This is a genomic window from Micromonospora olivasterospora (assembly GCF_007830265.1).
Taxonomy (GTDB): Bacteria; Actinomycetota; Actinomycetes; order Mycobacteriales; family Micromonosporaceae; genus Micromonospora; species Micromonospora olivasterospora.
Map to the genome: position 1 here is coordinate 1 of NZ_VLKE01000001.1, position 57,671 is coordinate 57,671.

General features: G+C 75.0%; 33 protein-coding genes and 3 pseudogenes (1 of these 36 running past the window's edge). 5 read left to right on the forward strand and 31 right to left on the reverse strand.

What is annotated here, in order from left to right:
* Positions 1-18 precede the first annotated feature (18 nt).
* From JD77_RS31695 to JD77_RS31700, 6 genes are all read right to left on the reverse strand, one after another.
* Positions 19-156: a hypothetical protein gene (locus tag JD77_RS31695; RefSeq protein ID WP_170286322.1), complete on the reverse strand. Its 138-nt coding sequence runs from the start codon at positions 154-156 to the stop codon at positions 19-21.
* Positions 153-995: a WD40 repeat domain-containing protein gene (locus tag JD77_RS00005; protein ID WP_170286323.1), complete on the reverse strand. Its 843-nt coding sequence runs from the start codon at positions 993-995 to the stop codon at positions 153-155. Before JD77_RS00005 ends, JD77_RS31695 begins: the two co-directional genes overlap by 4 nt.
* 104 nt (positions 996-1,099) lie before the next feature.
* A complete protein-coding gene (locus JD77_RS00010) occupies positions 1,100-1,963 on the reverse strand; it encodes a WD40 repeat domain-containing protein (protein WP_145772488.1) in 864 nt (287 codons plus the stop codon).
* A gap of 26 nt (positions 1,964-1,989) precedes the next feature.
* Complete coding sequence (locus JD77_RS00015) at positions 1,990-10,944, reverse strand: WD40 repeat domain-containing protein (protein WP_145772489.1); 8,955 nt, start codon at positions 10,942-10,944, stop codon at positions 1,990-1,992.
* Positions 10,851-12,665 carry a hypothetical protein gene (locus tag JD77_RS00020; RefSeq protein WP_145772490.1) on the reverse strand — a complete coding sequence of 605 codons (1,815 nt, stop codon included), beginning with the start codon at positions 12,663-12,665 and terminating at the stop codon, positions 10,851-10,853. The genes JD77_RS00015 and JD77_RS00020 overlap by 94 nt, the downstream gene beginning before the upstream one ends.
* Positions 12,666-12,758: 93 nt before the next feature.
* Positions 12,759-12,971, reverse strand: a complete 213-nt coding sequence (locus JD77_RS31700; protein WP_211372885.1) for a hypothetical protein — start codon at positions 12,969-12,971, stop codon at positions 12,759-12,761.
* 335 nt (positions 12,972-13,306) lie between these two features.
* On the opposite strand from JD77_RS31700, the gene JD77_RS00025 reads away from it, so the two are divergent.
* Together JD77_RS00025 and JD77_RS00030 are read left to right on the forward strand one after the other, a co-directional pair.
* A complete protein-coding gene (locus tag JD77_RS00025; RefSeq protein ID WP_145772491.1) occupies positions 13,307-13,537 on the forward strand; it encodes a hypothetical protein in 231 nt (76 codons plus the stop codon).
* Positions 13,538-13,935: 398 nt separating this feature from the next.
* Complete coding sequence (locus JD77_RS00030) at positions 13,936-14,262, forward strand: hypothetical protein (RefSeq protein WP_145772492.1); 327 nt, start codon at positions 13,936-13,938, stop codon at positions 14,260-14,262.
* Between the two features lie 163 nt (positions 14,263-14,425).
* Here the strand turns inward: JD77_RS00030 and JD77_RS33145 are convergent, their stop codons facing one another.
* Entirely contained in the window at positions 14,426-15,073 is a 648-nt protein-coding gene (locus JD77_RS33145) for a tyrosine-type recombinase/integrase (protein ID WP_145772493.1), read from the reverse strand.
* Positions 15,074-15,127: 54 nt separating this feature from the next.
* On the opposite strand from JD77_RS33145, the gene JD77_RS00040 reads away from it, so the two are divergent.
* Positions 15,128-15,250: a tryptophan-rich sensory protein gene (locus JD77_RS00040; RefSeq protein ID WP_211372443.1), complete on the forward strand. Its 123-nt coding sequence runs from the start codon at positions 15,128-15,130 to the stop codon at positions 15,248-15,250.
* Positions 15,251-15,270: 20 nt separating this feature from the next.
* Here the strand turns inward: JD77_RS00040 and JD77_RS00045 are convergent, their stop codons facing one another.
* The 4 genes from JD77_RS00045 to JD77_RS00060 form a co-directional block, all read right to left on the reverse strand.
* Complete coding sequence (locus JD77_RS00045; RefSeq protein ID WP_246140456.1) at positions 15,271-15,840, reverse strand: carboxymuconolactone decarboxylase family protein; 570 nt, start codon at positions 15,838-15,840, stop codon at positions 15,271-15,273.
* Positions 15,841-15,911: 71 nt separating this feature from the next.
* The gene (locus tag JD77_RS00050; RefSeq protein WP_145772494.1) at positions 15,912-16,421 is read right to left on the reverse strand and encodes a hypothetical protein; all 510 of its coding nucleotides are present in this window, start codon (positions 16,419-16,421) and stop codon (positions 15,912-15,914) included.
* On the reverse strand, positions 16,414-17,736 hold the full coding sequence (locus JD77_RS00055; protein WP_246141170.1) for a molybdopterin-dependent oxidoreductase: 1,323 nt from the start codon (positions 17,734-17,736) through the stop codon (positions 16,414-16,416). The genes JD77_RS00050 and JD77_RS00055 overlap by 8 nt, the downstream gene beginning before the upstream one ends.
* A 288-nt stretch (positions 17,737-18,024) precedes the next feature.
* Positions 18,025-18,732: a chymotrypsin family serine protease gene (locus JD77_RS00060; protein ID WP_145772496.1), complete on the reverse strand. Its 708-nt coding sequence runs from the start codon at positions 18,730-18,732 to the stop codon at positions 18,025-18,027.
* A 55-nt stretch (positions 18,733-18,787) separates the two neighbouring features.
* Between JD77_RS00060 and JD77_RS00065 the strand changes: the two genes are divergently transcribed.
* Both JD77_RS00065 and JD77_RS00070 read left to right on the forward strand, forming a co-directional pair.
* On the forward strand, positions 18,788-19,303 hold the full coding sequence (locus JD77_RS00065) for an NUDIX hydrolase (RefSeq protein ID WP_145772497.1): 516 nt from the start codon (positions 18,788-18,790) through the stop codon (positions 19,301-19,303).
* 29 nt (positions 19,304-19,332) lie between these two features.
* Positions 19,333-20,556, forward strand: a complete 1,224-nt coding sequence (locus JD77_RS00070; RefSeq protein WP_145772498.1) for a hypothetical protein — start codon at positions 19,333-19,335, stop codon at positions 20,554-20,556.
* Between the two features lie 58 nt (positions 20,557-20,614).
* Here the strand turns inward: JD77_RS00070 and JD77_RS00075 are convergent, their stop codons facing one another.
* The 20 genes and pseudogenes from JD77_RS00075 to JD77_RS00155 all read right to left on the reverse strand — a co-directional run.
* The gene (locus JD77_RS00075; protein ID WP_145772499.1) at positions 20,615-26,158 is read right to left on the reverse strand and encodes a non-ribosomal peptide synthetase/MFS transporter; all 5,544 of its coding nucleotides are present in this window, start codon (positions 26,156-26,158) and stop codon (positions 20,615-20,617) included.
* Positions 26,155-29,277: a non-ribosomal peptide synthetase gene (locus JD77_RS00080; protein ID WP_145772500.1), complete on the reverse strand. Its 3,123-nt coding sequence runs from the start codon at positions 29,275-29,277 to the stop codon at positions 26,155-26,157. Before JD77_RS00080 ends, JD77_RS00075 begins: the two co-directional genes overlap by 4 nt.
* Positions 29,274-29,462: an MbtH family protein gene (locus tag JD77_RS00085; RefSeq protein WP_145772501.1), complete on the reverse strand. Its 189-nt coding sequence runs from the start codon at positions 29,460-29,462 to the stop codon at positions 29,274-29,276. Before JD77_RS00085 ends, JD77_RS00080 begins: the two co-directional genes overlap by 4 nt.
* Positions 29,462-30,414, reverse strand: a pseudogene (locus JD77_RS00090) (TauD/TfdA family dioxygenase). Before JD77_RS00090 ends, JD77_RS00085 begins: the two are co-directional and overlap by 1 nt.
* Positions 30,411-30,944: a phosphopantetheine-binding protein gene (locus JD77_RS33150; protein ID WP_246140457.1), complete on the reverse strand. Its 534-nt coding sequence runs from the start codon at positions 30,942-30,944 to the stop codon at positions 30,411-30,413. Before JD77_RS33150 ends, JD77_RS00090 begins: the two are co-directional and overlap by 4 nt.
* Positions 30,884-35,968, reverse strand: coding sequence for a type I polyketide synthase (locus JD77_RS00095; protein WP_246140458.1), 5,085 nt, complete (start codon positions 35,966-35,968; stop codon positions 30,884-30,886). Before JD77_RS00095 ends, JD77_RS33150 begins: the two co-directional genes overlap by 61 nt.
* A 46-nt stretch (positions 35,969-36,014) precedes the next feature.
* A complete protein-coding gene (locus JD77_RS00100) occupies positions 36,015-39,047 on the reverse strand; it encodes a condensation domain-containing protein (RefSeq protein WP_246140459.1) in 3,033 nt (1,010 codons plus the stop codon).
* Between the two features lie 220 nt (positions 39,048-39,267).
* A pseudogene (locus JD77_RS34985) lies at positions 39,268-39,522 on the reverse strand (AMP-binding protein); the annotation flags it as partial.
* A complete protein-coding gene (locus JD77_RS00105; RefSeq protein ID WP_246140460.1) occupies positions 39,519-41,561 on the reverse strand; it encodes a lantibiotic dehydratase in 2,043 nt (680 codons plus the stop codon). The gene JD77_RS00105 and the pseudogene JD77_RS34985, both read right to left, overlap by 4 nt.
* A 1,071-nt stretch (positions 41,562-42,632) precedes the next feature.
* On the reverse strand, positions 42,633-44,969 hold the full coding sequence (locus tag JD77_RS00110) for a thioesterase domain-containing protein (protein WP_342799614.1): 2,337 nt from the start codon (positions 44,967-44,969) through the stop codon (positions 42,633-42,635).
* Positions 44,966-46,927 carry a beta-ketoacyl synthase N-terminal-like domain-containing protein gene (locus JD77_RS33160; protein WP_342799615.1) on the reverse strand — a complete coding sequence of 654 codons (1,962 nt, stop codon included), beginning with the start codon at positions 46,925-46,927 and terminating at the stop codon, positions 44,966-44,968. The genes JD77_RS00110 and JD77_RS33160 overlap by 4 nt, the downstream gene beginning before the upstream one ends.
* A pseudogene (locus tag JD77_RS33165) lies at positions 46,840-48,438 on the reverse strand (AMP-binding protein); the annotation flags it as partial. The pseudogene JD77_RS33165 and the gene JD77_RS33160, both read right to left, overlap by 88 nt.
* A gap of 333 nt (positions 48,439-48,771) precedes the next feature.
* Positions 48,772-49,173 (reverse strand): DUF2267 domain-containing protein, encoded by a 402-nt coding sequence (locus JD77_RS00120; protein WP_145772502.1) that lies wholly within the window; start codon positions 49,171-49,173, stop codon positions 48,772-48,774.
* Positions 49,174-49,264: 91 nt separating this feature from the next.
* Entirely contained in the window at positions 49,265-50,659 is a 1,395-nt protein-coding gene (locus JD77_RS00125; protein ID WP_145772503.1) for a metallopeptidase TldD-related protein, read from the reverse strand.
* Positions 50,656-52,218, reverse strand: coding sequence for a TldD/PmbA family protein (locus JD77_RS00130; RefSeq protein WP_145772504.1), 1,563 nt, complete (start codon positions 52,216-52,218; stop codon positions 50,656-50,658). The genes JD77_RS00125 and JD77_RS00130 overlap by 4 nt, the downstream gene beginning before the upstream one ends.
* Positions 52,215-53,105 carry a homocysteine S-methyltransferase family protein gene (locus JD77_RS00135; protein WP_145772505.1) on the reverse strand — a complete coding sequence of 297 codons (891 nt, stop codon included), beginning with the start codon at positions 53,103-53,105 and terminating at the stop codon, positions 52,215-52,217. The genes JD77_RS00130 and JD77_RS00135 overlap by 4 nt, the downstream gene beginning before the upstream one ends.
* 26 nt (positions 53,106-53,131) lie before the next feature.
* Complete coding sequence (locus JD77_RS00140; protein WP_145772506.1) at positions 53,132-54,274, reverse strand: trans-sulfuration enzyme family protein; 1,143 nt, start codon at positions 54,272-54,274, stop codon at positions 53,132-53,134.
* Between the two features lie 5 nt (positions 54,275-54,279).
* On the reverse strand, positions 54,280-55,566 hold the full coding sequence (locus tag JD77_RS00145; protein WP_145772507.1) for an aminotransferase class V-fold PLP-dependent enzyme: 1,287 nt from the start codon (positions 55,564-55,566) through the stop codon (positions 54,280-54,282).
* The gene (locus tag JD77_RS00150) at positions 55,563-56,351 is read right to left on the reverse strand and encodes a hypothetical protein (protein ID WP_145772508.1); all 789 of its coding nucleotides are present in this window, start codon (positions 56,349-56,351) and stop codon (positions 55,563-55,565) included. Before JD77_RS00150 ends, JD77_RS00145 begins: the two co-directional genes overlap by 4 nt.
* Before the next feature lie 160 nt (positions 56,352-56,511).
* Positions 56,512-57,671: the 3' portion of an ABC1 kinase family protein gene (locus JD77_RS00155; protein ID WP_246140462.1), read on the reverse strand. Its footprint extends 127 nt past the window's final position; only the last 1,160 of its 1,287 coding nucleotides appear in the window; its start codon lies beyond the right edge, outside the window; its stop codon occupies positions 56,512-56,514.

Genomic DNA, 57,671 nt, shown 5'->3' on the forward strand with positions numbered 1-57,671 from the left:
GCCCCGCCGGCCACGACGTCACGTCAACACCATGTCGGTGTGGCCTTCCAACGTCTGGAGCAGGCGACCGTCGGCCGCATCCCAGATCCGCACCGTCCGATCCCCGCTGGCGGAGGCCAGCAGCCGCCGGCCCGACTCCTCCTGCCACGACGTCACCGCGACACCTCGTCGGTGTGGCCTTCCAACGTCCGGATCAGGCGACCGTCGGCCGCATCCCAGATCCGCACCGTCCGATCTCGCCGGCGGAGGCCAGCAGCCGCCGGCCCGGCCCCCTGCCACGACGTCACCGCCATCACCGGGCCGCTGTGGCCTGCCAATGTCCGGATCAGGCGGCCGTCGGCCGCATCCCAGATCCGCACCGTCCGATCCGTGCCGGCGGAGGCCAGCAGCCGCCGGCCCGACGCCTCCTGCCACGACGTCACCGCGTACACCGTGCCGGCGTGGCCTTCCAACGTCCGGATCAGGCGACCGTCGGCCGCATCCCAGATCCGCACCGTCCGATCCATGCGGCGGAGGCCAGCAGCCACCGGCCCGACTGCTCCTGCCACGACGTCACCGCCACCACCGGGCCGGTATGGCCCTCCAACGTCCCGACCAGGCGACCGTCGGCGCATCCCAGATCCGCACCGACCCGTCCAAGCTGGCGGAGGCCAGCAGCCGCCGCCCGACTCCTCCTCCCACGACGTCACCGCCCACACCGCGCCGGTATGGCCCTCCAACGTCCCGACCAGGCGACCGTCGGCCGCATCCCAGATCCGCACCGACCGCCGATCCGTGCTGGCGGAGGCCAGCAGCCGCCGGCCCGACTCCTCCTGCCACGACGTCACCGCCACACCGCGCCGGGTGTGGCCGGTCAGCAACTGCGGAGACACCACCGCCGGCGGCGGCGTGGCAGCACCGGCGGGAGCCTGCCCGACGTGTGCGTCCGACTCCGCGGTCGCTGCCTCACCCTGGCCAATCCGGCCACTCAACGCCCCGACACTGGTCGCGGGCACAGGTTTCGGGGTCGTTTCCAGCGGCAACCCGCCCACCCGGCACGGCAGGCAACCCCGCCAACCCTGCAGCACCATCCGGCAGGGTCCACAACCGCACCGTCCGGTCATGACTGGCGGAGGCCAGCATCCGCCGGCCCGGCCCCGCCGGCCACGACGTCACCCCCGCACCGCGCGGTGTGGCCTTCCAACGTCCGGAGCAGGCGGCCGTTGGCCGCATCCCAGATCCGCACCGTCCGATCCCCGCTGGTGGAGGCCAGCAGCCGCCGGCCCGACGCCTCCTGCCACGACGTCACCGCCCACACCGGGTCGGTGTGGCCTTCCAACGTCCGGAGCAGGCTACCGTCGGCCGCATCCCAGATCCGCACCGTCTCGTCGTCGCTGGCGGAGGCCAGCAGCCGCCGGCCCGACGCCTCCTGCCACGACGTCACCGCCGACACCGGGCCGGTGTGGCCTGCCAACGTCTGGAGCAGGCGGCCGTCGGCCGCATCCCAGATCCGCACCGTCTCGTCGTCGCTGGCGGAGGCCAGCAGCCGCCGGCCCGACTCGTCCTGCCACGACGTCACCGCCAACACCTCGTCGGTGTGGCCTGCCAACGTCTGGAGCAGGCGGCCGTCGGCCGCATCCCAGATCCGCACCGTCTCGTCCCCGCTGGCGGAGGCCAGCAGCCGCTGGCCCGACTCCTCCTGCCACGACGTCACCGCCAACACCGGGCCGGTGTGGCCTGCCAACGTCCCGATCAGGCGACCGTCGGCCGCATCCCAGATCCGCACCGTCCCATCCGTGCCGGCGGAGGCCAGCAGCCGCCGGCCCGACTCCTCCTGCCACGACGTCACCGCCCGCACCGGGCCGGTGTGGTCTTCCAACGTCCGGATCAGGCGACCGTCGGCCGCATCCCAGATCCGCACCGTCCGATCCATGCCGGCGGAGGCCAGCAGCCGCCGGCCCGACTCCTCCTGCCACGACGTCACCGCCCGCACCCACTCGGTGTGGCCGGTCAGCAGCCGCGGGACACCGCCGGCGGCGTGGCAGCACCGGCGGGAGCCTGCCCGACGTGCGCGTCCGACTCCGCGGTCGCTGCCTCACCCTGGCCAATCCGGCCACTCAACGCCCCGACACTGGTCGCGGACACGGGTGCGGGGTTGTTTCCAGCGGCAGCCCGCCCACCCGGCACGGCAGGCAACCCCGCCAACCCTGCAGCACCATCCGGCAGGGTCCACAACCGCACCGTCCGGTCATGACTGGCGGAGGCCAGCATCCGCCGGCCCGGCCCCGCCGGCCACGACGTCACCCCCCGCACCGCGCGGGTGTGGCCTTCCAACGTCCGGAGCAGGCGGCCGTTGGCCGCATCCCAGATCCGCACCGTCCGATCCCCGCTGGTGGAGGCCAGCAGCCGCCGGCCCGCCCCCTCCTGCCACGACGTCACCGCCCACACCGGGTCGGTGTGGCCTTCCAACGTCCGGAGCAGGCTACCGTCGGCCGCATCCCAGATCCGCACCGTCTCGTCGTCGCTGGCAGAGGCCAGCAGCCGCCGGCCCGACGCCTCCTGCCACGACGTCACCGCCGACACCGGGCCGGTGTGGCCTGCCAACGTCTGGAGCAGGCGGCCGTCGGCCGCATCCCAGATCCGCACCGTCTCGTCGTCGCTGGCGGAGGCCAGCAGCCGCCGGCCCGACTCGTCCTGCCACGACGTCACCGCCAACACCTCGTCGGTGTGGCCTGCCAACGTCTGGAGCAGGCGGCCGTCGGCCGCATCCCAGATCCGCACCGTCTCGTCCCCGCTGGCGGAGGCCAGCAGCCGCCGGCCCGACTCCTCCTGCCACGACGTCACCGCCAACACCGTGCCGGTATGGCCTGCCAACGTCCCGATCAGGCGACCGTCGGCCGCATCCCAGATCCGCACCGTCCCATCCGTGCCGGCGGAGGCCAGCAGCCGCCGGCCCGACTCCTCCTGCCACGACGTCACCGCCCGCACCGGGCCGGTGTGGTCTTCCAACGTCCGGATCAGGCGACCGTCGGCCGCATCCCAGATCCGCACCGTCCGATCCATGCCGGCGGAGGCCAGCAGCCGCCGGCCCGACTCCTCCTGCCACGACGTCACCGCCCGCACCCACTCGGTGTGGCCGGTCAGCAGCCGCGGGGACACCGCCGGCGGCGTGGCAGCACCGGCGGGAGCCTGCCCGACGTGCGCGTCCGACTCCGCGGTCGCTGCCTCACCCTGGCCAATCCGGCCACTCAACTCCCCGACACTGGTCGCGGACACGGGTGCGGGGTTGTTTCCAGCGGCAGCCCGCCCACCCGGCGCGGCAGGCAACCCCGCCAACCCTGCAGCACCATCCGGCAGGGTCCACAACCGCACCGTCCGGTCATGACTGGCGGAGGCCAGCATCCGCCGGCCCGGCCCCGCCGGCCACGACGTCACCTCCAACACCGGGCCGGTGTGGCCTTCCAACGTCCGGAGCAGGCGGCCGTTGGCCGCATCCCAGATCCGCACCGTCCGATCCCCGCTGGTGGAGGCCAGCAGCCGCCGGCCCGCCCCCTCCTGCCACGACGTCACCGCCCACACCGGGTCGGTGTGGCCTTCCAACGTCCGGAGCAGGCTACCGTCGGCCGCATCCCAGATCCGCACCGTCCGATCCTCGCCGGCGGAGGCCAGCAGCCGCCGGCCCGACGCCTCCTGCCACGACGTCACCGCCGACACCGGGCCGGTGTGGCCTGCCAACGTCTGGAGCAGGCGGCCGTCGGCCGCATCCCAGATCCGCACCGTCTCGTCGTCGCTGGCGGAGGCCAGCAGCCGCCGGCCCGACGCCTCCTGCCACGACGTCACCGCCAACACCTCGTCGGTGTGGCCTGCCAACGTCTGGAGCAGGCGGCCGTCGGCCGCATCCCAGATCCGCACCGTCTCGTCCCCGCTGGCGGAGGCCAGCAGCCGCCGGCCCGACTCCTCCTGCCACGACGTCACCGCCAACACCGGGCCGGTGTGGCCTGCCAACGTCCCGATCAGGCGACCGTCGGCCGCATCCCAGATCCGCACCGTCCCATCCGTGCCGGCAGAGGCCAGCAGCCGCCGGCCCGACTCCTCCTGCCACGACGTCACCGCCCGCACCGGGCCGGTGTGGTCTTCCAACGTCCGGATCAGGCGACCGTCGGCCGCATCCCAGATCCGCACCGTCCGATCCATGCCGGCGGAGGCCAGCAGCCGCCGGCCCGACTCCTCCTGCCACGACGTCACCGCCCGCACCCACTCGGTGTGGCCGGTCAGCAGCCGCGGGGACACCGCCGGCGGCGTGGCAGCACCGGCGGGAGCCTGCCCGACGTGTGCGTCCGACTCCGCGGTCGCTGCCTCACCCTGGCCAATCCGGCCACTCAACGCCCCGACACTGGTCGCGGGCACAGGTTCGGGGTCGTTTCCAGCGGCAACCCGCCCACCCGGCACGGCAGGCAACCCCGCCAACCCTGCAGCACCATCCGGCAGGGTCCACAACCGCACCGTCCGGTCATGACTGGCGGAGGCCAGCATCCGCCGGCCCGGCCCCGCCGGCCACGACGTCACCTCCAACACCGGGCCGGTGTGGCCTTCCAACGTCCGGAGCAGGCGGCCGTCGGCCGCATCCCAGATCCGCACCGTCCGATCCCCGCTGGTGGAGGCCAGCAGCCGCCGGCCCGACGCCTCCTGCCACGACGTCACCGCCCACACCGGGCCGGTGTGGCCTTCCAACGTCCGGAGCAGGCGGCCGTCGGCCGCATCCCAGATCCGCACCGACCGATCCTCGCCGGCGGAGGCCAGCAGCCGCCGGCCCGACGCCTCCTGCCACGACGTCACCGCCCGCACTGTGCCGGTGTGGCCTTCCAACGTCCCGACCAGGCGACCGTCGGCCGCATCCCAGATCCGCACCGACCGATCCGCACCGGCGGAGGCCAGCAGCCGCCGGCCCGCCCCCTCCTGCCACGACGTCACCGCCCACACCGTGCCGGTGTGGCCTTCCAACGTCCCGACCAGGCGACCGTCGGCCGCATCCCAGATCCGCACCGACCGATCCGCACCGGCGGAGGCCAGCAGCCGCCGGCCCGCCCCCTCCTGCCACGACGTCACCGCCGACACCGTGCCGGTATGGCCTTCCAACGTCCCGACCAGGCGACCGTCGGCCGCATCCCAGATCCGCACCGACCGATCCGCACCGGCGGAGGCCAGCATCCGCCGGCCCGACGCCTCCTGCCACGACGTCACCGCCGACACCGTGCCGGTATGGCCTTCCAACGTCCCGACCAGGCGACCGTCGGCCGCATCCCAGATCCGCACCGACCGATCCGTGCTGGCGGAGGCCAGCAGCCGCCGGCCCGACTCCTCCTGCCACGACGTCACCGCCCACACCGCGCCGGTGTGGCCGGTCAGCAACTGCGGAGACACCACCGCCGGCGGCGGCGTGGCAGCACCGGCGGGAGCCTGCCCGACGTGCACGTCCGACTCCGCGGTCGCTGCCTCACCCTGGCCAATCCGGCCACTCAACGCCCCGACACTGGTCGCGGGCACAGGTTCGGGGTCGTTTCCAGCGGCAACCCGCCCACCCGGCACGGCAGGCAACCCCGCCAACCCTGCAGCACCATCCGGCAGGGTCCACAACCGCACCGTCCGGTCATGACTGGCGGAGGCCAGCATCCGCCGGCCCGGCCCCGCCGGCCACGACGTCACCGCGAACACCGCGCCGGTGTGGCCTTCCAACGTCCGGAGCAGGCGGCCGTCGGCCGCATCCCAGATCCGCACCGTCCCATCCGTGCCGGCGGAGGCCAGCAGCCGCCGGCCCGACGCCTCCTGCCACGACGTCACCGCCCACACCGGGTCGGTGTGGCCTTCCAACGTCCCGACCAGGCGGCCGTCGGCCGCATCCCAGATCCGCACCGACCGATCCTCGCCGGCGGAGGCCAGCAGCCGCCGGCCCGACGCCTCCTGCCACGACGTCACCGCCCGCACCGTGCCGGTGTGGCCTTCCAACGTCCCGACCAGGCGACCGTCGGCCGCATCCCAGATCCGCACCGACCGATCCGCACCGGCGGAGGCCAGCAGCCGCCGGCCCGCCCCCTCCTGCCACGACGTCACCGCCCACACCGTGCCGGTGTGGCCTTCCAACGTCCCGACCAGGCGACCGTCGGCCGCATCCCAGATCCGCACCGACCGATCCGCACCGGCGGAGGCCAGCAGCCGCCGGCCCGCCCCCTCCTGCCACGACGTCACCGCCGACACCGTGCCGGTATGGCCTTCCAACGTCCCGACCAGGCGACCGTCGGCCGCATCCCAGATCCGCACCGACCGATCCGCACCGGCGGAGGCCAGCATCCGCCGGCCCGACGCCTCCTGCCACGACGTCACCGCCGACACCGTGCCGGTATGGCCTTCCAACGTCCCGACCAGGCGACCGTCGGCCGCATCCCAGATCCGCACCGACCGATCCGTGCTGGCGGAGGCCAGCAGCCGCCGGCCCGACTCCTCCTGCCACGACGTCACCGCCCACACCGCGCCGGTGTGGCCGGTCAGCAACTGCGGAGACACCACCGCCGGCGGCGGCGTGGCAGCACCGGCGGGAGCCTGCCCGACGTGCACGTCCGACTCCGCGGTCGCTGCCTCACCCTGGCCAATCCGGCCACTCAACGCCCCGACACTGGTCGCGGGCACAGGTTCGGGGTCGTTTCCAGCGGCAACCCGCCCACCCGGCACGGCAGGCAACCCCGCCAGCCCCGCAGCACCATCCGGCAGGGTCCACAACCGCACCGTCCGGTCATGACTGGCGGAGGCCAGCATCCGCCGGCCCGGCCCCGCCGGCCACGACGTCACCGCGAACACCGCGCGGGTGTGGCCTTCCAACGTCCGGAGCAGGCGGCCGTCGGCCGCATCCCAGATCCGCACCGTCCCATCCGTGCCGGCGGAGGCCAGCAGCCGCCGGCCCGACGCCTCCTGCCACGACGTCACCGCCCACACCGCGCCGGTGTGGTCTTCCAACGTCTGGAGCAGGCGGCCGTCGGCCGCATCCCAGATCCGCACCGTCTCGTCGTCGCTGGCGGAGGCCAGCAGCCGTCGGCCCGACGCCTCCTGCCACGACGTCACCGCCGACACCTCGTCGGTGTGGCCTGCCAATGTCTGGAGCAGGCGGCCGTCGGCCGCATCCCAGATCCGCACCGTCTCGTCCCCGCTGGCGGAGGCCAGCAGCCGTCGGCCCGACGCCTCCTGCCACGACGTCACCGCCGACACCTCGTCGGTGTGGCCTGCCAATGTCTGGAGCAGGCGACCGTCGGCCGCATCCCAGATCCGCACCGTCTCGTCCCCGCTGGCGGAGGCCAACAGCCGCTGGCCCGACTCCTCCTGCCACGACGTCACCGCCGACACCGGGCCGGTATGGCCCTCCAACGTCCCGACCAGGCGACCGTCGGCCGCATCCCAGATCCGCACCGACCGATCCGTGCTGGTGGAGGCCAACAGCCGCCGGCCCGACTCCTCCTGCCACGACGTCACCGCCCGCACCGGGCCGGTATGGCCTTCCAACGTCCCGACCAGGCGGCCGTCGGCCGCATCCGAGATCCGCACCGTCCGATCCATGCCGGCGGAGGCCACCAGCCGCTGGCCCGACTGCTCCTGCCACGACGTCACCGCCCACACCGCGCCGGTGTGGCCGGTCAGCAACTGCGGGGACACCACCGCCGGCGGCGGCGTGGCAGCACCGGCGGGAGCCTGCCCGACGTGCGCGTCCAGCTCCGCGGCAGCTGCCTCACCCTGGCCAACCCGGCCACTCAACTCCCCGACACTGGTCGCGGACACAGGTCCGGGGTCGTTTCCAGCGGCAACCCGCCCTCCCGGCACAGCAGGCAACCCCGCCGCCAGCCCCGCAGCACCATCCGGCAGGGACCACAACCGCACCGTCCGATCCTCGCTGGCGGAGGCCAGCATCCGCCGGCCCGGCTCCGCCGGCCACGATGTCACCGTCGACACCGCGTCGGTGTGTCCTTCCAATGTCTGGAGCAGGCGTCCGTCGGCCGCATCCCAGATTCGCACCGTCTGATCCTCGCTGGCGGAGGCCACCAGCCACTCGTCCTGCCCCGCCTGCCACGACGTCACCGCCCACACCGGGCCGGTGTGGCCTTCCAACGTCTGGACCAGGCGGCCGTCGGCCGCATCCCAGATCCGCACCGTCCGATCCGCGCTGGCGGAGGCCAGCATCCGCCGGCCCGGCCCCGCCTGCCACGACGTCACCGCCCACACCGGGCCGGTGTGGGCTTCCAATGTCCGAACTAGGCGTCCGTCGGCCGCATCCCAGATCCGCACCGTCCGATCCGCGCTGGCGGAGGCCAGCATCCGCCGGCCCGACTCCTCCTGCCACGACGTCACCGCCCACACCGGGCCGGTGTGGCCGTCCAACGTCTGGACCAGGCGGCCGTCGGCCGCATCCCAGATCCGCACCGTCCGATCCATGCTGGCGGAGGCCAGCAGCCACTCGTCCGGCCCCGTCTGCCACGACGTCACCGCGAACAGCGTGCCGGTGTGGCCTTCCAACGTCTGGACCAGGCGTCCGTCGGCCGCATCCCAGATCCGCACCGTCCGATCCCCGCTGGCGGAGGCCAGCAGCCGTCGGCCCGGCCCCTCCTGCCACGACGTCACCGCCCACACCCAGCCGGTGTGGCCGTCCAATGTCTGGAGCAGGCGGCCGTCGGCCGCATCCCAGATCCGCACCGTCCGATCCCTGCTGGCGGAGGCCAGCAGCCGTCGGCCCGACTCCTCCTGCCACGACGTCACCGCGAACACCGGGCCGGTGTGGCCTTCCAACGTCCGGAGCAGGCGGCCGTCGGCCGCATCCCAGACCCGCACCGTCTCGTCCCCGCTGACGGAGGCCAGCAGCCGCCGGCCCGACGCCTCCTGCCACGACGTCGACGCGTACACCGTGCCGGCGTGGCCGGTCAGCAACTGCGAGGACACCACCGGCGGCGGTGTGGCAGCACCGGCGGGAGCCTGCCCGACGTGCGCGTCCGACTCCGCGGCCCCTGCCTCAACCCGGCCAACCCGGCCACTCAACCCTCCGGTGTCCCCCACGGTCGACGGGGCAGGAGCAGACGATCCGTCACCTTCCACCACCGGATCGGACGGCTGCCTGCCCGGGGCGGAGCCGGCCGAGTCGGCCGGGTCGGTAGAGGTGGCTCGCATCGCCTGGGACGGACTGCGCGGCGTGCTGGTAGAGGCGAGCAGGAACCCGCTGGTGTCGGCGCCCGTCGTGGTGATCGGCCGCGGGTGGCGGGCGGCCTGGCCGAGGAGATCGGTGATGGTGGCGGGTCGCCCGTCCCCGTCGAACGCGGCCACCCGGGTGCTGGATGCGAACAGGTGTCGCAGCCACGGATCACGTATCGGGTCGTCCGGCTCGGGCCGGTCGGCGGCGCCGGGCAGCAGAGGGTCCCGCACCCGGATCCTCGGCGGCCCGGACTCCTGCGGCTGGCTGTGGAGGGCGAACACGTGTTGGGGCTCGTTCGGTGGCGCGGCCCTGACCACGACCATCGACCCCGGCACCGCCCGCAACGCGGCCAGCACGTCCTCTCCCGCGACCCCGTCCGGATGGGCGACACGCTCGGGCACCGTGTCGAGGATCTCCATCAGTTGCGGCCAGCCCATGGTGGGCGCGAGCCGGCCGTCCGGCCCGATGATCCGGTCGTCGAACACCACCCGGTTGCCCAGCCGCTTGTACACGGTTTGGAACACATCGAGCGTGGCCGCCACGCACCACCACAGGTCACCGCTGCTGCCGGGACGCACCTGCTTCCCAGCCGCCCAGTCGGCGGCCCGCTGCCCGGACCCGAACGGCGCGACAGCCTGCCCAGTTGCCGCGACAGCCTGCCCAGTTGCCGGGACAGCCTGCCCAGTTGCCGCGACAGCCGGCTCGCCGCGTCCGACCGGGTCACCACCGACCGGTTCGTGCAGGGAGGACATGTTACTGAACGAATCCCTGTCGCCGGCATCGCGCCCGACCGGGTCGCCGCTGATCAACGCGTTCCGTGAAGAGGCGTCCCTGAACGGGTCCGTGTCCCTGAATTCGCGCTTGGCCGCTTCACCGTTGTCCGACTCGTTCAGCGACGGGACGCCAATGACCGAATCCCCGTCGATGAAGTCGCGTGTGACCGGGTCGCGGCTGATCGGCTCGTCCAGTGAGGAGAGGTCACTGACCGTGAAGGTGTCGTCGGACCTGCCATCGCGGCTGAACATGTCGTCGCCGGAGACGGACATGTCACTGACCGTGAAGGTGTCCGCGGGCCTGCCATCGCGGCTGAAGATGCTGGAAACGGACGTGTCACTGACCGACGTCCTGTCGCTGATGTGGTCGTGGTTCGGCGTGCCGTCGGTGCGGGGGGCAACACCACCCGGCACCGCACCACGGGCGCCGGCCGCATCCGGCGTGCCCGGCGTGCCCGGCGTGCCTGGCGTGCTGGGGGTGGCGGGCGTGGCGTTGCCGGTGGCCTGGGCGAGTACCTGGTGGTATCCGTTGACCCAGTCCTGTCGGAAGGATCCGGCGAGGGTGTCGTGGCTGGCCGGTTCGACGCCGTACTTGCGGGCCAGGGCGGTGAACTGGGTTTCCGCCTGGCTGGTCGCTGCCGCGGTGTGCTGCTCGGGAGTCACCGGCAGCGTCGGCAGGTCGGTACGCCGGTGTGCCGGGGTGTCCGTGCCGGATGCGGTGGTGTCCGGTGCGGTGGTGTCGGGGATGGTCGCGGCCGTGACCCGGGCGGGCAGGTCGGTGACCGCCTGCCGGACCACGTCCGCCACGGCGTTGACCTGCGCGGCGTCGGGCCTGACCACCGCAGCCGACGGCACGGTGGGCGGCACGGTCAGTGGTGCGGTCAGTGGTGCGGCGGGTAGTGGGGTGGCGCCGAGGATCGCGTCGAGGCTCCGCTCCACGTGGGCCCGCACATCCCGCTCGACCGCGGCGCGCACAGCATCCGACGGTGGCGCCGCCGCCCCGGCGCCCCCCGGCACGCCAGCGCCCCTGGCGGGATGACGCCGCCTGGCGGGACGACGCCGCCTGGCAGGGGGACGGTCGCCGGTGTGCCCGTGGTGAAGTACTGGTCGAGGTGATGCTGGACGGCCAGGTGCGCGATCGAACGCAACGCCTGCCGGTCGAACTCCCCGGGCAGCGCCGCGACGACCTGCTCCGGGCGTACCGCCGCCGGGATCTGCCCGCCCGCCGGGACCTGCCCCGCGAGGGTTTCGGTGACCTGGGCGACCGCCCGGTCCCGGACACCGAACAGGAACTGGTCGGTCAGGGCGGTGGCGGGCAGACCGACCTGAGACAGGAAAACAGGGACGGCCGGATCACCCTGCCGGGCGTCGGCCCACTCGGTGAACACCTGCTCGACCGGCACGGGCAGCCCGGCCAGGAACTGCCGCGCCTGCCCCGTCCCGGCCAACAACCCGCCATAGCGGTCCGCCAGTTCCTGCTGGAACCCATGCCACTGCTCCACCACCGGCGCACCGGCGAGCGCGACCCACTGCGGCACCGGCGCAGCCGGCATCGACCACGACGGCACCGACCACGACGGCACGGACAGATCCAGCTTCGGCGCGGGCAGGTCCAGCGCCGGCGCGGGCAGATTCGACGCCGGCAGCAGCGGCACGGGCGGGGGCGGCGGGGCCTGCCCGCCGGTCACCACAGGCTTCGGATCGTCGACCCCAGCCTCGTACCCCGCGGACGTGTCCAACCCCACCGGTGTCGGCCCCACCGGCAGGACCGGCCTACCGTCCGACGTGAGACCGATGTGAGGCACCCGCACCCGGGGCTGCACCACGGCGCGACTCACGACCAGCCCGAGCCCGCTCGCGGCCGCCCCGCCTGCCCCCGAAATCGCCCCGGACAGAAGATCCGCACCAAGATTACCGGGGTCCCAGTACCCATCGACCATCAAGCTGGCACCGATACCGAACAGCCCCTCCCCGAGGGTCTCCGTCACCGGCCGCGTCAGCACATCGGTCAGCAGATGCTTGGTGGTGTCCGACACGGCGAGCTTGCCGACCGCGCCCGCGACAACGCCAGCGGCCCTGCCCAACGCCGGCCCGCCCACCGTGCCGAGGAACGCCGCCGCCCCCGCGAACGCCGCCTGCTTACCGACCGTCGACCAGTTCACCCCCGGCTGCAGACCATCGGTCATCATCGACACCTCGGCCAGCAACGCAGAACCCGGCATGAACAACATCTGCATAGCCGTGCCACTCGCCGCCGACCGCACCAACGCCGAACGCAGAATCGCCTGAATGATCGTCCGCGTCTGCGCGACGTGCGCCGCCGCCCCCACCGGATTCCAGAACCACATCGCCGCGGCGACAGCGAACTCGGCAATCATGAAGTTGAACATGGCCAACGCCGTACGCTTGCCGACCTCCGTCTCCACGAAGAACTTCTTCTCCGCCTCGACCACGGCGAGCATCAGGTCGGCCGTCTCGGCCATCTTCCTCACAAACGGAGCGGTCTGCGCCACGAACCGGTCGAAGGCCTCACCCTCCCCCGCCTGCCGGACCGCCCTGATCGTCTGCTCCAGCAACGGACCCAGCACCGTACGCACCCGACCCGCCAGCGTTCCCAGCGTGCCGATGTCATCCCGCAACAACGGCAGCTCCGCCCGGGACACCCTCATCCCGGTGAACGCTTCCAAAGCCCGCAACGCGCTCTCGCTGAGCTCAAGGGTCGGACCGGCGGCGGCCAACGCGCAACGCTTCCCTCCCGCCCCGAAACAGGGGCACCCAATGCGGATCAGTCAGCCACGTGCAAACCAGCCGCGCTGACCGCCGCTCATGTCCGGCACCAAAATTATGCCGGTCTCCTCCGTGTTGACCCCGACACGCTCTCCGACCGCGGTGCCCACGACATCCTGCTCACCATCACCGACGAAGCCGGCATCACCGCCGACTTCACCGGCGGCCACGTCCTGCGCCACACCTTCGGCACCCGCCTGGTCCGCAAAGGCCACGACCATCGTCCTGGTCGCCGAGCTCATGGGACACGCACGCCTCGAAACCACCCGGGGCGTACAGCTTGCCCACCGACGCCGACCGCGAAGCCGCCATCAACAGCCTCCTCACCGACCGCTGACCAGCGGATTCACCAGCCTATTGCCGTTTCCGGCGTATTCCGGTCGGCCCCCCTACCATCTCACGGCTGAACCGAAGCGCCGGTTCACGCTCGACCTGCGGCCTGAGGGAGACCACCCGGACCGGGCGCAGGTGGTGGTGGACCTGCCACGGGTGGGCGGCAATCCTGCACCGCATCGCCGTCGACGTCGACGAGCTGGCCCGCGCCCGCCGCGTGGCCGACCTGAAGAACGCGGCCGTCCTGCCTGACCGGCGTGCCGAGCGTCGCCGCCGGGCAGCCGAGCCGGAGCTGGACTTCCGCGAGTTCTGCCGCAGCAAACAACTGCCGGCATCCTCGACCCCACACCTCGAACGCGCCTGGGACGCCTGGCAGGCCGAACGACACCGACACGGCGAGACCGACACCCCACCGTTCCAGGCGGACAACCCGTTCCGGCCACGCTGAGGCCCCCGATCACGGCGCGGCCAAAGCAAGACGTTCAGCGGACTAAACGCCATAGCGGTGTTCATGACCCCCGCTCTTACCGGCACACCAACAGCAGGAGGCAGGCCGAGGACTGGCCCGAGACCGCGCAGCCCAGCGCCGGCCTGCCAGGGCGGGCCCGGTGACCGGACGCCCTGGCCGAGGTTCGGCCACGGATGACGGCGGCCGGGGGCGTGCGCCGGTAGCCGCCGAGTCTGTCTGCCTGCGCCAACGCCACCCGCACCCGCCGCAGGCCCAAGGAGCCCGACGCGTGGCCTTGACGACCCCCTCGCTTCACACGCTACCGCCCGGCTGGGTTTGATCCAGCCGGGCGGTAGTCTACCCAAGGCATCGAAATCGACGATTGCATGGAGGATGGGATGGCGATTCGGCGGCGAAGTCTGCGGGTCACGGCTGGATGCGTCGCGGCGACGATGCTGGCGGCGGTGTTGGCGGTGGTCGGGTCCTCTGCTCCCGCGCAGGCTGCATGCACGACCAGCAGTTTCACCGTGGTTTGGGACTACGCGGGGATGTATACCGAGCCCAAGGAGTCAACCCTGTACGGCACCCGTCGTTATGGGCAGGTTGTGACGGGCCCAACAGGGAACACCGCCAACGGATGGACTCTGACTTATGACTGGTGGAACGGCCTGCCGCTGTGGGCGTACATGAAGGATGCGTCGTTGCAGTATCGCGGCTGTTCTTGAACGGGGCTCAGGGGGCGTCAGTCGGTAGACGGTCGAGGAAACGGCCTGGTCGGCCCGGCAGGCCGTTCCACGTCCCCCTCAAAGATCAAAGATTTGGCGGGCTGGGACAGCTACCCAAGCGCGGGGCCGTGGCTCCCGTGGGTTCAGCGAAACTGACGGTTCCTCACCGGGAACCCAAGGGGCCGTCGCTGCTCGGAAGCGTGGCTGCATCCTTGGGTTCGAGGGAACAGGCGATGGCGTGCCGCTCGGCTTCGGTCTTCAGGATCTGTCGGGCGGCGTTGGCGTAGCGGATGGCGGTCTTGTCATCGAGGCCGAACACGGCGGCCAGGTGCAGCGGGTCGGGGCCGTGGGTGAGGGCTTCTTCGAGTTGGCGGTCTACTCGTAGGCGTTCGAGGGTAGCGGCTAGCCCCTTCAATCGTTGCGCGGCACGCTCGTGCCCCGCGGCCCAGGCATCCTCGACATGGGTGCGATGAACATGGACATACCTCATAGTTGTGGCGATCCAGGAATGGCCGAGGACCTCCTGGATCGAGATCAGATCAAGGCCGCCCTGATAGAGCCGCGAGGCCGCATAGTGGCGCAGCACGTGCGGAGTGAGCGTGTCCGCCCAGCCCGGCAAGTGCTTGGCGGCGGCCTCGGCCAGCCCCGCGCGCAGCGCGTCGTCACCGACCCGACGGCAGGTGCCGTCGGCGTGCTTACGCTCGGAGGGGAACAGTGGCGCGCCGGGCCGGACGTGGTCGTCGTCGAAGTGGCCCCACACGTCGGCGACGAACCAGGCGAGGGTCCGCCGCGCGTTGTTGATCAGCGGCACGATCCGCTCCCGCGGCCCGGAACCCCGCGCGCCCTGCCGTGACGCACATGCAACTTGCCGAGCCGCGCGGCGAAGGCGGACCGGTTGGCGGCGGCGGCCCTCGCGCCGTACGCGGCGTGGACGCTCTTCGCCACCGCGCTGAACGCCGCCGTCGTGGTGCTCAATCCCCAAGACTGAACCAACGGCGCGGGCCGCCGTCAACCGCCGAAGCTGAGGGCCTGCCGCAGTTCCGCGTCGAGGCTCTCGGCGTACTGCGGATCGGGTTCCGCCCCGGCGGCGCTGAGGACGGTGCTGAAGAAGCACCGGGCGGCGGCGGCGAGGATCACCTGGAATATCTCCGTGTCGTCGAGACCGTGACCGCGCAGGCCCGCGACGTCGGCCTCGGTGACGGAGGTCGCGTCGGCCGCGACCTTACCGGCGAACTCGACCACCGCGACCTCCTGCGCGGAAAGGCCGGCGCTGCCGTGGTCCGACGCGATGGCGGCGACCGTCGCCGCGTCGAAGAACCTGTCGCGCAGCACCTTCCCGTGTGCCAGGCCGCAGTAGGAGGACCGCAGGGCCCGGGCCGCGGCGAGGGTCACCAACTCGTAGCGGCGCAACTCCATCCCGGCCCGCACCGCGCCGCCGAGCTGTTGCCATGCCGCGTACGCGGCGGGGCTGTGCGCGAACACCCTCGTGTAGTTGGGCAGGTAGCCCATCGCCCTCGTGTCCGCGTCGAACATCCGCTCGGCGTCCGGCGACTGCTCAGCGGGCTTGAGAAAGCTCATCCGACTCCTCCATCGGCTCGACCGCAGAGACCGTACGCCGCCTGACCGCCGGAGACTGTCGGGAACCACGCTCAAGAACGAATCACCGGCGGCCCGCTCCGCCGGGCCCGCCTGCGCCGCCCGACGCGGACCGCGTACGTGACGGCGCCGGCCAGGAAGAGGGCGCCGGTGAGCCACAGCCACCGGACGAGCTCGGCGTGGCGCGGCAGGCCGGTGGCGGCGGCGTACGTCGGGCGGCCCAGCCCGAGGATGCCGGGCAGGTAGACCAGGAACAGCAGCGCCGCGGCGAGGGCCGGCACCCGGACGTGGTTCAGCGCCGACACCCGGCCCGCGTTCGCGGTACGCGGGCCGCCGGGCAGCAGCCGGCGCAGCGCCGCGTCGGCCGCGGCGTAGACCGGGAACAGGAACAGGTCGTGGACGAGCGCCGCCCCGACGAACCACACCAGCATCCACCCGGCCATGGGTGCCCCGGCCAGCCGGAGCGCGACCCATCCGGCGACCGCGAGGCTGGCGAGGACGAGGACCAGGTGGCGGGGGCCGGCGCCGTACGCGGCGCGGAGCCGGCGGGCCGGATCAGCCACCGGAGCCCGGCCGGAAGTCGATGGCGTGGACCCACTTGGTGCAGTGGACGCCGGGCAGCGCCGGGACGATGACGCGGGCCGGGTAGCCGTGGTCGAGGGACAGGTCGACGCCGTTGACCCGCAGGGCCAGCAGCGCGTCCGGGTCCCGGACCTGGTTGGCCTGGAGCACGGCCCGGTTGAACAGTCCGGCCTTCTCCAGGGAGCGGACGAGCGCGGACGCGGGCTCGGGCACCCCGGCGAGGGCGGCCAGGTCGCGCAGCCGTACCCCGGTCCAGGTCTGCGAGGTCGACCAGCCCTCGACGCAGGCGATCGGCAGTTCCGCCGTGTGCTGCGGCATGCCGAGCAGCTGCGCCCGGTCCAGCGCGACCTGCCGTCCCCCGGCGGTCAGGGTGAGCCGCCAGTCGGGTCCCGTGTCGGCGTCGCGTACGCCGGCCGCGGCCGCCGCCCGGTTCACGGGGAAGCCGTTCGGCCCCGGGCCGTGCCCCCGGCCGCGGGGCAGCAGCAGTGCGGTGCGGCGCAGCGGATCGATGGACTGCCCGATCGTCAGCGCGGCCAGCAGCAGCGACAGCCCGCCGACGAGGGTCAGGGCGCCACGCCGGGTCACCGTGGCGGGCCCCGGCCGGGCGGACACCAGCCCGTCGGGGTCGGGCGGCTCCGGACGGGTGTCAGCGACGGGGCCGCCCGGTCGACCGTGCCCCGGTCCGCCTCGATCCGTGGCCGGCGCTCCCCGCGGCGGCCCGGACCGCAGCGCGGAGACCAGGCGGGGCAGCTTGAGCGCGACGTGCGCGACGAAGGCGGCGGTGAACACCCACGCCCCGAAGTAGTGCGCGGTGTAGAAGTCGAAGCCGAACAGGTAGGCGTACTGGATGTCCAGCACGCCGGTGGCGATCTGGAAGAGGATCCCGCCGACGAGCAGCAGCAGCGTCACCCGTTCGAGGAGCTGCGCCGGCGAGCGGGCCGGCGGCCAGTCGAACAGCTTCGGGATCACCGACCACAGCTTCGCCAGCACGACCGGCACGAGGACGATGCCGAGGGCGACGTGCAGCCCCTGGGTGACGCGGAACAGCCACGCCGGCCGGGTCGGCCAGTCGAACAGCGGCAGCCGCAGCCAGCCCACGTCGGGGGGCAGGGCCTGGCCGAACCGCGGCCCGTACGCGGCGTAGTCGAGCAGGCCGGTGACGATCACCAGGGGCAGGCCGACCAGGAGCACGAGGCCGTAGACGCTGGTCAGCCACGGGCCGCGCAGCGGGCTGCGCCACCGGCGGTCGAGCCCGGCGATCCCCGGCGGCGGGCGCCGGTCCAGGGCTCTCCACAGCCGGCGCGGGAACGCTTGACCGGTGTCGTCGGCCGGCCGGCCCCCGCCGCCCGCGGGTCCGGCCGGGTACGGGTCGCTGCCGGCGATGGCCCCTCCCCCTGTCCGCGCGCGTCCTGCCTACGCCACCGATTAACGGACAGGCGACGCCGGGGACGCGGCATCCGGCACTGATCCAGCGGCCGGACGCCGCGTCGCGATGTTGGCAGCTCAGCTACTCCCTGTCCGGCGGGTCGAGTTGCTCGTCCCTCGACGTCCGCGCGCCGACCGCCGGCCGGGCGGTACGTGGCGTCAGGCGAGGTCGTACGCCAGGCCGGGCCAGAACCTCGGCAGCGCGCTGAACCAGGCCTTCCGCGGCGTCGTGTTGCACCCCGCCGTGCTGCGGCTGTGCAGGCCGAACGCGTACCGGCGGCCCGACGACGGGAGCCAGTAGACGCCGCCCCCGCTGTCACCGGGGCACGGGTCGTACCCCTCGTACCGGGTGAGTCCACGCACGGCCGCGTCGCTGGTCTTGGTGACCACCCCGCACGGGTTGCCCGAGGTGGCGGGCGCCGCGTAGCGGGCCGAGACGCAGACGACGTCGCCGACCCAGATGAAGGACATCGTGTGCGCCCGACCCTTCACCGGAACCCAGGTCGAGCCGGAGATGGCGATCCGGCCGAGCGTGTCCGCCGCGTACCCGGCGTTGGTGACCTGGATGGCCGAGGCGTCGACCGGGCCGGAGTCGATCGCGTTGACCGGGTTCAGCGGGCCGATCGGCGTGCCGGCGGTGGACCAGTTGGTCATCGTGCCGCTGCCGCAGTGCCCGGCGGTCAGCGCCCAGCGCACGCCGCTGCTGCGGGCCGTGAAGCCCAGCGAGCAACCGCCGCCGGTGCGCCTGATCACCAGCCCGGCGCGCAGGCTGTCGTTGCAGTTGGCCCGCGAGGTGCAGACGTCGTCCTCGATCTGGTCGGTGGACGCCGGAACGAGGCTCTCCTTCTTGCAAGGCTGACTGGACATCAGGAGTGCGGCACCGCCGGGAAAATACATCCACGACTGTCGAGGAGGTGACACGGTGACGACTGTTCCGGACGACCTGCCGATCATCGAGCGCCGCGCGGTGCGGCTGGTGGTGCTCGACGCGGACGGGCGGCTGCTGCTGTTCCACACCCGCGACCCGGACCACCCCCGGCTGGGCACGTGGTGGGAGCTGCCCGGCGGCGGGATGGACCCGGGCGAGACGTACCTCGACACGGCCGTGCGGGAGCTGCGCGAGGAGACCGGCATCCGGGTGGACCCGGCGCGGGTCGGGCCGCCGAGCTGGCGTCGGCGGGTCAGCTTCATCCACCGGCAGTTGCGCCACGTGCAGGACGAGGTGATCGTCACGGTACGCCTCGACCGCCCCGGCCCGGACGTCGACGAGACCGACCGGCTCGACTACGAACGCGAGGACTACTTCGGCTTCCGCTGGTGGCCGGTCGACGACGTGGTGGCGAGCCGCGAGCGGTTCTACCCGGGCCGGCTGCCCGGGCTGCTCGCCGGGTTCCTGGCCGGCGACGAGATCGACGAGCCGTTCGAGCTGTGGTCATGACTACCGGCCCGGGCGGGCACAGTGGAGGCATGTCGACGACTCTCCACGCCCCGCTGTCCCGCTACGCCGCCCGGCTGCACGCCTCGGTCGGCGACCGGCACCACGTCGCGTCCCCGCTCGGCGCCTGGCTGCTGCTCGCGCTCTGCGCGGCGGCACCCCGCGCCGCCGCCGATCCTGACGGCGAGCATGGTCTCGCCGAGTTCCTCGGCTGCGATCGGGCGACCGCCGCCCGGGCCGCCGCCGCGCTGCTCGACGCCCCGCACCCCCTGGTGCCGTCGGCGACCGCCGGGTGGCACCGCCCGGACGCGGACACCGCGCGGCTGGCCGCCTGGCGGGCCGTCCTCCCCCGCGCCACGGACACCGGCGAACTGCCGGACCAGGCGGGGCTCGACGCGTGGGCGCGCGAGCACAGCGCCGGGCTGATCGACCGGTTCCCGCTGACCGTCTCGCCCGAGGTGGTGCTGGCGCTGGCGTCGGCGCTGGCCACCCGGGTGTCGTGGGCGGAGCCGTTCGACGTCGCCCCGGCGTCGGCGCTCGGCCCGGCCAGCCCGTGGGCCGGGCGGCTGACGCGGGTGCTGCGCAGCCCCGCGCATGGGCACCGGGCGTGGATCGCCGCGACGCCCGAGGCCGGCGACGTGGCGGTGCACGTGGCAAACGCCCGGCCGGCGCCGGAGCACGCCGGGGCGGGGCTGTCGGTCCTCTCGGTCGCCGCCGCCCCCGACGTCGCCCCCGCCGACGTGCTGGCCGCCGCGTACCGGATCGCCGCCGACGCCGACGCGGCCGAGCCGGCCGGGCGGCGGTCGCTGTTCGACCTGCCGCTCGGCGAGGCGCCGCTGTGGACGCTGCGCGAGGAGGTCGTCCACACCCACGCCCGGGGCGGCCGGGAGGAGCGGCACGCGGCGGTGCTGCCCCGCTGGTCGGCGCGGAACGAGCACGACGTGACCGACCTGGGATTCCGCCCGGCCGTCGCGGCGGTCGCGCCGGGATTGCGCGCGGAGGCGCGGCAGGCGACGGTGGCCAGCTACACGCGGTACGGGTTCGAGGCCGCCGCCGTCACCGGGGCGTTCGGGCTGGTCAGCCTGCCGCCGGAGGGGGTGGCCCGGACGGCGGAACTGCGCTTCGGCCACCCGTACGCGGTGGTCGCCGTGGCCACCGACCGCCGGGCCGGCGGGGCGGGGCCGTGGCACGGGGTGCCGGTCTTCTCGGCGTGGGTCGCCGAGCCCGAGGACCTGCCGGACAGCGAGGCCGCCTGAGACGCCGGTGGGGGCCTCCGGCCGACGTCGGAGACCCCCACCACAGCCCATCCGCGGGTCACACCCCGACGGGCACCTTCTCCTCCTCCTGCCGCCGCTCGGCGGCGCGGGCGGCCAGCCGACGCTCCCGCTCCTGGGCGCCGATCAGGTCGTCCGGCAGCGAGTCCGGCACCTCGACGTCGAAGCGCCGCAGCATCCGGATCGCGAACCCGCCGAGCGTGACGAGCACCAGCGCCGCGCCGAAGCAGACGTACGCGAAGCCGATGCCGCGGCCCGCGCCGGTGCCGATCACCGCGCCCACCGAGTCGGCCAGCGCGCCGCCCGGGGCGAGCATCGGCTCGAACAGGCCCGTCGCCGCCGGGGCGAGCACGGCGAACCCGATCGGCAGGGTCGACCAGGAGATGGTCTGGTTCAGGCTGAACACCCGGCCGTGGTACCGCTGCGGCACCTTGACCTGGACGATCGTGGCGTAGATCGACTGGGCCGTGGTCATCGACATGGCGAGCCAGAACGCGCCGACGCAGATCATCGCCACCGAGGCGTCCAGGCCGATGACGACGCAGCCCACCGCCGTGCCCAGGTTGCCGATCAGTACGCCGATCATCCGCCGGTTGCGCGGGCCGCCCCACAGGGACATCAGCACGCCGCCGGCCACCGCGCCGAGCGCCTCGGCCAGGGCCACCTGCGCCACCTGCGTGGCGGTGGCGAACGACAGCACCAGCGGCGTGGTGAGCACCAGCGCCGGCGCCAGGAAGACGTTGCCGAGGGCGAAGTAGCCCAGCATCAGCCGGAAACCGCGGTGCTGCCACGAGTAGCGCAGACCGTTGGCGATCGCCACCAGCAGCCGCTCCCGCGGCCGCCACCCGAGCAGGTCGGGGAAGCGGACCACGGCCAGGGTCAGGATCGCCACCACGTAGCTGGCCACGTCCAGCAGCAGGATGCCCTTGAGTTCGATCGCGGCCAGCAGGCCGGCGGCGAACACGGGCATCAGCAGCATGGCGAAGCCGTTGGTGAGCTGGGTGACGCCCATCGCGTGGCCCAGGTAGCGCTTGGGCACCAGCTGGGGCACCGCCGACTGGAACGCGATGCGCTGGAACGACCCGGCGACCTGACTCAGCGCCACCAGGGCGTAGATCATCCACAGCCGCAGGTTGTCCGTCCAGAGCAGCCCGGCCAGCAGGAGCTGGATCGAGCCGGCGCTGGAGCTGGCGATCATCATGATCTTCCGCCGGCTGACCCGGTCGGTGATCGCGCCCGCGACCGGCAGCATCAGCACGCCGCAGATCAGGGCCAGGCCCCAGAGCAGGCCCAGGTTCGCCACCGAGCCGGTCTGGGTGAACAGCCAGATCGGCAGGGCGAACGCGGTGAGCGCCGAGCCGGTGGTGGAGACGAGCTGGCCGAGGGTCACCGCGACGAACCGGGCCATGCTCGGCTTCACCACGGCTTTCTCCGCCGCGCGGGCCTCGCCGACGCGCTGGTGGTCGGCGACCACCCAGCCGGCGTCCTCGCCGCGGGCCTGCGCCGTCAGCATGGAGACGTCGTCGGCGCGCACCGCCGGGTGGGTCTCCGTGACGATCTCGGCCAGCTCGTCGGCCCGGTACTTGAGGAAGAAGTGCCCGGCCTGGTCGAGGACGACCAGCCCGAGGGTGTCGCTGAGGAACTGCCACTCGGCGTACCGCTCGGTGTAGTAGTCCGTCACCGGGTCCTCGGAGCCGACCACGGAGACGATGGGTGCGTTCAGCTTGGTCGCCCCGGTGTCCAGCAGGTTGGTGAAGTACTCCTCCGAGTTGCGGGAGTCGGCCCGCATGTTGCTGATGATCCGGTCCGCCTGCTCCGGGTCCAGCTCGTCGGTGTCGACGCCCATCGACTTGAGCCAGCTCGCGTAGTGCTTGTTGCTGCGCAGCTGCTCCAGGCGGTTGCGGGCGGTCGCGTACAGGCCCTTCGGCCGGGCGAACGGGAACATCGCGCCGATGTACAGCGCCTCCAGTTCCCGGCCGGCCGCCTCGACCTTGCGGGCCACCTCGGCGACGATCGCGCTGCCGACGCCGCAGTGGCCGTAGAGCACGAGCGGGCCCTCGATCCGCTCGACGATCTCGTCGGCGACCCGGCGGGTCAGCTCCTCGAACGGCAGCCCCTCCTCGCTCAGCCCCACGTCGTGGCCGGGGATGGCCAGCGAGTACAGGGCGTTGCCGGCGGGCAGGGCGTCCGCGAGCGGCTGGTAGACGATCGCGCTGCCGCCGCCGTACGGGACGCAGACGTACGTGCGGACGCGCTGGCCGGCCGGGATCGGCTTGGTCAGCTCGTACAGCAGCCGGCGCGGGCCGTCGTCGGCGGCGTCGCCGGACATGAACGCGGCCAGCTCGCGGATGGTCCGCTGCTGGAACAGGTCCATCACGCCGACGGGCCGGCCCCCGTGCTCCGCCTTGCGGATCTTCGCCACCACCTGGGTGGCGAGCATCGAGTGCCCGCCCAGGTCGAAGAAGTCGTCGTCGATGCCGAGCGTGTCGACGCCCAGCACCTCCGACCAGATCCCCGCCAGCAGCCGCTCGGTGTCGTCGCGCGGCTCGACCAGCGCCACCGACGCCTCCCGGGTCACCACCGGGGCGGGCAGCGCCCTGCGGTCGAGCTTGCCGTTCGGGCTCAGCGGCAGCGCGTCCAGGGTGACGAACGCGGTCGGCACCATGTACTCGGGCAGGCTCTCCTTCAGCGCCGCCTTCAGCGCGGCGTGCTCGGCCTCGCCGACGACGTACGCGGTGAGCCGCTTGTCGCCCGGGGTGTCCTCGCGGACGATCACCGCCGCCTCGGTCACCGCCGGCTGCTCGCGCAGGGCGCTCTCGATCTCGCCCAGCTCGATGCGCAGGCCGCGCAGCTTCACCTGGTGGTCGATCCGGCCGAGGAACTCGATGACCCCGGCGGGCCGCCCGTCGGCCGCCGCGCCGCCGGCGGTGCCGGACGGCTCGACGCGCCAGCGGGCCAGGTCGCCGGTGCGGTACAGCCGGGCGCCGGGCTCGCCGGAGAACGGGTCGGGCAGGAACCGCTCGGCGGTCAGCGCCGGCCGGCGGTGGTAGCCGCGGGCCAGCCCGACGCCGCCGATGTGCAGCTCGCCCGCGACGCCGACCGGGCACTCGTTGCCGGCCGGGTCGAGCACGTGCAGCCGCAGATTGGCGATCGGCCCGCCGATCGGCACGCTGGTCAGCCCGGCCAGCCGGGCCGGGTCGCAGTGCCAGGCGCTGACGTCGATCGCCGCCTCGGTCGGGCCGTACAGGTTGTGCAGCTCGCACCAGGGCAGCCGGGCGGTGAACTCCGTCGCCGAGGCCAGCGGCAGTTCCTCGCCGGAGCAGATCACCCGGCGCAGCGCCGTGGCCGCCTCGACGCCGTCCTCGCCGAGGAACACCGTCAGCATCGACGGGACGAAGTGGGCGGTGGTGATCCGCTCGGCGACCAGCAGGTCCCGCAGGTACGCGGCGTCCTTGTGGCCGCCGGGCTTCGCCAGGACCAGCCGGGCGCCCTCGCGCAGCGGCCAGAAGAACTCCCACACCGACACGTCGAAGCTGGCCGGGGTCTTCTGCAGCACGGCGTCGTCGGCGGCCAGCCGGTACGTCTTCTGCTTCCAGTCCAGCCGGTTGACGATGCCCCGGTGGGTGTTGGGCACGCCCTTGGGCCGGCCCGTGGAGCCGGAGGTGTAGATGACGTACGCGAGGTTGGCCGGGCCGGCCGTCGGCGCCGGGTCGTCGGTGGGCTGGTCGACCCAGACCGCCTCGTCGTCGAGGGCGAGCACGGTCGCGCCGGTGTCCGGCAGCACGTCGCGCAGGTGCCGCTGCACGAGCACGACGGGAGCGTCCGCGTCGGTGACCATGAACGCCAGCCGGTCGGCCGGGTACTCCGGGTCCAGCGGCAGGTACGCGCCGCCGGCCTTGAGCACGCCGAGCAGGCCGGCGACCAGCTCCACGGAGCGCTCCGCGCAGACCCCGACCAGGGTCTCCGGGCCCACCCCGGCGGCGCGCAGCCGGTGGGCGACCCGGTTCGCGGCGGCGTTCAGCTCGGCGTACGTCACCGAGCGGCCCTCGAAGGTGACCGCCACCGCGTCCGGGGTGGCGGCGGCCCGCTCCTCGAACGGGCCGTGCAGGGTCTGCCCGGTCGGGAAGTCGGCCGTGGTGTCGTTCCAGCCCGCCAGCAGCTCCCGCTCGCCCGGGGCCACCAGCGGCAGCGCCGAGACCGGGGTGTCCGGGGCGGCGACGACCGCCCGCAGCAGGGCAATCCAGCGCTCGGCGATCCGCTCGACGGTGGCCCGGGTGAACAGGTCGGTGTTGAAGACCAGCTTGCCCCACAGTCCGTGGGCGGTCTCCACGGCGTGCAGCTCGAAGTCGAACCGGGTGGCCCGCAGCTCCATGGGGTTCCACTGGAAGCGGACCTCGGCCGAGTCGGAGACCCCGGTGAACCGGCCCATCTCGTAGTTCTGCAGCACGAACATGGCCTGGAAGACCGGGGACCGGCTGACGTCGCGGGGCAGGCCCAGCTCGTGGACGACCTTCGCGAACGGCACCTCGGCGTGTTCGAAGCCGTCCAGCACGCTGCGCCGGGTGCGCTCCAGCAACTCGGTGAACGTCGGGTCCCCGGCCAGCTCGGCGCGCAGCGGCAGCATGTTGATGAACATGCCGACCAGGTTCTCCAGCTCGGGGGCGGACCGGCCGGCCACGGACGCGCCGACGGCGAAGTCGTCCTGGCCGGAGTGCCGGGCCAGCAGCACCTGGTACGCGGCGAGCAGCGTCATGAACAGCGTGGCCCCGGTGGCGCGGGTGAGCGCGTTGAGCCGCTCGGTGTCCGCCGGGTCGAGGGTGAACTCGACGAAGTCGCCCCGGTAGGTCTGGGTGGCCGGGCGGGGCGCGTCGAGCGGCAGCTCCAGCGGGGTGCTGCCGGCCAGCCGCTGCTTCCACCAGTCCAGGTGCCCCCGGGCCGCGGGCCCGTCCAGCTCCCGCGCCTCCCAGACGGCGAAGTCGCCGTACTGCACGGGCAGGGCGGGCGGCTCGCCGCCGTGGTAGTAGGTGATCAGGTCGCGCAGCAGCACGTCCACCGACCAGCCGTCGCCGACGATGTGGTGCTGGCCGAGGAACAGCACGTGGTCGTCGTCGGCCAGCCGGATCAGCAGGGCGCGCAACAGGGGCCCGGTGGCCAGGTCGAACGGCTCCGCCGCGGCGGCCTCGACCAGCGCCTGCGCCGCCCGCTCGTCGGCGGCCCCGGTGACGGTCAGCGGCACCTCGACGGCGTCCTCGACGACCACCGTCGGCCGGCCGTCGGCGTCGGCCGGGAACCGGGTGCGCAGCGACTCGTGCCGCCGGGTCAGGGCGGCCAGCGCGCCGCGCAGCGCCCCCACGTCCAGCGGGCCGCGCACCCGCAGCGGCACCGGGATGTGGTACGCCGCCTCGCCCGGAGCGATCTGGTCCATGAACCAGACCCGCTCCTGGGCGTACGACAGCGGCACCTCGGCGCCCTCGGGCCGGGGTGTGACCCGGGCGGCCGGGGCGGCGGTCTGGCGTCTGCGCAGCCGCTTGGCGATCAGCGCCTGCCGGGCCGCCTCCCGGGCCGGATCCCTCAGGTCGGTCATTCGGTGCTTCCCTCTTCCGTCGCCAGCAGCTCGGCGACCTCGGCGTCGGAGAGCTCGTCGAGTTCCGCGGCGATCAGGCTCTCGATCTGGGCGGCCAGGTCCGCCACCACAGGGCTGCCGAACAGCGCCCGCATGGGCAGGTCGACGTCCACCTCGGCCCGGATGCGGGCCATCGCCCGCATGCCGCGCAGCGAGTTGCCGCCGAGGGCGAAGAAGTCGTCCAGCGCGCCGACCTTCTCCACGCCGAGGATCTCGGCGTACACCTCGGCCACGAGGACCTCGGCGTCGGTGCGCGGGGCGACGTAGGCGTCCTCCTCGACGACCGCGCCGGCCGGGGCCGGCAGCGCGGCCCGGTCGAGCTTGCCGTTCGGGGTCAGCGGCAGCGCGTCCAGCCGGACGTACGCGGCCGGCACGAGGTGCGCGGGCAGCTCCCGGGCCAGCGCGGCGCCCAGCGTCGCGGTGTCGGCGTCGCCGACCAGGTAGCCGACCAGCGTCGGCTCCCCCGAGTCGGTGCGGACGACGACGGCCGCCTCGCGCACCCCGGGCCGGGCCAGCAGCGCCGACTCGATCTCGCCCAGCTCGATCCGCATGCCGCGCACCTTGACCTGGTCGTCGCGGCGGCCCAGGTACTCCAGCGTCCCGTCGGCCCGCCACCGGGCCAGGTCGCCGGTGCGGTACATCCGCTGCCCGGCCGGCCCGTACGGGCAGGGCAGGAAGCGCTCGGCGGTCAGGCCGGGCCGGCGCAGGTAGCCGCGGGCGAGCTGGTCGCCGGCGACATACAGCTCGCCGACCACGCCCGGCGGCACGGGCTGGAGGGCCGCGTCGAGCAGCAGCGCCCGGGTGTTCCAGGTGGGCCGGCCGATGGAGACGGGCCCGGCCGCCAGCTCCTCCCCCGGCGCGATCCGGGCGGCGACGCAGCCGACGGTCGCCTCGGTCGGGCCGTACTCGTTGACCACCGCGACGCCCGGGTTGGCCGCCCGCCACTCGGCGAGCTGCTCGCCGGTCAGCGCCTCGCCGCCGATGACCAGGTCGACGGTCGGCGACAGCGCCTCCTCCAGCAGCGGCAGATGGCTGGGGGTGACCTTGAGGAACGCCGGCCGGCCGCCGGCCCGGGCGCCCGGGTCGTCGATCGCGGCGAGCCGGACGGTGCCGCCGGCGGTGAGCGGCCCGAGCAGCCCGGTGACGGTCAGGTCGAACGACACCGGCGAGTGCAGCAGCGCCGCCCCGGCCAGCCCCGGGTAGGTGGCCCGCGCCCAGGCCAGGTACGCGGTCACCGAGCGGTGCTCCACCACCACGCCCTTCGGCCGGCCGGTGGAGCCGGAGGTGTACAGCACGTAGGCCGGGTGCTCGGGGCGCAGCGGGGCGAGCCGGTCGGCGTCGGTCAGGTCGGCCGCGTCGAGGTCGGCGGCGGTGAGCGGGTCGAGCACCAGCGCGTCGCCCGGCACCAGGCCGGCGGTGTCGGCGGTGGCCAGGACCAGCGCCGGCTCGGCGTCCTCCAGCAGGTACGCGACGCGCGCGGCCGGGTAGCCGGTGTCCACCGGCACGTACGCCGCGCCGGACTTGAGCACGGCCAGGATCGCCACCAGCAGGTCGACGGAGCGGGGCAGCGCCAGGGCGACCCGGGTCTCCGGGCCGGCGCCCCGGGCCACCAGCAGCCGGGCCAGCCGGTTCGCGGCGGCGTTCAGCTCGGCGTACGTCAGCTCGGCGCCCTCGCAGACCAGCGCGGTGGCCTGCGGCGTGGCGGCGGCCTGCCGCTGCACCTCGGCGACGATCGTGCCGGCCGGCCGGTCGTGGGCCGTGTCGTTCCAGGTCGCGAGGACGAGCTGCCGCTCGGCGTCGTCGAGCAGCGGCAGCTCGGACACCCGCCGGCCCGGGTCGGCGGCCGCGGCGGCGAGCAGCCGGACGTACCGGGCGACGACCGCCTCGGCGGTGGCCCGGTCGAACAGGTCGGTGCGGTAGACCAGCCGGCTCTCCCCGGCGGTGACGTCGAAGGCCAGGTCGTCCTTGGTGGTGCCCAGGGCCACCGCGTCCAGGCCGGAGTCGGGGATGAAGTTCAGCGCGGTCTGGAAGATCGGCTGCACGGACGGGTCGCGCTGCGGCGCGACCGCCTCGACGATCTTCTGGAACGGCGTCTGCCCGTGCTCCATCGCGTCGACCAGCCCGCCGCGTACCCGGCCGAGCAGCTCGGCCACGGTCGGGTCGCCGGACAGGTCGCAGCGCAGCGCCACCGGGTTGACGAACATGCCGATCAGCGGGGTCACCTCGGGGGTGTCCCGGCCGGCGGTGGAGACCCCGACGACCACGGTCTCGTCGCCGGAGATCCGCGACAGCAGGGCGGCGAACGCGGTCAGCAGCACCATGTACGGGGTGGCGGCCGACGCGGCGGCGAGCTGGCCGACCCGGTCGAGCAGCCCGTCCGGCAGGTCGAAGCGCACCTCGTCGCCGGCGAAGCCGAGCCGCGCCGGGCGGGGCCGGTCCATCGGCAGGCCGGTGACGGCCGGCGCGCCGGCCAGGTGCGCCTTCCAGAAGCCGAGCTGCCGGTCCAGCTCCGCGCCGGCGAGCTGGTCGCGCTGCCAGGCGGCGAAGTCGGCGTACTGGATGGGCAGCTCGGGCACGTCGGCGGGCGCGCCGGTCAGCGCGGCCCGGGCGAACGCGTCAAGCTCCCTGCCGAACAGCACCGCCGAGTGGCTGTCGTAGACGGCGTGGTGCACCACGAACACCAGCGCCCAGGCCTCGGCCAGCCGGACCAGGCGGGCCCGCCACAGCGGCGGGGCGTCCAGCGGGATGGGGGTGCGCGCCAGCTCGGTGCTCAGGGCGTCGAGCCGGGCGCGCCACTCGTGTTCGGGCAGCCCGGACAGGTCGTCGGCGGGCAGCCGGACCGGCTCGTGCTCCCGGACGACCTGCGCCAGGGCACCGTCGTCCATCCGCAGGTGGGTGCGCAGCGCCTCGTGCCGGGCGAGGACCTGGTTGACCACCCCGGTGACCGCGTCGGCGTCCAGCCCGGCGGGGAACGCCGACACGTAGGTGATGTTGTAGACGGGCGAGTCGGTGTCGAGCTGGTTGGCGATCCACACCCGTTCCTGGGCGTACGAGGCTGGGAAGGTCCACTCCCGGGTCATGAGGTCGCCTCCCGTACCGAGCGTGGGCGCATGTCGGTCCAGACGGTGTCGATGTGGGCCAGGCACTCCTCGCGGGTGCCGGCGAAGCCGGTGTCGTGCCAGCCCGCGGGGAGCTCCCGGTCGGCCGACCAGATCGAGTACTGCTCCTCGTCGTTGCGCACGACCAGGAAACGGGTTTCGGCCATCAGATGTCTCCAGTGCTCTCGGGGGTGTGCGGCTCGGCCATCGCGACGGCGATCTTGCGAGGCCCGGTGAACGGCTCCCGGCCGTGCGCGGCGGTCATGTTGTCCACGACCAGCACGTCGTCGCGCTGGTAGTCGAAGCGGACGCTGGCCGCCCGGTACGCGGCCCGCAGGTGCTCCATCACGTCGGTCGGGATCTCCCCGCCGTCGCCGTAGTAGGTGTTCGAGGGCAGCCCCTCGGGGCCGAACATGTCCAGCAGCCCCTCCTGGTAGTCCTTCGGGAGGGTGCTCAGGTGGAAGAACGTGGCGTGGTTGAACCAGCGCGGGGTGTCCGACCCGGCCGCTGGTGCACCACGTCCCGCACCGCCCGGGTACGCAGGCCGTCCTTGCCGACCCACTCCAGCGCGATCCGGTTCGCCGCCGCGTACGCCTCGACCTCGGCCCGGTCGTCGGTGTTGAACACCTCCTGCCAGCGGGTGCCGAAGTCGCCGTGGAAGTTGCGCACCAGCATCCACCGGCGGCGGACGAACTCCTCCCGCACGGCCGGGTCGATCAGCTCGTACACCCGGCGGACGTCGGCCAGCGGCGTCGCGCCCTGCGTCTCCGGCGGGCTGACGCACCAGAAGAACAGCGTCAGCGGCCAGCGCGCCTGGTACGAGTTCTCGTTGTGCAGGAAGATCTCCTCGTCCGGCGGGTAGTCGGTCGAGGTGTAGACCCGGCCCTTGATGGAGTGCCGGGGCGAGGACCGCTCGGTGTAGACCAGCGGCTCGCCGGCCAGCGCCCGCACCACCGCGTCGAAGCCGTCCACGCCGCCGACGTCGAAGCCGCGGAACAGCAGCCCGCCGTGCTCGACGAGGCTCGCCCGCAGTTCGGCGCGCCGGGCGTCGATCAGGTCGGTCAACGTCCGGCCGTCGTTCTCGACGACCACCGGCAGTGTGGTGATCGTGTCACTCATCGCTGTGTGCTCCTGTTCCTGTTGCTGAGGCGCGGGCAGCCGCGCCGCTTACGCGCGGGGCAGCCGCGGGATGCTGGTGGTCGGGGCCGGAGCCGGGGACTCGTCGGCGGCGGCGGCCTCGGCGCGCAGTTCCTCGATCCGGGCGGCCAGCCGGCGACGGTCGGCGTCTCGAACAGGCTGCGCATCGGCAGCCGCACGCCGGTCGCCTTGCGCATCGCCGCGATCAGCTGCACCGCCACCAGCGAGTTGCCGCCGAGGGCGAAGAAGTCGTCGTCCACGCCGACGACCGGCACCCCGAGCCCGTCGCGCCAGACCTGCGCGATGACGGCCTCCAGCTCCGTACGCGGGGCCGCCGAGCCGCCCGCGGCGGCGGTCTGCGCCGACACCGCCGGGTCGGTTTCCGACTCCAGGGTCTCGGTGGTGACCCGGGCGGCGCGCCGCCGGATGTCCGCCACCGACCGGGTGGTGATCACCACCTGGGCGCCGAGCCCGGCGGTGAGGCTGCGGCGGAACGCCTCAGCCCCGTCCACCGGCCGGATGTCCTCGCTGGGGCCTCGGCGGCCGCGGGGGTGGCCTCCGCCGGGGCGGCGTCGGCGGCGAGCCCGCCGGTCACCGCGGAGGAGTCCACCCGGCGCAGCACGAAGTCGCTGATCGCGACCAGTTCCCGGCCCTCGGTGTCCAGCAGGGACAGGTCGGCGGAGACCACCTCGTCGGTGCCGCCGTCGCGGTGGCGCAGGTGGCTGAGGAACACCGCCGGCAGCGCCCGCCGCACCACGATCCGCCCGTACGACAGCGGCAGGTAGGTGCCGGAGCCCTGTCCCCGGCCGAACGCGGTCGCCACGTCCAGCAGCGCCGGGTGCAGCCCCCAGGCGCCCAGGTCGCCGGCGGCCTCGGCGGGCGCCTCGACGCGGGCCAGCTCCTCGCCCTCGGCGAGGTGGTGTTCCCGCAGCGAGTTCCAGCGCGGGCCGAAGGTCAGCATGCTGGTGCGGCCCCGGCCGAAGGACGAGTCGTCGTCGACCCGGCGGGACCGGCCCGCCACGTCGGCGACGTCCCGGGGCGCCGGCGCCGGCTCGGCGGTCCAGCCGGCGCTGCCGCGTACGTGGGTGCGCAGCTGCCCGGCGGCGAGGCTCTGCACCACGAAGTCGTGCGTGCCGTCCTCGGCGGCGGTCAGCGTCACCCGGTACTGGGCGACCGAGCCGTCCGGGACCGCGAACGGCTCCAGGAAGGCCACGTCGCACAGCTCCACCGCGGCGTCCGGGCCGGGCGCGGGGACCGCGGCGGCCACGGCGGCCCGCACCGACTCCAGGTGGGCGGTGCCCGGCACCACCGGCACCCCGCCGATGCGGTGCTCGTCGAGCACCCAGTGGGTGGCGGCGGAGACCAGGCCGTGCAGCACGGTGCCCTCCGGGCCGACGGCCTTCGTGGTGAGCACCGGGTGGTCGACCGTGGTGGTGACCGTGTCGCGGGTCAGCGCCCGGAAGCCGGCCGGCGCGTTGCTCTCCGCCGCCATGCCGACCTCGGCCCAGCCGCCCCAGTTCTGGGACACCACCGGCGCGTTCCAGCCGGCCCCGGCGCGGGCGTACGCGTCGAGGAAGTTGTTCGCCGCGCAGTAGTCGACCTGGCCGAAGCCGCCGATGACCGCGGTGATCGAGGAGCAGAGCACCACGAAGTCCAGCGGCAGGTCGCCGAAGACCTGGGCCAGGGCGAGGGTGCCGGCGAGCTTCGGGCCGAGCACCTTCTCCGCCTCGGCGCGGTCCTTGACCTCGGCCATGCCGCCGCCCGGGAGGCCGGCGGCGTGCACGATCCCGTCGATCCCGCCGAACTCGGCCTCGGCCGCCTCCCGCACGCGGCGCAGGTCGGCCGGGTCGGTGACGTCGGCGGAGAGCACCAGCACGGACGCGCCGGCCGCCTCCATCCGGCGGATCGCGGCGATGGCCCGGCCCACCCGGTCGGCCCGGTCGGCGCCGTGCACGGCGAGGTGGTCGTCCCACTGCTCGCGCGGCGGCAGGGGCGAGCGGGCCAGCAGCACCAGCTTCGCCCGGGCCCGCCGGGCGAAGTCCTCGGCGAGGGTGATGCCGATGCCGCCGAGGCCGCCGGTGATGACGTACCGGCCGCCCTCACGCAGCGCGCCGGGCTCCCCCTCGGCGTCGACGGTCACCTGCTCGTAGCCGGTCACCCAGCGGCGGCTGCCGCGCAGCGCCACCTCGGCGTGCTCCGCGTCGACCGGGCGGCGCAGCTCGGCGACCAGGGCGTCCACGCCGGTGGCGGCGGGGTCGGCGTCGAGCAGCCGGACGGTCAGGCCGGGCACCTCGACGGGCAGCACCCGGGCCAGGCCGGTGAGGGTGGCGTGCTCGGGCCGGGTCAGGTCCGGGCCGGTCACGTCGCCGACGCCGGCGGTGACCAGCTCCAGGGTCAGCGCCCGCTCCTCGGCGGTGCGGCCGGCCCCGGCCAGCGCCTGCACCAGGTGCAGCGCGCTGAAGAAGCCCCGGTCCTGGGCGGCCCAACCGGCGGCGATGTCCGTGCCGGCCGGCTCGCCATCGAGGGCGAAGGCGTGCACCAGCCGCTCCGGCAGGTCGTCGCCGAGCGCGGCGACCAGGGCGTCGTAGTCGTCGCGGACCCCCGGCCGCAGCCGGAAGCCGCTCTCCGTGGCGGCGAAGGCGTCGCCGGCGCGTACCTCGACCGGTTCGGCGGCGGCGGCGCGCAGGGCCGCGACCAGCGCGTCGCCGCGCGGGCCGTCGGCCAGCACCAGGCAGCGGCCCAGCGGCGCGGTGCGCGGCTCGGGCGCGGCCTGCCGCCACACCGGCACGGAGAACCACTCCGGCAGCGCCCGCGGGCCCGTCTCGGCCGGGGCGGCGGCGACCTGCTCCACCGGGTCCGGGTCGACCCAGTAGCGGCGCCGCTCGAACGGGTACGTCGGCAGCGGCACCCGGCGGGCGTCCGGGTCGGACCCGGTGCGCACGCCGACGCCGGCGCACCACAGCGCCCCGGCGGTGGTCAGCAGGGTGGCCAGGTCGCCGACCGGCTCGCCCGGGCCGGGCAGGCTGCCCAGCGGGACGAGGGCCCGCTGCTGCGGGGAGCCCTTGGCGACCTGCATCCGGGCCAGGTTGGCCAGCTGCCGCCCCGGGCCGCACTCGACCAGCGCCCAGGTGCCCTCGGCGAGCAGGGTGGCCACGCAGTCGCCGAAGCGCACCGGCTGGCGCAGGTGCGCCGCCCAGTACGCCGGGTCGGTGGCCTGCGCGTCGGTGATCCAGGTGCCCGAGACGTTGGACAGGAACGGGATCCGCGGCGCCCGCAGCGGCACCGTCGCCATCAGCGCGGTGAACTCGTCGAGGATCGGGTCCATCATCGGCGAGTGGAAGGCGTGCGAGGTGCGCAGCGCCTTGCTCTTGGCCTTGTGGCTGGTCTTCAGCGCCTCGGCGAACGCGGCGACCGGCTCGGACCCCCCGGCCACCACGCAGGTGCCGGGGCCGTTGACGGTGGCGATGGAGACGCCCTCGGGCAGCAGCCCCGCGACCACCGACTCGTCCAGCGGCACGGCCACCATCGAACCGGCCGGCAGGGACTGCATGAGCCGGCCCCGGGCGGCCACCACCCGCAGCGCGTCGGGCAGGTCGAGCACCCCGGCGACGGTCGCGGCGACGTACTCGCCGATGGAGTGGCCGGCCATGGCCGCCGGCCGGACGCCGGACCGCTGCCAGTGGCTGGCCAGGGCGTACTCGACGACGAACAGGGCGGGCTGGGTGTAGCGGGTCTGGAGCAGCTTCTCCGCCGCCTCCGGGTCCCGGCCGAGGATCAGGTCCCGGATGTCCAGGCCCAGCTCGGGGTGGAGCAGCTCGGCGCACTCGTCGACGACGGCGGCGAAGCCGGGCTCCTCGGCGTACAGCTGCGCGCCCATGCCGGCGTACTGCGAGCCCTGCCCCGAGAAGAGGAAGGCGACCCGGGGGGCGGGGCCGTCGACCACGCCGGCCTGCCGGCGGCGCTTGGTGCGCAGCGCGGCGACCGCGTCGGGCAGGTCGGTGGCGACCACGGCGACCCGGTGCGGGTACTGCTGGCGGCCCACCTGGAGGGTGTGCGCGACGTCGGCGAGGTGCGCGGCGCCGCCGTCGGGGTTGCCGGCCAGGTGCTCGGCGAGCCGCTCCACGGCCGTCTCCAGCGCGGTGTCGCTCTTCGCCGAGACGTGCAGCAGCTGCGCCGGGCGCACCCGCCGGTCCGCCCGGTACGCGGCCGGCGCCTCCTCCAGCACCACGTGGGCGTTCGTGCCGCCGATGCCGAAGGAGCTGACGCCGGCGCGACGGGGCACCCCGTCGGTGTCCCACTTGGTCAGGGCGTTCGCCACGTAGAACGGGGTGTCGGCAAAGTCGATGGCCGGGTTCGGGGTCTCGTAGTTGATGGTCGGCGGGATCAGCCCGTGCTCCATCGCCAGCACCGTCTTGATGACGCTGACGATGCCGGAGGGCTGGCTGAGGTGGCCGATGTTGGACTTGACCGAGCCGATGCCGCACCAGCCCCGGTCGTCGGTGTCCTTCGTGTACACGGCTGACAGGGCGGCGACCTCGATCGGGTCACCCAGGGCGGTGCCGGTGCCGTGCGCCTCGACGTACGTGATGGTGCGCGGGTCGATCCCGGCCATCCCGACGGCCTGGGCGATCGCCTCCGTCTGCCCGTCCACGCTGGGGGCGGTGAAGCCGACCTTGCCGGCGCCGTCGTTGTTGATGGCGTTGCCGAGCACCACCGCGCGGATGTGGTCGCCGTCGGCGACGGCGTCGGAGAGCCGCTTGAGCAGGGTGACGCCCACGCCGCTGCCCCACACGGTGCCGTTCGCGTCGGCGTCGAACGGCCGGCACCGCCCGTCGGGGGAGGTGAAGCCGTCCATGCCGAGGTAGCCGGCGTGCGGCAGCTCGATGTTGACGCCCCCCGCGAGCGCCATGTCGCACTCGCCGTTGCGCAGCGCCTCGACGGCCAGGTGGAACGCGACCAGCGAGGTGGAGCAGGCGGTGTGCACGGTGAGGCTCGGCCCGCGCAGGTCCAGCCGGTACGACACGTTGGTCGCCACGTAGTTTGGCGAGTTGCTGGTGGCGATGGAGACCTGGCTGTGCGGGTTGCCGCCGACCCGCTTGTTGCGCAGCACGTGCCTCTGCAGGTACATGTTGCCGCCGGTGCCGGCGTACACGCCGACCGCCCCGTCGTAGCGGGCCGGGTCGTAGCCGGCGTCCTGCAGCGCCGTGTAGCAGGCCTCCAGGAACAGCCGGTGCTGCGGGTCGGTGAGCTCGGCCTCGCGGGCGGTCATGCCGAACAGGCCGGCGTCGAGCTCGTCGTAGCCGTCGACCAGCGGGGCCTTGTTGACCCAACCCGGGTCGTCGACCTCCTCGGGGCTGACGCCCCGGGCGATCTGCTCCTCCCGGGTCAGCTCGGTGACGGACTCGACGCCGTCGACCAGGTTGCGCCAGAACTGCTGCACGTCGGCCGCGCCGGGCACCCGGGCGGCCAGGCCGACGATCGCGATCGGCTCGATGCCGTCGTCGGCGGGGTTGTCGGATGCGATCGCGTTGTCCATCAGGTCGTCCTTCGTTGCGGAGTGCCGCCCGGGGGCGGCGGGGTCACTAGGCGGTGCCGCCGGGGCGGCGGGATGGGTTGCGCCGGGCCCGGCTACGGCGGGCGGCGGCCCGCAGGGCGGCACGGGCCAGCTCCGGCCGGTCCGCCGCGCCGTCGAGGTGCGCGGCGAGGGCCCGGACGGTGGGGTGGCGGAACAGGTCGAGCATGGCGATCGACCGGCCGGTGGCGGCGGTCAGCCGGGCGTGCACGGCGGCCAGCGCCATGGAGTGCCCGCCGATGTCGAAGAAGTTGTCGGTCACCCCGACACCGTCGCGTTCGAGCACCTCCCGCCAGATCCCGGCGATCAGCTCCTCGGTCTCGGTGAGCGCGTCGGGGCCGGCCGGCAGCACGACCGGGCGGGCGGGTTCGGCGGTGACGGCCATCGCGCCGAGCTGGGCGGTGCGCACGGTCGGCCGGGGCAGCTCCGGGGCCGCCTCGGCGGCCTTCGCCCCCGGGTCGGCGGCCAGCGCGCCGACCAGGCCGGCCAGGTCGGTCAGCAGCGCCTCGATCCGGTCGGCGTCGAACAGGTCCGGGTTGTAGACCACCTCGACGCCGAGCCGGCCGCCCCGCTCGACCACGTAGACCGTGATGTCGAACGGCGAGCCCGGCTTCGGCACCGGCACCGGCTCGGCGGCCAGCCCGGTCAGCGCCAGGCGGGGCTGGACGAAGTTGAGCACGTTGAACAGCACCTGCACCAGCGGCGCCCGGGAGGTGTCCCGGCCGACGCCGAGCGCCTCGACGATCTTCTCCAGCGGGGCGCCGGGGTGGGCGGTGACCTCGTGCAGCTCGCCGGCGCAGCGGTCGACCAGCTCGGCGAAGCTCGCCGCGCCGGTGCGCACCCGCACCGGGACGGTGTCGATGAAGAAGCCGACGACGTCGTCGAGGGCGGCCAGCCGGCGGTCGGCGACGATCGCGCCGACGACGTGGTCGTCGGCGCCGGTGAGCCGGCTGAGCAGCTCACCGAAGCCGGCGAGCAGCACCGCGGCGACGGTGGTGCCGCGCCGCTCGGCCAACTCCCGCACCGCCCGGTCCGCCACCGGGGAGAACGTGACGGCGGCCTCCGCGCCGGCGTACGTCTGCACCGCCGGGCGGGGCCGGTCCCGGGGCAGGTCCAGCACGATCGGCGCGTCCCGCAGGTGCGCGGCCCACCACTGGAGGTCCTCGGCGCCGCGCCGCCGGTCCCGCGCGGCCCGCCACACGGCGTAGTCGGCGTACCGGGTCGTCAGGGCGGGCAGTCCGGGCGCGTCGCCCGCCACGGCCTGCGCGTACGCGGCGGCGAGGTCGTCGTAGAACACGGCCTCGGACCAGCCGTCGAAGACCGCGTGGTGCCAGCTGACCGCCAGCACGTGCTCGGCCGGGCCGAGCCGGTAGACGGTGACCTGCCAGGGCGGGCCGGTGGCCAGGTCGAAGGCGTGCGCGGCGCCCGCGGCGAGCATCCGGGCCAGCTCCGCCTCCGGGTCGCCGCCGCCGGTCAGGTCGACCACCGGCACGGCCACGTCGGTCGGCTCCTCGCACACCGCGTACGGCACCCCGGCGGTCTGCGGGATGCGCCAGCGCAGCACGTCGTGCCGTTCGGCCACGGCCCGCAGCGCCGCGCCGAGCGCGGGGACGTCCAGCTCGCCGCGCAGCCGGTGGGCCACCGCGATGTTGTAGGGGGCGCTGGACGGGGCGATCTGGTCGACGAACCACAGCCGGCGCTGTGGCGGGGACAGGGTGGGCGGGTTGCCGGTGGTGAGCCCGTCGCCGGCGTCCGGCGCGGCGGCGGCGATCCGCCGCACCAGCCCGGCCAGGGTCCGCCCGGCGAACACGTCCCGGGTGTCGACGTGCCGACCCAGCTCGGCCCGCAGCGCGGCGACCAGGCGCATCGCCGCGATGGAGTTCCCGCCGGCGGCGAGGAAGTCGGTGTCCGGGCCCGGGGCCGCCCCGAGCAGCCGGGCCCAGACGCGGGCCACCGCCCGGGTCACCGGGTCGCCGTCGACCGGCTCGTCGGCGGCCGGCTGGGGGCGGCTGGCGGCGGCCAGGGCCCGCAGCGCGGATCGGTCCAGCTTGCCGGTGGTCGGGCTGACCGGCAGCTCGGCCAGGCGCACCGTCCGGGCCGTTCGCATCGCGGCGGTCAGCCGGGACTCGGCGTACGCGGCCAGCGCCGCGTCGTCGGGGGCGTCGGCCGGGGTGAGGAAGGCGACCAGCTCGGTGCCGGCGGGCCCGTCGACGGCCTCCACGGTCACCCGGTCGACGCCCGGGTGCCCCGCCAGCACCGCCTCCACCTCGCCCAGCTCGATCCGCTGGCCGCGGACCTTGACCTGCCGGTCGATCCGGCCGTGGTAGACGAACCGCCCGTCGGGGGCCTGGGTGACCAGGTCGCCGGTGCGGTACAGCCGCTCCCCGGCAAGCCCCGAGAACGGGTCGGGCACGAACCGCTCGGCGGTCAGCCCGGGCCGGTTGAGGTAGCCGTCGGCGACGCCGGGGCCGCCGACGAGCAGCTCGCCCGTCTCGCCCGGGGGCACCGGCCGCAGGTCGGCGTCGACCACGTACACCCGGTGGTTGGGCAGCGGGACGCCGATCGGCACCGGGTCGGTCTCGGTGGCGACGAGGTCGCAGGCGAGCGCCGCCACGGTCGTCTCGGTCGGCCCGTACGCGTTGACGAACCGGCGGCCGGGGGCCCAGCGCTCCGCCAGCTCGGCCGGCACGGCCTCGCCGCCGCAGAGGACCGTCCGCCAGGTCGGCACGTCGGCCGGGTCCAGCAGGGACAGCACCGTCGGGGTGAGGATGCCCCAGTCCACCTCGTGCGCGGCGATGAACCGCGCCAACCGCACCGGGTCGGTCCGGTCGTCCGAGCCGGCCAGCTGCACCGCCCCGCCGAGCAGCAGCGGGACGAACAGGTCGATGACGACCGCGTCGAAGACGAGCGACGAGGCGCACAGGGCACGGACGCCGGCCCCGGCGCCGGTGACCCCCGCCCAGCCGGTCACGAACTCGGCGACGTTCCGGTGGCTGACCACCACCCCCTTGGGGCGCCCGGTGGAGCCGGAGGTGAACAGCACGTACGCCGGGTCGCCGGGGCGGGCGGGGCAGGGCGCCGGCGGGCCGGGCCGGGCAGGCCCACCGTCTCGACGCCGGGCGCGTCGCCGAACTCGGCCTCGGCGGCGTCGCCGACGACGACCCGCACCCCGGCGTCCTCGGCGATCTCGCGCAGCCGCTGCCGGGGCCGCCCGGCTCCAGCGGCACGTAGCAGCCGCCGGCCAGCAGGACGCCGAGCACGGTGACGACCAGATCGGGCCGGCGTTCGCCGCAGACCCCGACGCGGGTCTGCCGGCCGACGCCCCGCTCCCGCAACGCGGCGGCGACGCCGGCGGCCCGCCCGACCAGCTCCCGGTAGGTGAGCCGGTCGTCCCACTGCCGCACGGCGACCGCGCCCGGGGTACGCGCGGCCTGGGCGACGATGAGGTCGGCCAGGGTGGCGTCCGGCCAGGGCAGCGGCTCCCCGTGCGCGGCGCTGATGGACAGGATCTCGGTCACCCGTGTTCTCCCCGGTAGGTGGCTGGATCGGTGATCTGCAGGCGCAGCTCGCTGACGTAGCCGCGGCCGGCCGCGTCGGTCACCCAGGCGTCCGCCGGGGCGGGCAGCAGCTCGGTGACCGTGAGCGTGACGTCCGGGCCCGACCTCGCGGCGGCGTCGGCCATGGCGCAGAGCGACTGGGCGTACAGCGCGCCGGTCAGGTCGACGTAGCAGGGCTTGACCTCGGTGCCGAGCTTCACGAAGATCCGCTCGGGCAGGTCGAGCCGCTGCCGCCAGCGACGTACCGCGAGGAACCGCTCCGACTCGCTGGTCAGCCCGGCCAGCCCGCTCTCCGCGACCGTGGTCCGCCAGGTGCGCCGGGCCACGACCAGCCGGTCGATGGTGATCCGCGGCGTGGTCGGGGCCGGGGCCAGCAGCTTGAAGCTGTCCAGCAGCAGGGCGCCGAGCAGGTAGGCGAAGATCTCGACCAGCGGCCACCGGGCCCCGTCGGGCAGCACCGCGGTCAGCCGGCCGTCGACGGACTCCACGCGGACGGCGGTGGCCGCGACGAGCTGCTCCACGTCGGCGCCCCGGGCGGTGTCGATGCCGAGCTGGCGGTCCCCCGGCTCCCGGGAGTGCCAGGTGGTGCGGGTGGTCTGCCGGGGGAAGCCCTCGGGGTAGAGCACCCGCATCCGGGCCGGCCCGAGGTCGGCGTCGAGGGCGGCGCGCAGCGCCCGCGGGTCGGGGTGGAACGGGGCGAACACGGCGCTGTCGAACGGCGTCATCGCCGGGTGCAGCTCGCCGAGGACCAACTGGAACTCGCCCCGGTTGAGCGCGTCGACGCTGGCCGCGCCGAGCTGCACGTCCGGGCTGTGCACGCGGGCGGTGGGCCAGCCGGGCGCGTCGGCGGGGAAGAGCTCCGCGGCCCGGCCGGCCAGGTCGGCGCTGCGCAGCCGCAGCTCGGGCTGGTCGGCGGGTACGGCGTCGAGCCCGAACAGCTCCGCCCACCGGGCGGTGAACCGGGCGCCGGCGACCGCGACCGGGCCGTCCGGGGCGAGCAGCAGGCCCTGGGACAGCGACCAGATGTCGGCCAGCCGCACGGCGCCCTCGGCGGACAGCTCGGCGTACAGGTCGGCGAGGATCCGCTCGCACCCGGCACCGACCTCGGCGGTGAGCCAGCGGGCCGCCCGCAGCACGATGGCCAGCGGGTCGGCCAGCGCGTCGAGGACCGCGGTGCCCACCGACAGCTCCACCCCGCGGCTGGTCTCCTCGTAGAGCACGGTGCGGCCGGTGTACATCTGCCCGCCGTGGCGGGTGGCCGGCCGGCCGGTCACGGCGGTGAACTCGGCGTTGAGCGCGGCCAGCGCGGCGCCCAACCGGTCCGGGTCGCCGGCGGCGTCCGCCACCGCGGCCCGGGCCGCCCGGAGCCGGTCGAAGCCGGCGGCCACCTCGGCCCGCACGGCCTCCTCGCCGACCGCGGCGATCCGCTCGGCCAGCACCGCCTCCGCGCGCGGGCTGTTGGGCAGCCCCGCGTCCCAGGTCAGCAGGCCCCGCTCCACCAGCCGGTCCAGCAGCAGGAACCCGTCGGCGGTGCTGCGCAGGCCGGTGTCCCCGTCGGCGCGGACCCGCTCCACCAGCTCCTCGGCGGGGGTACGGCCGTCGCAGCCGGCCAGCAGCCGGGCCTCCAGCGGGGGCAGCTCGACCGGCGGGTGCAGCGGCCGGCGCAGCCGGCGACCCTCGACGGTGAGGTGGGGCGGCAGCGCCGGGGCCCACCAGCGGCGCACCGCCAGGTCGTCGGCTAGCCGGTCGGCGTACGCCATGAGCGCCCACGCCTCGAAGTGGACCTGGCGGCGGTCGACCAGGTCGGGCCCGGGTGCCAGCCGGGTCGCCGGGCTGTCCGGGTCGAACACGCCCCAGCAGACCGGCCCGAAGAAGCCGATCGTCTCGGCCTTGCCGCAGTAGCGCTGCCAGTAGCGCAGCACGGCGATCTCCCGCTTGCGGCGGGGCTTGTTGCGGGCGGCCGGGTCGGTGCGCAGCAGCCCGTCGAGGGCGACCAGCATGTCGGGTTCTGCCAGGTGACCGCCTCGCGCAGCAGCGGGTCGGCGCAGATCTCCCCGAGCACCGCCGACGAGCGGGCGAAGGCGGCGGTGAGCGCCTTGTCGTACACCTCGGCGGTGACCTCGCCGGCGAGCAGCCCGTCGGCGGCGGCCGCGGCCTCCGGCGCGCCGAACCGGTCGAGGCCGGCGGCGGGAAAGCCGGCCGTGCGCAGCAGCACGTCCCGCCACACCGACCAGCCGGTGTCGCCCAGCGGCAGCAGGTGGCTCATCGATCGGCCTGCCATTCCTCGTCGACGATGTGCAGCCGCAGCTCGCTGAAGTAGCGCCGGCCGGCGCCGTCGGGCACCCACGCGTCCTGCGGCGTCGGCAGCATCTCGCTGACGACCAGCGACACCCCGTCGCCGCCGTCGCCGCGGGCCGCCCGGACCATGGCGCAGAACATCGCCGCGTACGCGGGGCTGCTCAGGTCGACGAAGCAGGGCTTGGTCTCGGTGCCGAGCTTGACGTACACCTGCTCGGGCAGGCCCAGGTCGCGCCGCCAGCGCCGGACGGCGAGGAAGCGGTCCCGCTCGGCGGTGACGTCGGCCAGGCCGCACTCCGAAACCGTGGTACGCCAGGTCTGCCGCGCCACCACCAGCCGGTCCAGGGTGATCCGGGGCGTGTACGGGGCGGCGGCGACCAGCTTGAACCCGTCGACCGCGTGGGCGGCGAGCAGCCCGGAGAAGACCTCGGTCAGCGGCCACCGCTGCCCGTCCCTGGCGGTGGCCACGAGCCGGCCGTCGGAGTCGTCGACGGTGACGTCGACGGTCGGCAGGACCCGGTCCGGGTCGGCGCCCGGCGCGGGCAGGAAGGCCAGCTGAAGGTCTGTCGGGCCGGTGAGCGACTCGGCGGTGCGGCTGGTACGCCGGGGCCAGTCGGCGGGGAACAGCAGCCGCACCCGCCGCTCGCCGAGGTCGTCGGCGAGCGCCGCGCGCAGCCGCTCGACGTCGGGGTGCGACGGGGTGAACACCTGGCAGTCGAACGAGGGCCAGCCGGCGTGCAGCTCGCCGAGCACGACGGTGTAGTCGCCGCGTGTCAGGGCGTCCACGTCGGGGGCGCAGATCTGCAGGTCCGGGCTGTGCAGCCGGCCGCCGCTCCAGTCCGTGGGGCCGGTCGGGAACGTCGCGGCGACCCGGTCGGCCAGCTCGGCGACCGGCAGCCGCACCTCGGTGGTGCCGGCGGGCAGGTCGGCCAGGCCGAACAGGCCCGCCCAGCGGGCGGCGAACTCGGCGGCGACGCCGTCGACGGGCCGCTCGCCGGTGCCCCAGAACATGCCCTGGGCGAGGAACCACAGGTCGGCCAGGGAGACCGGGCCGTCGCCGGCCTCGGCGCGCAGCTCGTCGTACAGCTCGCGGAAGGTGGCCCCGTACGCCTCCTCCAGCGCGCCGGCCAGCCACCGGGCGGCCCGCAGCAGCACGGCGAGGGGGCGGCCAGGTCGGCCAGCAGCGGGGCGCCGAAGACGATGTCGAGGTCGCGGCTGGTGTCCTCGTAGCAGAGGGTGCGGCCGGCGTACATCTGGCCCTCGCGGCGGCGGGGCGGCTGGCCGGTCAGCTCCGTGAAGGTCTCGTCGAGGCGGTCGAGCGCGGTCCGCAGCCGCTCCGGGTCGCCGGCCGCGGCGGCCACCTCGTCCCGGGCGGCGATCAGCCGGTCGAACCCGGCCCGGGCGGCCTGCCGGACGGGCTCGTCGGCGATGGCGGCGATCCGGGCCGCGAGCGCGTCCTCGGCGTCGGGGCTGACCGGCAGGGCCGCGTCCCAGGTGATCAGTTCCCGCTCGACCAGCCGGTCCAGCAGGGCGTACCCGTCCTCGGGCCGGCGCAGCCCGACGGCCGGGTCGGCGACCAGGTCCCGGGCGGGGCGGTGGCCGTCGGCGGCGGCGAGCAGGGCCGCCTCCACCGGGGTGAGCGTGACCGAGGGGCGGCCCGGCCGCAGCACGGACCGGTCCCGCAGGCTCAGGTGGGGCTGGAGCATCGGCGGCCACCACTGCCGCACGGCGAGGTCGGCACCGATCCGGTCGGCGTACGCGGACAGCGCCCACGACTCGAACCACACCCAGCGTCGCCGGGTCAGCCCGGCGCCGGTGCGCACCCGGGCGGCCGCGGCCTGTTCCGGGTCGATGGTGACCCAGCAGCTCGGCCCGAAGAAGCCGACCGTCTCGTTCTTGCCGCAGTAGCGCTGCCAGTACTTGAGCAGGGCCCGCTCGCGGTCGCGGCGGCGCACGTTGCGGGGCGCGTCGGCGCCGCCGCGGGCCAGCCCGTCGAGGGCGAGCAGGGCGTTGCGGTTCTGCCAGGTGACGGCCTCGCGCAGCAGCGGGTCGGCCGCCAGGGCGGAGAGCCGGCCGGCGGCGGCGGTCACCGCCTCGACGAACTCCTTGTCGAACCGCTCGGCGCCCTCGCCGGTCGCGAGCAGCTCGTCGGCGGCCGCCGCGGCCTGCGGGGCGCTGAGCGCGGTGAGCCCGTCGGCCGGAAACCCGGTCCCACGCAGGATGGCATCACGCCACACCGACCAGCCGGTGTCGCCCAGCGGGACCCGGTGCCCGCCCGCCACGGGAGTGTTGATCAAGAGGTTTGCGTCGGGGGAGTGTGCTTCCGCGACGTGAACCTCTTGATCGACGAAGGGGGGCGGCCCGCCGGGCGCCCCGGGCGCCAGGGCCGCGGCGAGGTCGGCGCGGATCGCGGCGGCCAGCTCGGGGAGCTGGTCGTGCAGGAAGAAGTGCCCGCCGTCGATCTCGTGCAGGGTGAAGCCCGCGGCGGTGTGCCGCTCCCAGGCCGCGCTCTGCGCGTGGCTGACCGCCCGGTCCTGCCGCCCGCTGAACGTCACGATCGGCAGCGGCAGCGGCTCGCCGGGGACGTACCGGTAGCTGTCGACCCGGCCGAAGTCGGCGCGCAGCAGTGGCAGCAGCAGTTCCACCAGCTCGGGGTGGTCCAGCACCTCGGCGGGCAGCCCGCCACCCTCGCCGAGCCGGCGCAGCAACTCGTCGTCGTCCACGGTGGACAGCCCGTCGAAGAGGCTGGTGTCGTCGACGTGGGGGGCGCGGGCGCCGCCGACGTACAGCCGCAACGGCAGCTGCTGCCCGAGCCGGCGCAGCTCGCGGACGACTTCGAAGCCGACGCGCCCGCCCATCGAGTGCCCGTAGATGGCGTACGGACGGTCGGCCCGCTCGGCGATCGCGGCGGCGACGTCGGCGACGGTGAAGTTCGGGTCCTCGCCGATCCGGTTCTCCCGGCCGGGCAGCTGCACCGGCAGCACCTCGACGTCGGCGCCGAGCTCCCGCTGCCAGCGCCGGAACACGCTCGCCCCGCCCCCGGCGTACGGAAGGCAGAACAACCGCGCCGGCGCCTCGGGGCACTTACCGGCGGAGACGAACCAGTTCACCGCAGACCTCTCTGGTGGGGGTCGATCCAGTACCGCTGGCGCTGGAACGGGTAGGTGGGCAGCCCGGCGCGCCGGAAGCCGCCCTCGGGGTGCAGGGCCGTCCAGTCGACGTCCCGGCCGGCCACCCAGTCGGCGGCCAGGTCCCGCAGCTCGCCGGGCGGGCCGGCGATCCGCTCGCCGCCGTCCAGCAGGGCGTCCAGCCCCGCCAGGGCCTCGGCGAGGTCGCCGGCGACGACGGCCGCCCGGCACCCGAACGCCCGGCGGCCGAGCGCGAGGGTGGCGGCCACCCCGGCCAGCGCCGGTGCGGCACCCGCCAGGTGCCGGCGCAGCCGGGCCAGCGCCGCCCGCAGCGCCGCCGGGGTACGCGCCGACACCGGCAGCAGGTGGGCCGCGGCGTCCGGGGCGTCGACCGGCTCCGCCGGGGGCGGCTGCTCGACCACCACGTGCGCGTTCGTCCCGCCGAGCCCGAACGAGCTGACCCCGGCCACCCGTCGGCCGCCCTCGGGCCAGTTTCGGGCCTTCGTCGGCACGTAGAACGGGCCGGCGTCGAGGTCGATCTCCGGGTGCGGCCGGGTGAAGTGCAGGTTGGGCGGGATGACCCCGTGTTGGACGGCGAGCACCGCCTTGATCAGGCCGGCGATTCCGGCGGCGGCGTCGAGGTGGCCGATGTTGGTCTTCACCGATCCCAGCGCGCAGGACTCGGCGGGCGCGGCGCCCTCGTACACCTCGTGCAGGGCCGCGACCTCCAGGGCGTCGCCGAGCGGGGTGCCGCTGCCGTGCGCCTCGATGAACCGGACCTCGCCGGGGTCCACCTCCGCGGCGGCGAGCGCGTTGGCCACGGCGGCGGCCTGCCCGGCCGGCCCGGGCACCGCGAAGCCGGCCCGGTCCGCGCCGTCGTTGGTGACCGCCCAGCCGGGCAGGATCGCGTAGATCCGGTCCCCGTCGGCCTGCGCGTCGGCGAGCCGGCGCAGCGCCACCACGCCGACGCCGGAGCCGAAGCCGGAGCCGCTGGCGGCCTCGTCGAACGCGCGGCACCGCCCGTCCGGGGAGGCCATCCCGCCGGGGGTGTGCCGGTACCGGGGCCAGGTCACGTTGACCCCGCCGGCCAGGGCGATGTCGCACTGGTAGTCGGCCAGGCTCTGCGCGGCGACGCAGACGGCGGCCAGGGAACTGGAGCAGGCGCTCTGCACGGACATGGCCGGGCCGGTGAGCCCGAGCCGGTACGCGACCTGGCCGGGCAGGTGGTCGGTGGCCTGCCGGCCGACCAGCCGGGCCTCCCAGTCGTCCGGGTCGACGTCGCCGACCACGGCGGGGTTGTCCATGAGGTGGAACAGGAAGTACCGGTTGGCGGAGGCCGCCGCGTAGACGCCGACCAGCCCGGGGAACCGGGACGGGTCGTGCCCCGCGTCCTCCAGGGCCTCCCACGCGGTCTCCAGGAACAGCCGGTGCTGCGGGTCGGTGCGGGCCGCCTCCTGCTCGCCGAAGGCGAAGAACTCGGCGTCGAAGCCGGCCACGTCGTCGAGCCGGCCGGCGGCGCGGACGTGCCGGGGGTCGGCGAGCAGCCGGGGACCGACGCCCAGGGCAACCAGTTCCTCGGGGGTGTGGTCGTGGATCGAGTCCACGCCGGCCAGCAGGTTCCACCAGAACGTGGCCACGTCCGGCGCGCCGGGGAAGCGGCCGGCGACGCCGACCACGGCGATCTCGTCGCCGGTGTACCCGCGCGCGGCGGTGGCGGGGCGACCGGGCCGGGGCGACCGGGGCGCGGTTGGCCCCCGGCGGGCGTCGACCAGGCGGGCCTGCGCGGCGACCGTGGGTTCTCGAACAGCCGCACCATCGGCAGCCGCACGCCGAACCGGTCGGCGAGCCGCTGCTGGACCACGCCGAGCAGCAGCGACTGCCCGCCGACGTCGAAGAAGCTGGCGGTGCGGGGCACGGCCGGGCGGCCCAGCACGGCGCACCAGATGTCGTGGACGGCCCGCTCCGTCGCGGTGGCCGGCTCCTCCCCCGCCGGGACGTCGGCGCCCGGGTCGGGCAGCGCCCGCTCGTCGATCTTGCCGGTGACGGTCAGCGGGAACTCGTCGACCACCACGACGGCCCGGGGCAGGGCGTACTCCGGCAGCCGCCGGGCGAGGGCCGCGCGCAGGGCCGCCGGGTCGAGCGCCCCGCCGGCCGGCCGGGCGTACGCCAGCAGCTCGCCGTCGCGGGCGATGGCGCGTACGTTGCCGACGCCGGGCTGCGCGGCGAGGACGGCTTCGATCTCGGTCAGCTCGACCCGGAACCCGCGCACCTTGACCTGGCGGTCCAGCCGGCCGAGGCAGACCAGCTCGCCGCCGGGCAGCCGTGCCCCGAGGTCCCCGGTCCGGTACGACCAGACCCCGTCGGCCTCCCGGGTGAACCGGTCGTCGGCCCGGTCCAGGTAGCCGGGGGCGACGTGCCGGCCGCGGACCACGATCTCGTCGGTGTCCGGGGCGAGGTCCACTTCGTACCCGGGCAGCGCGGCGCCGATCGGCAGCGGGCCGGTGGCGGCCGGGTCGGCGTCGGCCAGCGGCAGCGCGTACCGGGCGGCGAACGTCATCTCGGTGGCGCCGTAGCCGTTGACCAGCACGCAGTCGGGGGCGAACCGGCCGCGGCCCCGCGCGGCGTCGGCGGCCGTGGCCTGCTCGCCGCCGAGCAGTACCGCCCGGACGGTGTCCAGTCGCGACTCGCCGAGGGCGTCGAGCAGGAACCGGTAGACGGTCGGGGTGGAGTGGTAGACGGTGACCCGGTGCCGGACCAGCAGGTCGAGGGCCTGGGCGAGCCCGTGCCGGCGCAGGTCGACCGGGATGGCGGCGGCGCCGGTGAGCAGGGCCGGGTACAGGTCGGGGATGGCGGCGTCGAAGCTGAACGAGGCGAGCAGGCTGAGCCGGTCGTCCGGACCGATGGCCAGGGTGGCGATCTGGTTGTCGACGACGTGCGCCAGGTTGCGGTGGGTCTGCCCGACGGCCTTCGGCACGCCGGTCGAGCCGGAGGTGAACAGCACGTACGCCAGCGCGTCCGGGTCGACCGGGACGGGGCGCAGCGGCGCCGGGGGCACCTGGTCGAGCGCGACTACCCCGGTCCCGGGCCGGTCGGTCGTCAACCGGGCGGCCAGTTCGTGGTGTTCCGGCGCGACCAGCACGGTCCGCACGTCGGCGGCGGCGACCATGTGGCGCAGCCGGTCGACCGGGAAACCGGGGTCCAGCGGCACGTACGCGCAGCCGGCGGCGAGGGTGCCGAGGATCGCCGCGACGGTCGGCGCGCCGTGCGGCGTCAGCAGGGCGACCCGGTCCCCGGGGCGGACGCCGGCGGCGGCGAGCAGGGCGGCGTGTCCGCCGGCGGCGGCGGCGAGTTGCGGGTAGCCGACCGCGGGGCCCGCGCCGAGCAGGGCCGGTCGGTGCGGAATCGTGGCCGCCAGGTCGGCGAACCGATGGATGATCGTGTATGTTGCCATGTCAGCGGATGGAATGCGCCACACCGCCGGCGGACACGCGACATCCGTGAAGTGTGCTCACGATCCCCCCCAGGATTTCACAATGGATGCAGCATAGGGCTGGATGCCTGGGTGGGAAGATCATCGATCGGGAGTCGGGCCGAAGAGCCGAGCGGCCCCTCCGACGTCGGACGGCCAAAATCGTCCGATCATCCCCCTAGCGCGTTGAGGAGTTTCCACATAGGGCACTACCCTAAAGTAAGTTTTCCGGTAGAACTGCCCATCGGCCGGGGTTTTTCCTATGTGGCTGGTACTCAACGGCAGCTCAGGTAGGACATCGTCCCGGCGGGCGCGTCACACATCGTACGGTGCCGGCGGCTGCCTCCCGACAGTGCCGGTGCCGCCTCGCGGCACCCGTGCCACCAGCCGCCGGAACTCCTGCACGGTGACGGCCTCGCGGAGGGTCGCGAACACCGCCTCCGTCCCGGCCCGGGCGGTCCCCGCGTCGACCCCCGCCCGCGACCCGACCCGCGCCAGGAAGTCGTCGTCGGCGACGCCGGCCGGGCCGGCGGGCTCCGCCGGGTCGACCAGGTAGCCGCCGACGCGCTCGGGCAGCGGCCGGCTGTCCTCTCCCGACGGCTCGCCGTCGACCCGCTCGGCCATCGTCCGCAGCACGGCCCCGGTCACCGCCGCGGCCTGCGCCGCCGGGATGCCGGCCCGCCGGGACACGGCGTCGACGAAGCGGGGAAACAGCACCCCATCCTCCCGTCCTCGCACCGGCCCGGCGCTTACCCCGCCCCGCCACCCACAAACGGCCCCATTGAACCGGGCCGAGGGCGGCGGCCGCTCAGAGCGCCGGGCCGACCTCGGAGACGGCGAAGTCCGCGACCCGCAGCGGCGGCATCGCCATCCGGGTGAAGTAGTCCCCCCACTCCCGGGGCAGCGTGCGCTCGGTCGCCCCCACCTCCACCACCCGGTCGAGCAGCGCGACAGGGCTCTCGTTGAACCGGAAGTCGGGCAGCTCGCCCACCACCTCCCCCCGCTCCACGAGGTACACGCCGTCGCGGGTGAGGCCGGTCAGCAGGAGGGTCCGGGGGTCGACGTCGCGCAGGTACCACAGGCAGGTCACCAGCAGCCCCCGTTCGGTGCCGGCGACCATCTCGGCCAGCGAGCGCCCACCCGGCGGCCCCTCCAGGACCAGGTTGTCGACCTGCGGCGTCAGCGGCTCACCGGCCTCCCGGGCGGAGTGGCGGGTGTGCACCAGCGCCCGCAGCTCGCCGTCGACGATCCACCGGGTCGCGGCCAGCGACAGCCCGTTGTCGAAGACGCTGCCGGCCGCACCGGAGGCGCGGGCCACGACGAAGGGCACGCAGGCCAGCCCCGGCTCCGCCGGGTCGCTGCGGAGGGTCAGCGGCGCGGCGGCGAGCCGCTGCCCGACCCGGGTGCCACCGCCGGGCGCGCTGAAGACCGTCCGCCCGTCGGCGGCGTCCGCCGCACCGGCGTTGAGATACAGGTGCAGCATCAGGTCGGCCACGCAGGCCGGCGGGAGCAGCACCTCGTACCGGCCGGGGGGCAACGGGAGGCGGCGGCGCGCCGTACCCAGCCGCCCGGCGAGGCCCGCGGCCAGCCCCGGCAGGTCGACGCCCGACAGGTCCTCCCCGGCGGTGCCCGCCCACGCCGAGGCGCGGCCGTCGGCGTCGCGGACGGTGAGGTCGAGCACCGACGTCGGCTGGACGTGGCGCAGCCGCAGCCCGGTGGACGAGGCCAGCCAGGTGGTGGTCGTCTGCTGCTCGGCGTACCCGTAGAGGGCGTGCCCCCCGTCGGCCCGGGACCGGCGGAAGACCGCGCCGAGGTCGGTGGCGAAGCCGCGCAGCCGGTCCACCGGCGCGTCGGGCGGCGGATCGTTCCAGGACGGCGGCGGCGGTCCCGCCGGGGCGATCAGCGGCTCGGCGTCCGGCGCCGGCTCGTTGCGCCGGGCGGTCCGCGCCGCCTGGGCCACCAGCTCGGCCAACTCGTCGTCGTCGGGCGCGCCGCCGTGGCCGACCACCGCCGCGGCCGCCCCCGCGGCGCCGCCGGCCAGGGCCACCACCGTCAGGCGGCGGTGCCGGGTCGCACCGGAGGTGGTCAGGGCGTTGCCGGCCCAGCGCAGGTGCGCCGCCGCCGTCTCGTCGACGATCGCCAGCACGTCGTCGGCGTCCCGGGCGTGGGCCAGGACCCGCTCCGCCAGCTCCGCCCCGCTCATCGCGGCCCCTCCCCGCCGGTGTCGATCACGCGGACGCCCCGGAACACCGCCGCCGGGCTGCCGTGGCTGGCCGCCGCCGCCTGCACCGGCTGGCCCTTGCCGCACAGGTCCGCGCCGAAGCAGTGGTAGGTGCCGGGGCCGCCGAGCGCCACCAGCGAGCCCCAGAACTCCGTCGTCTCCGCCTGGTACGCCACCCCGGCGAGCTGCCCGACGAGCCGGCCGTGCCGGATGCGGTGGGCGCGCTGGGGGGTGAACTGGAACCGCCGCCGGCGGGTGTCGATCGACCAGCTGTCGGAGCCGACGAGGAGGATGCCGTCCGCCACCCCGGCGACCAGCGCGTCGGTGTCCGGCCCGTCCCGCGCCGGCGCCAGCGAGACGTTCGGCAGTCGGGAGATCGGCACGTGGGTGGCCGACTCCGCGTACGCGCACCCGGTGGAGCGGCCGGCGCCGAGCCGCAGCGCGGTGTGCCGGTCGGTCTGCAGGCCGGTGAGCACCCCGTCGCGCACCAGCGGCCACGATCCGGCGGCCACGCCCTCGTCGTCGTACCCGACCGTGGCCAGCCCGTGCGGGTCGACCCGGTCGGCGGTGACGGTCATCAGCTCCGAGCCGTAGCGCAGCGAGCCGACGTCGGCGGGGGTGACGAACGTGCCGCCGGCGTACGACATCTCGTGGCCGAGCGCCCGGTCGGCCTCGGTGGCGTGCCCGACCGACTCGTGGATCGTCAGCCACAGGTGCGACGGTGCCATGACGAGGTCGTACCGGCCGGGACGCACCGGCCGGGCGCGCAGCTTACCGGCGAGGTGTTCGGGCAGCTCGGCCAGCTCCGCCGACCAGTCCCAGCCGTCGCCGTCGGCCAGGTACTCCCAGCCGCGGGCCGTGGGCGGCCCGAGGGTACGCAGGGTGGCGGTGCCGCCGTCGGACCCGACGCCCACGGCGAGCAGCTGTGGGTGGACGCGGACCCGCTGCTGCACCACGCTCGTCCCGGCCGTGTCGGCGTAGTACGTGCTCTCCCGCACCGCGGTCAGCTTCGCCAGCACGTGGGCGACGACCGGCGCGGCGAGCAGCCCCCGGCTCCACCCGGCCAGCAGCGCCGCCGCGTCCCGCTCCGGCACGCCGAACGGGTCGGTCCGGCACGGCGAGGACCAGTGGCGGTCGGCGTACACCGGCTCGTCGGCCAGCTCGACCGGCTCGGCGCCCGCCGCCCGGCAGACCCGGGCGAGCGCCACCGCCCCCTCGGCCGCCCCGGCGGCCGCGGCGGGGGTGACCTCGGGAACCGCCGCGAAGCCGCGGGCCCCGCCGTGCAGCACCCCGACGCTGAGGCCCAGCTCCGTGGCGTCGTGGCTGCCGCGCAGCCGGCCGTCGTGGAGCAGCAGGCGGCGGGCCCGGGTGCGGGCGACCCGCACCGCCGCGTGGCCCGCGCCGAGCCGGCGGGCCCGGTCCAGGGCGGCCCCGGCCACCTCGGCCAGCGGCAGGGCCAGGAACGCGGGGTCGACGGCGGGCCCGGCAGCCGCGTCGGCGGTGCCGGGGCGGCCCGCGGCGCGGACGCGCGTGCCGGTCACGCGCCGAGCCGGTCGGACATCGCGGCCAGGTGCTCCGGGGTGGTGCCGCAGCAGCCGCCCACCAGGGTCAGCCCGTACTCGCCGCACCAGCGGGCCGTCAGGTCGCCGAACGCCTTCGGCTCCAGCAGCGGCGGCAGCGCGTCGACCGGCCCGCCGCGGGTGCGGTCCTCCAGGTTCGGGTACGCCCCGATCGGGCCGGACACCGCGGCCCGCAGCACCCGCAGGCACTCCTCGGTCCGGTCCGGGTCGGTGCAGTTGACCAGCACGGCCGCGGCGCCGTCGGCCTCGACGGCGCGGGCGGCGTCGGCGAGCGGCTCGCCGGAGAGCAGCCGGGCGTCGTCGCCGCAGACGAAGCTCACCCAGGCGGTGGCGCCGACGGCGAGGGCCTCGGCCAGCGCGATCCGGGCCTCCCGGGCGGTGTTCATCGTCTCCACCAGCACCGTGTCCACCCCGGCCCGGGACAGCTCGGTGGCCAGCCACCGGTGCTCGGCGCGCAGCGTGTCGTCGTCGGGCACCAGGTCTGGCCGGTACGCGTCGGCGACCGGGGCCACCGAGGCGACCACCCGCGTACGCGGGCTGCCGGCGGCGTTTCGGGCGGCGAGCGCCACCCCCACGGCGGCGTGCACCATCCAGCCGAGCCCGGCGTCCTCCAGCCCCGCGGCCTGGAGGGTGCGCAGGTTGCAGCGGAACGTGTTGGCGGTGACCACGTCGGCGCCGGCGGCGAGGAACCGCTCGTGCACGCCCTTGAGGACCCGCCGCCGCGCGTCGGACAGCAGCGCCCGGGTGGTCCACCAGGGCGGGGTCATGGGGATGCCGGCGCGGTGCAGCTCGGTGGCCACTCCCCCGTCGAGCCGGATCCTGTCCTGGTCGTTCCTGCCTTGCCCCATCGGTACCGCTCCTCCCTGGCGGCCGGTCACGCCGGTCGCGCCCGTAGCGCACGGATCAGGTCCTCGACGAGGTCCGCCGGGTCCTCGATGCCCATCGACAGCCGGACGAGGTCGTCGCCCACGCCCACCCGCAGCCGCGTCTCGCGCGGCACCGGCCGGTGCGTCATCAGCGCCGGGCACTCGATGAGCGACCGGACCCCGCCCAGGCTGACCGCCGCCGCGAACAGCCGCACCCGCTCCATCAGCTGCACCGGGTCGCCCCGGTACGCGAAGCTGACCAGCGCGCCGGGGGCGCGCATCTGCCGCACCGCCACGTCGTGCTGCGGGTGCCCGGGCAGGCCCGGGTAGTGGATCGCGCAGACGGCCGGCTCGGCGCCGAGCGCGGCGACCACCGCCTGCGCGTTCTGCACCTGCCGGGCCATTCGCAGCGACAGCGTCTTCAGACCCCGCTGAACGAGGAAGCAGTCCGCCCCACCCGGCGCGGTGCCGACCGTCGTGCGGTGCGCCACCAGGCGCTCGTGCAGCCGGGGGTCGTCGTAGACCAGCGCCCCGCCGAGCACGTCGAGGTGCCCGGCGAGGAACTTCGTGGTGCTGTAGAGCGTCACGTCGGCGCCGAGGCTCAGCGGCTGTTGCAGGGCCGGGCTGGCCAGCGTGTTGTCCACCAGCACCAGGGCGCCGCGGCGGTGGGCGTGCCGGGCCACCGCGGCGACGTCGGTGACCTTCAGCAGCGGGTTGCTGGGCGTCTCCAGCCAGACCATCGCCAGCGGCGCGGCGTCGTCGGCCAGCACCGCCTGGCACCGCCCCGGGTCGGCGAGGTCGACCTGGTCGACGGTCACCCCGCGCGCCCGCACCAGGTCGAACAGGGCGTGCGTGCCGCCGTAGACGTCGTCGCCGGCGACGACCCGCTGCCCGGGGGACAGCAGCGACAGCGCCGCCTCGGCGGCCGCCTGCCCCGAGGTGTACGCGGTGGCGAAGCGGACGTCCTCCAGCGCCGCGAGGCAGCTCTCCAGGGCCTCCCGGGTGGGGTTCTCGCCCCGGCCGTAGAAGTAGCGCAGCGGATCCTGCGCGGAGCGCTCGTACGTCACGCTCAGGTGCACCGGGGGCACCAGGTCGCCGGTGCCGGGGGTGGGCTCCGCCCCGGCGTGGACCAGTCGGGTGTCGAACCGCATGGCCGTCAGAGGAACCGCGTCGTCGGGTGCTCGGCGGTCCAGTACCCGGGCCGCACGCCGGCGACGGCGTCGCGGACCCGGTCGACGTCCTCGGTCGTGTTGTAGACACCGAAGGAGAGCCGGACGGTGCCGAGCAGCCCCAGCTCGTCGAGGAACGCGCTGGCGCAGTGCACCCCGCAGCGCACCGCGATCCGGTTCCGGTCCAGGTGCCCGCCCACGTCGTACGGGTGGATGCCGTCGACCACGAACGAGACGATGCCGCTGGGGTCCCGGGCGGGGTCGCCGACGATCCGCACCCGGTCGAGCGCGCCCAGGGCGGTCACGGCGTACCGGACCAGCGCGGCGTCGTGCGCGCGCACCGCGTCCCGGCCGAGGCCGTCCAGGTAGTCCAGCGCCGCCGCCAGGCCGACGGCCCCGGCGACGTCCGGGGTGCCGGCCTCCCAGCGGGGCGGCCCGGGGAGGTAGCGCACCGGCTCGTCGTGCGCGACGCCCTTCACGGTGCCGCCCCCGACCTGGTACGGCGGCAGGTCGGCGAGCAGCTCGCGGCGGCCGTACAGCACGCCCACGCCCATCGGCCCGTAGACCTTGTGGGCCGAGAAGCAGTAGAAGTCGACGCCCAGCGCGCGGACGTCCACCGGCCGGTGCGGCACGGCCTGCGCCCCGTCGACCACCACGGGGACGCCGTGCCGGTGCGCCGCGGCGACCAGTTCCCGTACCGGGTTGACCGTGCCGAGGACGTTGGAGACGTGCGCCACCGCGGCCAGCCGTACGCGCGGGCCGAGCGCCGCGGCGAACGCGTCGACTCCGACGGTGCCGCCCGTGTCGGCCGGCACGACGACCAGCTCCGCGCCGGCCTCCTCGCACAGCCGCCGCCAGGGCAGCAGGTTGGAGTTGTGTTCCATGCCGGTGACCAGCACCTGGTCCCCGCGCCCGACCAGCCGCCGGCCGAGCGTGCCGGCCAGCAGGTTGACCGCGTGCGTGGTGCCGGAGGTGAACAGCACCTCGTCGGGGTGCTCGGCGCCCAGGGCGCGTTGCACGGTCGTCCGCGCGGCCTCGAAGCGGTCGGTGGAGGTCATGCTGAGCCGGTAGTAGCCGCGGCCGACGTTGCCGTTGGCGGTGGTGTAGTAGTCGGTGACGGCGGCGAGCACGGCGGCCGGCTTCTGCGTGGTGGCCGCGTTGTCGAGGTACGCCAGGCCGGCGCCCTCCGCGCTGGAGAAGAAGGGGAAGTCCGCGCGGACGGTCGCCGGGAGCGCCCCCTGGTCGACGTCGCCCTGCCAGGTCGTGCCGGTCATGGTCTCTCCCGTCCGTCGAACAGGCTGGTGAACTCGTCGAGCAGCCGCCCGTCCAGCAGGGTGACCTTCTGCTCGGGGTAGGGGCGGCGGCTCGGCGGCAGGTAGCCGGGGTCGCCGGGGCGGCGGGGCCGGCCGTCGGCGCCGAGCAGGTGTGGGCCGTAGAAGAACCAGCAGATCTGGCCGACCTGCTCGGCGAAGAGCACCGGGTGCGCCTGGCGGGAGTACATCCGCAGGTGGCACCAGGCCGCCCGGAACTCCCCGCGCGGGCCGAAGCTGTTGCCGAGCATGACGTGGCCGAACAGGTCGTGTACGGCCCGGAACACGTCGTTGTGGGTGAACACCACCCCGTCGACGGTGACGGGGCTGGGCTCGCGCAGCGGGTGCGGGGCGGTGGACGGGCCCGGCCCGTGCCCGTCGCGGGTGAGGTAGACGGCGAGGGTGCGGGTGCGGCGCACCCGCTCGCGCAGGTCGGCCGAGTCCCGGTACGGCTGGCCCGGGCCCCGCCACGGCACCACCCGCATCCCGGCGGCGGTCAGGGCGCGGAACTGGGCCAGGTTCTCCGCCGCGAAGCGGACGTACCCGGCGAGGGCGGCCGCTTCGGGCCGCCCGCCGGCCCGGTCGTATGCCGCGGCGACGCGCAGGGCCAGCTCCTCGCATCGCGGGGCCGGCACCTCCGCGAGCCGGGACAGCGAGGTGCCGTGCCCGGGCAGCCACGGGCGCCGGTCCACGTAGCGCTGCGCGACGGCGGCCAGGTCGGGCGCCCCGCCCGACTCGCACTCCGCCATCGCCGCTCCCGGTGGTCGCTCACGCCGGAGCCCCGGGCGCCCGTCGATGCGGGCCCGGCCGCGCGGAACCCGCGGTCCCGCGCCGGCTGACCGGCCAGTCGGTCTACACACTACCGTTTCTTAAAGCAACTTACGAGCCTCGATCCGCCCCGGACCGGCGTCACGCCGCCTCGCGCCGGCCGAAGAGGCCCCGCATCAACACCGGCCTGGCGACCTCCTGGAAGTCCATGTCCGGGTCCAGCTCGCGCACGGTGCCCTCGATGACCAGCAGGGACAGCAGCGGAAAAATGAGTTCGGGGGCGGCGTACACGCCGTACCGGCGTTGCAGGTCGAACATCTCGGCGGCGAACGCGATGAGGCTGAACTCCCGGGCCGGCAGCCCGTGGCTGCGCTCGACCAGGTCGGCCATCTTGACGAGGAAGCCCGCCACGTCGGCGTCCGGCCGCAGCCCGGTGCCGCTGCGCACCACGATCTCGGCGCAGTGCCGCCCTCGGCCGATCGACATGTTCAGGAAGAACTCGGCGAACAGCCGCCGCAGTTGCTCGGTGAGCTGCACGCTGAACCCGGCGTCGAGCACCACCACCTGGCCGCCGCGGGTGAAGTAGAGGTTGCCCGGGTGCATGTCGCAGTGGACGAAGCCGTCGACGAAGAGCATGTGGTAGATCGCGGTGAGCCCCGAGGAGGCGAAGCGCCGCCGCAGCACGGGCGGGCACCGGCGGGCGGTGTCGACGTCCAGGTCGGGCACGTACTCCATGACGATGCACCGGGGCCGGGAGGCCGCGTCGTGGACCAGCGGCACCCACACCCGCGGCACGGCCGACAGGTCGGCCCGCAGCCGGCGCAGGTTGCCCGCCTCGCGGGCGAAGTCGAGCTGCCCGAGCACCGCCTCGGACATGTGCCGCATCACCTCGTTCACCGGCACGTCCCGGAAGACCGGCAGCCGGGCCATCACCGCCGCGCCGGCCCGCATCAGGGCCAGGTCGAGGGTCATCAGCCGCTCGACGCCGGGGCGGCGCAACTTGAGCGCCACCTCCTCGCCGGTGCGCAGCCGGCCCCGGTAGACGCACGCGACGCTGCCGCTGGCCACCGGGCGCGGGTCCAGCTCGGCGAACAGGTCCGGCTCCGCCGTCCCGTACGCCTCGACGAGCGCGCGCCGGGTGCCGGCGTCGTCGAGCGGCGCGACCGCGTCCTGCAACACCGACAGCTCGTCGCAGAACGCCGGCGGCAGCAGGTCCCGCCGGGTGCCCAGCACCTGCCCCGCCTTGACGAACGTGGACCCGAGCCGCATCAGCAGCCCGGTCGAGCGGCGGTACACGTGCC

Bases quoted from the DNA above. Each gene is read 5' to 3' on its own strand.
- JD77_RS00080 (WP_145772500.1), bottom strand. From the start codon at position 29,277: ATGACCCGGGAGTGGACCTTCCCAGCCTCGTACGCCCAGGAACGGGTG.
- JD77_RS00135 (WP_145772505.1), bottom strand. From the start codon at position 53,105: ATGGGGCAAGGCAGGAACGACCAGGACAGGATCCGGCTCGACGGGGGA.
- JD77_RS00140 (WP_145772506.1), bottom strand. From the start codon at position 54,274: ATGCGGTTCGACACCCGACTGGTCCACGCCGGGGCGGAGCCCACCCCC.
- JD77_RS00045 (WP_246140456.1), bottom strand. From the start codon at position 15,840: ATGAGCTTTCTCAAGCCCGCTGAGCAGTCGCCGGACGCCGAGCGGATG.
- JD77_RS00085 (WP_145772501.1), bottom strand. From the start codon at position 29,462: ATGGCCGAAACCCGTTTCCTGGTCGTGCGCAACGACGAGGAGCAGTAC.
- JD77_RS00075 (WP_145772499.1), bottom strand. From the start codon at position 26,158: ATGACCGACCTGAGGGATCCGGCCCGGGAGGCGGCCCGGCAGGCGCTG.
- JD77_RS00145 (WP_145772507.1), bottom strand. From the start codon at position 55,566: ATGACCGGCACGACCTGGCAGGGCGACGTCGACCAGGGGGCGCTCCCG.
- JD77_RS00105 (WP_246140460.1), bottom strand. From the start codon at position 41,561: ATGCTGGTCGCCCTCGACGGGCTGCTGCGCACCGACCCGGCCGCCCGC.
- JD77_RS00060 (WP_145772496.1), bottom strand. From the start codon at position 18,732: ATGTCCAGTCAGCCTTGCAAGAAGGAGAGCCTCGTTCCGGCGTCCACC.
- JD77_RS00125 (WP_145772503.1), bottom strand. From the start codon at position 50,659: ATGAGCGGGGCGGAGCTGGCGGAGCGGGTCCTGGCCCACGCCCGGGAC.
- JD77_RS00150 (WP_145772508.1), bottom strand. From the start codon at position 56,351: ATGGCGGAGTGCGAGTCGGGCGGGGCGCCCGACCTGGCCGCCGTCGCG.
- JD77_RS00070 (WP_145772498.1), top strand. From the start codon at position 19,333: ATGTCGACGACTCTCCACGCCCCGCTGTCCCGCTACGCCGCCCGGCTG.
- JD77_RS00095 (WP_246140458.1), bottom strand. From the start codon at position 35,968: ATGGACAACGCGATCGCATCCGACAACCCCGCCGACGACGGCATCGAG.
- JD77_RS00030 (WP_145772492.1), top strand. From the start codon at position 13,936: ATGGCGATTCGGCGGCGAAGTCTGCGGGTCACGGCTGGATGCGTCGCG.